Genomic DNA, 53738 nt, shown 5'->3' on the forward strand with positions numbered 1-53738 from the left:
TCAGTAGTGTCGATGTCATGCCGGGAGGCCAGCGCCGTGCACCTCGCCCCCACCGAAGGTCAGTTGCGGCTGCGCGCCGAACTGCGGGAATACTTCCGGAGCCTGCTGCCGGACGGCCCGCCCGAGGAGCAGCCGTCCACCCAGCGCGCCCTGCTACGCCGCATCGGCGCCGACGGGCTGCTCGGCCTCGGCTGGCCCGTCGAGTACGGCGGTCAAGGCCGTGGCGCCGACGAGCAGTTCGTGTTCTTCGACGAGGCCCACCGGGCCGGCGCACCCGTCTCCATGGTCACCCTGAACACCGTCGGCCCCACCCTCATGAAGTACGGGACCCCGGAGCAGAAGGACTACTTCCTGCCCCGGATCCTCCAGGGCGACCTCGTCTTCGCCATCGGCTACTCCGAGCCCGAGGCCGGAACCGACCTCGCCTCCCTGCGCACCCGGGCCGTGCGCGAAGGCGACGCGTGGGTGATCGACGGGCAGAAGATCTTCACCTCCAACGCCCAGAACGCGGACTGGATCTGGCTCGCCTGCCGCACCGACCCCGAAGCCCCCAAGCACAAGGGCATCTCGATCATCCTGGTGCCCACCGACACCCCCGGTTTCGCCTGGACCCCGATCGACACGGTCGGCGGCCTCACCACCACGGCGACGTACTACGACTCCGTCCGGGTGCCCGCCGGCAACCTCGTCGGCCCCGAGCACGGCGGCTGGGGCCTGATCACCAACCAGCTGAACCACGAGCGGGTCGCCCTCGCCGCGATCGGCATGCAGGCCGAGGACTTCTACGCGCACGCGCTGCGCCACGCCCGCACCCCCGACCCGGTCACCGGCGAGCGCCCGGCCGACCAGCCCTGGGTGCGGTCCCGGCTCGCCGAGGCGCACGCCCGGCTGGCCGCCGTACGCCTGCTCAACTGGCGCCTCGTCCAGGACGTCGGCGCGGGGACCCTCGCCCCCGGCGACGCCAGCGGCGTGAAGTTCCTCGGCACCGAGTCCACCGTCGAGGTCTACCGGATGTGCCAGGAGGCGGTGGGCGAGGAGGGCCTGGTCCGGGGGCCGGGGCCCGACGCCTTCGCCGGAGGGGAGCTGGAGCGGATGAACCGGGCCGCCCAGATCAACACCTTCGGCGGCGGGGTCAGCGAGGTCCAGCGGGAGATCGTCGCCATGATGCGGCTCGGCATGAAGGGGAGGAAGCGATGACCACGCCGGACGGGGCCGGGGAAGGGGGTGACCGGTTCCACGCGCTGCTCAAGGCCTTCGAGGGCCGGCCGGCCGCCACCGAGGGACGGGGCAAGGACCCGGTCAACGAGCCGATGATCCGCCACTGGTGCGAGGCGATGGGCGACGCGAACCCCGCCTACACCGGACCGGGGGCCATCGCCCCGCCCACCATGCTCCAGGCCTGGACGATGGGCGGCCTCTCCGGCCACACCGACCGGTCCCCCGCCTACGAGGAGCTGTTCGGTCTCCTCGACGGCGCGGGCTGCACCGCCGTGGTCGCGACCGACTGCGAGCAGGAGTACCTGCGCCCGTTGCGCCCCGGGGACACGGTGACCTTCGACGCGGTGATCGAGTCGGTCTCGCCGCGCAAGACGACCAGGCTCGGCGCCGGGCACTTCGTGACGACCCGGATGGACGTCCGGGCGAACGGCGAGCCCGCCGGGACGCACCGCTTCCGCATCCTCAAGTACGCCCCGGCGGCGCGGCCCCCCGCGCAGCACGTAGCACGGCCCCCCGCGCAGCACGCCGCACAGCCCCCCGCGCAGCACCCCGCGCGGAAACCCCCTCAGTCCCCGGCCGGGAAGGCCCAGCGCCCCCGGCCCGTCGTCAACCGTGACAACCACGGCTTCTGGGACGGGGTCCGGGACCACCGACTGCTGATCCAGCGCTGCACCGCCTGCACCACTCTGCGGTTCCCCTGGCTGCCCGGCTGCAACGCCTGCGCCTCGCCCGACTGGGACACCGTCGAGGCGAGCGGCGCCGGCGCCGTCTTCAGCTACGTCGTCATGCACCACCCCTCCTTCCCGGCCTTCACGGCGCATGACCAGGCCGCGGACGCGGCCGCGGACGCGGACGCGGGCGGCGGCGGCCCCTACGCGGTCGCGCTCGTCGAGCTCGCCGAAGGCGTGCGCATGGTCAGCAACATCACCGGTGTCCCGTACGACAAGGTCCGCATCGGCCTGCCCGTCCGGCTGGAGTTCCTGCGCGTCGACGACACGCTCGAACTCCCCGTCTTCCGCGCAGAGGCGGGCTGACATGGACTTCCATCCCACCGAGGAACAGGCCGCGGCGGCCGGCCTCGCCGCCCGGATCTTCCGCGACCTCGCCACCCACGAACGCCTCGCCTCCGCGGGCACCGGCAGCGACGCCGAGCTGTGGAAGGCCCTCACCACCGCCGGGCTCGTCGCCGCCGTCGAGGACGTCGGCCTCCTCGGCCTGGTCCTGCTGCTGGAGGAACAGGGCCGCACCACCGCGCAGGTCCCGTACGCCGCCACGTGCGCGTACGGGATCCTGCCCGTGGCCGCGCACGGCAGCCCCGGGCAGCGGGCCCGGCTGCTGCCCGCCCTCGGCTCCGGCGAGGCCGTGGCCACCGGGGCCTTCCCGGCCCGCGGTCGGATCGCCGCCACGCCGGACGGCCGGCTCACCGGCAGCGCGCCGGCCGTGCCCTGGCTGCGCGACGCCACGCACGTGCTGGTGCCGGACACGAAGTCGGCGCTGTGGCTCGTACGGACGGACGCGCCCGGTGTGGCGACGCGGCCGGTGGAGACCACCGCGCCCTGGTCGGCGGGCCGGCTGACGCTGGCGGACGCGCAGGCGGAGCGGCTCGGCGGCGAGAACGCCTACGAACAGGTGCTGGCCGCCGCCCGCACCGCCTTCGCCGGACTCCAGGCCGGGGTCTGCGCCGGGTCGCTGGCCCGCGCCGTGGAACACACCTCCACCCGCGAACAGTTCGGCCGGCCGCTCTCCACCAACCAGGCGGTCATGCTGCGCGCGGCCGACGCGTACATGGACACCGAGGCGATCCGGGTCACCGCGTACGAGGCGGCCTGGCGGATCGACGAGGGCTTGTCGGCGCGCGAACACGCCCTCACGGCGGGCTGGTGGGCCTCGGAGGCGGGCAAGCGGGTCGTGCACGCGGGTCAGCACCTGCACGGCGGCACGGGCGCCGACCTGGATCACCCGGTCCACCGGCATTTCCTGTGGGGCCGCCAACTGGACGCCTACCTGGGCTGTGGCAGCGAGCTGCTGGCCGAGCTGGGCGCGCTCCTGTCCGACGACGCCGTGGCACCCGCCGAGGCGGCACTGACCGCTGTGGCACCCACTGACGTGGCACCCGCTGCCGCCCGGCCCGAGGGGGACGAGAGATGAACGTCGGCGACGCGCTGCCGCCACTGGAGATCCCGGTCACCCGCACCTTGATCGTCGCGGGCGCGATCGCCTCCCGCGACTACCAGGACGTGCACCACGACGCCGCTCTGGCCCGCGAGAAGGGCTCCCCGGACATCTTCATGAACATCCTGACCACCAACGGCCTGGTCGGCCGGTACGTCACCGACCACCTCGGACCGCACGCCGTCCTGCGCAGGGTGGCCATCCGCCTCGGCGCCCCCAACCACCCCGGCGACACCATGACCCTCACCGGAACCGTCACCGCCCTCGACGGGGACACCGCCGAGATCCGGGTCGTCGGCGCCAACGGCCTCGGCCACCACGTCACGGGCACCGTGACCGTCACGCTGGAGGCCGGGGCATGAGCGTGCGCCTGCGGGACGATCTCGGTGGCCGCGCCGCCATCGCCGGCATCGGCGCGACCGAGTTCTCCAAGGACTCCGGCCGCAGCGAGCTCAAACTCGCCGTCGAGGCGGTGCACGCCGCCCTCGACGACGCCGGGCTCACTCCGGCCGACGTCGACGGCATGGTCACCTTCACGATGGACACCAGCCCCGAGATCACCGTCGCCCAGGCGGCCGGCATCGGGGACCTCTCCTTCTTCTCCCGCATCCACTACGGAGGCGGCGCGGCCTGTGCCACCGTCCAGCAGGCCGCCCTCGCCGTCGCCACCGGGGTGGCCGAGGTCGTGGTCTGCTACCGCGCCTTCAACGAGCGCTCCGGCCGCCGCTTCGGCTCCGGCGTCCAGCAGCGCGAGCCCTCGGCGGAGGGCGCGGCCCTCGGCTGGTCGTTGCCCTGGGGCCTGCTCACCCCGGCCTCGTGGGTGGCCATGGCGGCCCAGCGTTACCTGCACACCTACCAGCTGACCCCAGAGGCCTTCGGCCACGTTGCCGTCACCGACCGCCGCCACGCCGCGAACAACCCGGCCGCGTACTTCCACGGCAGGCCCATCACCCTCGCCGACCATGCCGCGTCGCGCTGGATCGTGGAACCGCTGCGGCTGCTGGACTGCTGCCAGGAGACCGACGGGGGCCAGGCGCTCGTCGTCACCACCACCGAACGGGCCCGGGACCTGCGGCAGGCGCCCGCCGTCATCACGGCGGCCGCGCAGGGCGCCGGCCGCCGCCAGGAGGCGATGACCTCCTTCTACCGGGACGACCTCACGGGACTCCCGGAGATGGACGTGGTCGCGCGGCAGCTGTGGCGGACCAGCGGGCTGCGGCCGTCCGACATCGACGTCGGCATCCTCTACGACCACTTCACCCCCTTCGTCCTCATGCAGCTGGAGGAGTTCGGCTTCTGCGGGCCCGGCGAGGCCGCCGACTTCGTGGCCGCCGACGCGCTGGCGATCAACACTCATGGCGGCCAGCTCGGCGAGGCCTACCTGCACGGCATGAACGGCATCGCCGAAGCCGTCCGCCAACTGCGCGGCACCTCCGTCAACCAGGTCGCGGGGGCGGAACACGCACTGGTCACGGCCGGTACGGGGGTGCCGACCTCCGGGCTGATCCTGGGCGCCGACGGCTGATCTCCGGCGCGCCGGCGACCGCGGTGGGGCTCCCACGGGCGCCCCACCCCCTCCACCTACAGGAGGTCGGGCCCGCCCCCGCCCTACAACCTGAGACGGACCCGCCTTCGGCACCTGCGGCCGATCCCACGAGCGTGCTCCGCTTCTAGCGTGGAGCCATGACCACGCCTGTGTGCACGCTCGCCTCGAACCCGACGCCGTACCCGTCGTTCTCGGCGTACGTCCGGACCCGCGGCACGGTCCTGATGCGCACCGCGCGCTCGCTCACCGCCAACCCGTGTGACGCCGAGGACCTGCTCCAGACGGCGCTCGCCAAGACGTACGTCGCCTGGGACCGCATCGAGGACCACCGGGCCCTGGACGGCTACGTCCGCAGGGCGCTGGTCAACACCCGGACGTCCCAGTGGCGCAAGCGCAAGGTGGACGAGTTCGTCTGCGACGAGCTCCCGGAGAGCGAGGAGCCGCCGGCCGCCGACCCCGCGGAGGCGCAGGCGCTGCGCGACGCGATGTGGCGTGCGGTGACCCGGTTGCCCGACCGGCAGCGCGCCATGGTCGTCCTGCGGTACTACGAGGACCTGAGCGAGGTGCAGACAGCCGAGTTGCTCGGGGTTTCGGTCGGCACGGTCAAGAGCGCTGTCTCGCGTGCGCTGGTCAAGCTGCGCCAGGATCCGGAACTCACTCCGGTCCGCTGAACGGCCGCGCGGCGCGGTGATCCTCTGCGGTGCTATAGCGTGCTCGCGTCAAAAGGACGCACACACGCTCATCGGGGGACTCCCATATGACCTATCCGCCGCAGCAGGGCAACCCCTACGGCCAGCAGCAGCCTCCGCAGGGCCAGCCGCCCCAGCCGGGCTACGGTTACCCGCAGCAGCAGGCTCAGCAGCCGCCGTACGGTGGCGGGCCGCAGCAGGGCAACCCGTACGGCCAGCAGCAGCCTCCGCAGGGCCAGCCCCAGCAGCAGTGGTCCGCTCAGCCGCCGGCGCCGCCGGCCCGACGCCGTATGGGCGTCATGACGATCCTGAAGATCATCGCCGGTGTGATCGTCGCCATCATGTGCGTGGTGGGCTACTTCGCGAGCAAGGACGATGCCGACAAGGCGAAGGTCGGCGACTGCCTCAAGAACAACGGGACCACGATCTCTCCCGATCTCCAGGTCGTGAAGTGTGGTGGCGCCGACGCCACATACAAGGTTGTCGAGGTGATCCCCGACACAATCGACAGCGCCAAGTGCGAAGGCAAGTCGGACATCGGCTACCACGAGCAGACCAGCGGCCGACGTAGCTCCGGCAAGCAGTTCGTGCTCTGCATCAACGAGATCAAGTAGGGCTGAAGGCGCACGGGGCGATGTTTCACGTGAAACATCGCCCCTTCGCTTGCCCGTCACGCCACAAGTTGTGCGCCGAAGGTAGTGACATACCGCGTGGTACGCCTCCAGAATCGCCCTGAGTAGCTACCGCCGCGTAACTCAATGGGGAGGCCCCCGGTGTACAGCACCATGCAGGACGTGCCGCTTCTTGTCTCTCGGATCCTGGCCCACGGGTCGACGATCCACGGCAAGTCGCAGGTGACCACCTGGACCGGTGGGGCAGAACCGCACCGGCGCAGCTTCGCCGACATCGGCAAGCGCGCCGCGCAGCTCGCTCACGCGCTCCGCGACGAATGCGGAGTACAGGAGGGCGATGTCGTCGGAACCCTCATGTGGAACAACTCCGAGCACGTCGAGGCGTACTTCGCGATCCCGTCCATGGGCGCGGTCCTGCACACCCTCAACCTGCGGCTCCCCCCCGAGCAGCTGGTCTTCATCGTCAACCACGCGGCGGACCGGGTCGTGCTGGTCAACGGCACCCTGCTGCCGCTCCTCGCGCCGCTGCTGCCGCACCTGCCCACCGTCGAACACGTCGTGGTCGCCGGGATCGGCGACCGCTCCGTCCTCGACGGCCTCGACGTGCGGGTGCACGAGTACGAGGAACTCCTCGCGGGCCGCTCCGATCGCTACGACTGGCCCGAGTTGGACGAGCGCCAGGCCGCGGCCATGTGCTACACCTCCGGCACCACCGGGGACCCCAAGGGCGTCGTCTACTCCCACCGGTCGGTCTATCTGCACGCCATGCAGGTCAACATGGCCGAGTCGATGGGACTGACCGACCGGGACACCACGCTCGTGGTCGTCCCGCAGTTCCACGTGAACGCCTGGGGCCTGCCGCACGCCACCTTCATGACCGGCATCAACATGCTGATGCCGGACCGGTTCCTGCAGCCCGCCCCGCTCGCCGAGATGATCGAGCGGGAGAAGCCGACGCACGCCGCGGCCGTCCCCACCATCTGGCAGGGGCTGCTCGCCGAGGTCACCGCCAACCCGCGCGACCTGACGTCGATGAAGCAGGTCACCATCGGCGGCGCGGCCTGTCCGCCCTCCCTGATGGAGGCCTACGACAAGCTCGGCGTCCGCCTCTGCCACGCCTGGGGCATGACCGAGACCTCCCCGCTGGGCACGATGGCGCACCCGCCGGCCGGCCTCAGCGCGGAGGAGGAGTGGCCGTACCGGGTCACCCAGGGCCGCTTCCCGGCCGGTGTCCAGGGCCGCCTCGTCGGCCCCGGCGGCGACCACCTGCCCTGGGACGGCGAATCCGCGGGCGAGCTGGAGGTGCGCGGAGCCTGGATCGCGGGGGCCTACTACGGCGGCGCGGACGGCGAACCCATCCGCCCCGAGGACAAGTTCAGTGCGGACGGCTGGCTCAAGACCGGCGACGTCGGCGTGATCAGCCCCGACGGCTACCTCACCCTGACCGACCGGGCCAAGGACGTCATCAAGTCCGGCGGCGAGTGGATCTCCAGCGTCGAGCTGGAGAACGCGCTGATGGCCCACCCCGAGGTCGCCGAAGCGGCGGTCGTCGCCGTCCCGGACGACAAGTGGGGCGAGCGCCCCCTGGCCGCCGTGGTCCTCAAGGAGGGCGCCACGGTGGACTACGCGGGACTGCGCGAGTTCCTCGGCCGGTCGGTCGCCAAGTGGCAGCTGCCGGAGCGCTGGACGTTCATCGAGGCGGTACCGAAGACGAGCGTCGGCAAGTTCGACAAGAAGGTGATCCGCAAGCAGTACGCGGAGAACGCCCTGGACGTCACCACCCTCGCGTAGCGCTCAGCCGCGCGTGAGCCAGGGTCGCAGCAGCTTGCTGACCGCGGGCATGGCCACGTACGTCATCAGCGTGCTGAAGACGACCGCGAAGGCGGCCGTGCGCAGGACGAAGTGCAGATCCACCAGGTACGGCCCGAGTACCGCGTTGCCGATCAGCGAGATCGGGAAGATGGCCAGCCCCGAGCTGATCGCCATCTTCCACCGCGGCGGCGCGGGCCGGGTCGTACCGGGCTTGGCGAACCAGGTCTCCATGCCGTGCAGTTCACGCCGGGCCACCTCCGTGTGGTGGTGGCCCTCGCAATTGGCGAACCAGCGGGCCCGCTCCGCGGAGTCCTGCCACCGCTGGAACGCCGCCTGGTCGCGGAAGCGGTGTACGAGGAACCACGGCGCGCCCTCGGCCGCCGGACGGAACAGCCCGTATCCCAGGTGGTCCGGGAAGCCCGCCGCGGTCTCCAGGATCCCGCGCGCCCACGTCTCGAAGGCGGCCTCGTAGCCCGGCTCCACCTGCCGCGCGATCAGCAGGCTCACCTCCCCGTTGTCGGCGGGGACGCTCTGCTCTGTCGTGTCGGTGATGGCCATCGGCCCAGGATGACTAGTTGGTGCCGATCTTGGCCAGCAGGTCCACGATGCGGCCTTGGACATCGGCCGTCGTGGCCCGCTCGGCGAGGAACAGCACGCTCTCGCCCGAGGCCAGCCCCGGCAGGTCGGCCTCCTCGATCCCTGCGGTCGTGTAGACGACCAAGGGCGTGCGGTTCAGCTGCCCGTTGGCGCGCAGCCAGTCCACGATCCCGGCCCGCCTGCGCCGGACCTGCATGAGGTCCATGACCACGAGGTTCGGCCGCATCCGGGTCGCCAGCTCGACGGCGTCCGTGTCGGCGCCCGCCCGGGCCACCTGCAACCCGCGCCGTTCGAGAGCGGCGGTCAGCGCGGCGGCGATCGCGTCCTGCTCCTCGATCAGCAGCACCCGCGCGGGGTGCTGCTCACTGTCGCGCGCCGCGAGGGCCTTGAGGAGGACGGCCGGATCGGCGCCGTACGCGGCCTCGCGCGTGGCGTGCCCCAGTCCGGCCGTGACCAGTACGGGAACCTCGGCGGCCACGGCGGCCTGGCGCAGGGACTGCAGGGCGGTCCTGGTGATCGGCCCGGTCAGCGGGTCGACGAACAGCGCGGCGGGGAAGGCCGCGATCTGCGCGTCGACCTCCTCACGGGAGTGCACGATCACGGGGCGGTACCCGCGGTCACTGAGGGCCTGCTGCGTCTGCGCGTCGGGAGCGGGCCACACCAGCAGTCGGCGCGGGTTGTCCAGCGGCTCGGGCGGCAGCTCGTCGTCCACGGGGCGCGGTACGGGCCGGTTGACCACCTCGACGGCGCCACCGGGGCCGTCGAGCGGCTCGGGGCCCTCGGCGGAGCCCGCCTCGGGGGCTCCTATGGCGAAGGCGCGGCCCTGGGGCGCCGGTTCGGAGAGCCGACGGCGCCGGCCGGAGCCCGAACCACCCGGTTCGGAACCGGTGGCGTCCACGGAGATGCCCTGGCCCAGGGTGCCGAGCGCGTGCACGCTGATCGGCCGGCCCGCGGTGGCCGGGCCGTCCACCGGCCGGCGGGCCGAGGGGACGGCGATCCCGCCCGAGGTCTCGTCGTCCTCGGTGGCGCCGCGCGCCGCCGGAACGGGCCAGGCCGGGGTGGCGGGCAGCGCACGCCGCCGCCCGGTCGGGTGTGCGGGGTCTTCCGCGCCCTCGACGGCCACGGGTTCCGGCTCGGCGGCAGCGGGCGCGCCGAGCACCCGGCGGCCACGACGCCCGCCCGCGGCGTCGGCCTCGGCATCGGCCTCGGCGGGCACGGAAGCGGGAGCGGGAGCGGGAGCCGCACCGGCCAGGTCGGGCGCCTGCGGGGCTGCGGCGGGAGTCGGCCCGGCGGGCATCGCGAAGCCGCCCTCGGGGGCGATGGGCCGGCGTGCGGCGGGGGCCGCGAGCCCTGCCGCCGGCACCGGACCACCGGGCTGCGCGGGCGGACCGGCCGGACCCAGCGCCCGGCGGCGCCCCGCCGGATGCTCGGTCACCGGAACGGACGGAACCACCGGTACGGGCGGGAGCGCCGGCATGCCGGTGCCCTGCGGGGGCACGGGCCGCCCGGATCCGTCCCGTACGGCGTCCTCGCTGCCGTCGCCGTCACGGCCACGGCGGCGTCCGGTACCGAGCCCAGCGGGGTTGACCGGGGACTGTGCGAGCTCCGGGCCGGAGTCGGCGATGCTGCCGTCCGCGCGGCGCCGCCCGGACGGCAGCGCCAGCGCGCTCCCGCCCGCGCGGGGCCCGGGGGCCTGCGCCTGGGCGGCCTGGCCGGTCTGGTCGTCCAGGAAGGCGTCCACCCCGCGCCGCGCCCGCCGCCCGCCGCCCGCCGGGGTGTCTTCGCCCGCGGGGGTGTTCCCGTCGGAGCCACCGGGCCCGGCCGGGACGGGCTCCGTCGGCTCCGGCAGGGTCACCGTCCCGGCTCCCGAGCCCAGCGGCAGCTCCAGCACGTACGCCCCGCCGGGCGCGCCGGGAACCTCCACCGTCTGCAGCACACCGCCGTGAGCGGCGACGATGCCCCGCACGATCGGCTCGTGGACCGGGCTGCCGCCCTCGTACGGGCCGCGCACCTCGATCCGTACGACATCACCGCGCTGCGCGGCGGCCACCACGACCGTGGAGTCGCCGTACCCGCTGCCCTGGGCGGTCTTGCCGGTGGCGTCCACCCCGGCGACGTTCGCGACGAGGTGCGCGAGGGCGGTCGCGATGCGCTCCGCGTCGATCTCGGCCTCGATGGTCGGGGCGTGGACGGCGAACTGCACCCGCCCGGGGCCGATCAGCTCGACCGCGCCGTCGATTCCGGCCCCGACGACCGTGTTGATCAGGACGTTCTTCTTCTTGAGCTTGTCCCGGCCCGCGTCCAGTCGCTGGAAGCCGAGCACGTTGTCCACCAGGGTGGTCATCCGCGAGTAGCCGGCGGCCAGATGGTGCAGCAGCTGGTTGGCCTCGGGCCACAGCTGCCCCGCGTCGTCGGCGGCCAGCGTGGCCAGCTCCCCGCGCAGCTCGTCCAGCGGTCCCCGCAGGGAGTCGCCGAGGACGGCCAGCAACTGGGCGTGGCGGGCGGCGAGGGCGTCGTACGGACGCCGGTCGGTGAAGGTCATCACGGCGCCGACGAGCAGCTCCCCGTCCCGTACGGGCGAGGTGGTCAGGTCGACGGCGACCGGCTGTCCGGCCTTGTTCCACAGCACCTGTCCGCGGACCCGGTGCTTGCGCCCGCTGCGCAGGGTGTCGGCGAGCGGGGACTCGTCGAACGGGAAGGGCGAACCGTCGGCGCGCGAGTGCTGGACCAGCCCGTGCAGCTCGCGGTTGCCGAGGTCGGTGGCGCGGTAACCGAGGATCTGCGCGGCGGCCGGATTGACCAGGACGACCCGGCCCTCGGTGTCCGTGCCCACGACGCCTTCGGCGGCGGCGCGCAGGATCATCTCGGTCTGCCGCTGCGAGCGGGCGAGCTCGGCCTCGGTGTCCATGGTCTCGGAGAGGTCCCGCACGACGAGCATCAGCAGCTCGTCGCCGGTGTAGGCGGGCTGGGGCTCGCGGTAGGCGTCGCGGCCGTCGAGGTGGGCGCTGGTGACCTCGACGGGGAACTCGGTGCCGTCGGTACGGCGCGCGATCATCCGCTTGGGCCGGGCGCGGCCGTCCTCGTCGTCACCGGGGCGGCGCATGGAACCGGGGATCAGCTTGGAGTCGAACTCCGGAAGCAGGTCCAGCAGACCGCGTCCGACGAGCCCGGTGCCGGGGCTCTCCATGACCTCGAGGGCGATCGAATTCGCGTTGACGACCGTGCCGTTGGCGTTGACCAGCAACAGCGCGTCCGGAAGAGCGTCGAGTATTGCTGCGAGGCGAGCAGCGCCTCGGGATGGCCTGCTGCTCACGACGAGCTTCCTCCCTGACCACGACTACCGGTAAGTCACGGGAGGAGTCTAAGGGCACCGCCCCGCGGCGAGGTGGCCGATGGACGGCGGAAACCGCGCATCCGCCGCATCCTCCCAGGTCAGGCACGCGCACTCGGAAGCACAGGTTCCAAGTCGTTCCACCTGGTGATGTCGCATCCGTTCTTGCGCCGGAAGGTGGTGTCCACCTTCTGGCCGCGCCAGGTTCCGGTGACGCGGGCGGTGGCCGGCCCGCCGTCCTGGAAGGTGCACATCTGCCGCTTCGCGTCGGGCGCGAAGGGATCGCGGCCCTCCTTGGCGAACTGGGCGAGCCGGGCGCAGGCCTTCTCGGCCTCGGGGTGGTTGCCGCCGACGGGGCCGCACTCCAGCCGGTACTCGCCGTCGACCCGGCGGTTGCCGGTGTCGGAGACGGTGATGGTGAGCCGGTCGGGCGCCGGCGCCAGCAGCCGGCCCAGGGGCAGCGGTGGCAGTGGTCCGGCCGCCGCGGCGGCCAGGGCGGAGGTTACGGCGAAAGCGGCGAGACGCAGCATGGGGCACTCCAGGTCGTCCGTACGTCGTACCCCTCATCAACGACGTGCCCGCTCGGACGTTGCGACCGCGCTTAAGCCTTTGCCCTGTGGGCCCGGCTCCTTGTACCGTGGGAGCGGATTGGTGACCGGCCCCGCGCCTGTGTCATCATCTGCACGCACCTTCGTACGCGAGGGTGTGCTGGAGGCGTCGCCTAGTCCGGTCTATGGCGCCGCACTGCTAATGCGGTTTGGGGCTTACACCCCATCGAGGGTTCAAATCCCTCCGCCTCCGCACCTCACCGAAGCCCCGGTCCGCATGGACCGGGGCTTCGGTGCGTTTCCGCTGTGTTCCGGGCGCTGACGCGGACATCCGGATGATCTTCTTCCGGGTCGTTTCCGCAGGCCAGCAGCGGTGGGACTAATGGATTTCGCGTCCCGCCGAGGTCCATGTATTGTTGTTCTCGCAAGGCCAACGGGGCGCAAAACCCCGAACAGCCCAAGCACTCGTAGCTTAACGGATAGAGCATCTGACTACGGATCAGAAGGTTGCAGGTTCGAATCCTGCCGAGTGCACAGCCCAAGAGGCCCCCCGGTTCGCCGGGGGGCCTCTTGCGTTGTCTTGACGTGGTCGCGGATAGCCTTCGGAGATCGGTTGATCTTCAACCTTCGAAGGGGGACTCCATGGGTCTGTTCGGAAACGCTCACACCGTCGATCCGGTATCGGCGCAGCGCGACTTCGCCCGGCTGCTGGGGAACGGGGAGCAGGTGCACGCCGCCTATCTGCTGATCCGGGACACCATCCTGTTCACCGACCGGCGCCTGGTGCTCGTCGACAAGCAGGGCCTCACCGGGAAGAAGGTGGAGTACCACTCCATCCCGTACCGGAGCATCACGCACTTCTCCGTGGAGACCGCCGGCCACTTCGATCTCGACGCCGAGCTCAAGATCTGGATATCGGGCAGCCCGGTGCCGGTCGAGAAGACCTTCACCAAGGGCGTCGACATCTACGAGGTGCAGGCCATCCTGACCCAGTTCGTCACCCGTTAGGGGACCGGGGAGGTGGGGCCGTCCGGGTGGTGGGCGGCCCCGCCCCGCCGGTCACGACATGACGACGCGGGGCAGGCCCGTCACCGACAGCACCAGCGAGTAGAGCGAAGTGGTGGCGGTGATGAAGAGGCGGTTGTTCCTGGGGCCGCCGAAGGCGATGTTCGATACGGGCTCCGGCACGCGCAGGCGGCCGATCAGGTCGCCGTCCGGGGCGTAGCAGTGCACGCCCGACTCCATCGCGGCCGCCCACAGGCGCCCGCCGTCGTCGAAGCGGATGTTGTCCACCGAGGGGCAGGCCGTGAAGACCCGGTCGCCGCTCAGGGTGCCGTCGTCGCCGACCTTGAAGGTCCGGATGTGGCCCGCGCGGGTGTCCGCCGCGTACAGCTCGCTCTCGTCGGGGGAGAAGACCAGGCCGTTCGGGCCGAGGAACCCGTCGGCGACGAGGCGGACCTCGCCGGTGGCCGGGTCGGCGCGGTAGAGGTTGCAGGCGCCGATCTCGCTGGGCGCGCGCCGCCCCTCGTAGTCGCTGGTGATGCCGAAGTCGGGGTCGGAGAACCAGATGGAGCCGTCCGAGCGCACGACCGCGTCGTTCGGGCTGTTGAGCCGCTTGCCGTCGTAGCGGTCGGCGATGACGGTGATCCGGCCGTCGGGCTCCGTGCGGGTGACGCGGCGGTTGCCCTGCTCACAGGTGATCAGGCGGCCCTCGCGGTCGAGGGTGTTGCCGTTGGAGTGGCCGGCCGCGGAGCGGAAGACGGAGACCGCGCCGGACGCCTCGTCCCACCGCAGCATCCGGTCGTTGGGGATGTCGCTCCACACCAGCTGGCGCCAGGCCGGCAAGTACAGCGGGCCTTCCGCCCAGCGGCAGTCGTCGTAGAGCCGCTCCAGCCGCGCGTCGCCGTTGGCGCAGCGGCCGGTGCGGAACCGGTCGTCCAGGATCTCGTACAAGGTGAGGTCCGCGATGGCTGACATTTCTCCCCCTCATGCTCGGCAAGCCGAATTGTGTTCGGTCCAATGGTGAGATTGCAGGATCAGGTACCGTCTTCGCAAGAGCCGACGGGCTCAAGGAGAGGAAGATCCGTGGATGACATCGACCGGGCGCTCGTCCTGCGCCTGCAGCAGGACGCGGGGCAGTCGTACGCGGCTCTCGGCGCGGCCGTCGGACTCTCCGCCGGGGCCACCCACGAGCGGGTCCGCAAACTGCGCGAGCGCGGGGTCATCCGGCGCACGACGGTGGAGGTGGATCCTGCCGCCGTCGGGAGCGGTGTCCTGGCGTACGTGATGGTCGACTCCAACGCCTGGATGGGGGATGCCGCCGCCGACTTCGCCGCGATCCCGGAGATCCAGGAGGCGCACATCATCGCGGGCAGCGCCTCCGTGCTGGTCAAGGTGCGTACGGCCTCCACCGAGCGGCTCCAGGACGTCCTGCGCCGCCTCTACGCCATCGACGGCGTCAGCGGCACGCACGCCACCGTGGTCCTGGAGACCTTCTTCGAGCGGCCGCTCCCTCTGTGACCTGGCAGTGCACCGGGATCCGGTGGAGCCAGGGACATCCCGCCATCGGCTGGTACGGGCGCGGGGAGCGCAGCAGCGCGCTCGTGTACGGACAGCGGCTGGCCTTCGTCGCCCTGGGCGAGCGGCACTGCACGGGAGTGCGGCGGGCCGGGAAGCGGACGCCCTGTCCGACGGCCGCGACAGTGCCGGGCCGCGCCGGGAACGCCCAGTGCCCCGAGTGCGCCCGGCTGGACCGGTCCTTCTCGGTGGCCGCCGACACGAACGCCGCCGACCCGCGCACCTACCGGGTGTACCTGGCGTGGTTCGGGCCCGGCATGGTCAAGGTCGGCATCACCGCCGAGGAACGCGGTCTGGCCCGGCTCCTGGAGCAGGGGGCGGTGACCTGGACCTGGCTGGGGCGCGGCCCGCTGATGGCGACGCGCCGCACGGAGGAACTGCTGCGGGCCGCGCTCGCCGTGCCCGACCGGATCGCCTACGCCCGCAAACGCGCCGTACGGGCCCACCTGCCGCCGGGGCCCGAGCGGGCCCGGGAGGTCGCCGAGCTGCACGCCCGGGCCGCCGCGCTGCCGGGGTGGCCGGAGTCGCTGGAGCGGATGGACTGCGAAATCACCGACCACGCCGAGCCGTTCGGACTGGCCGGGCTGCCCGCCCCGGCCCGGGTGGTCAGGGAGATGGTGCCGGGTGGCTCGGTGGTGGGCCGGCTGGCGGGCGCGGCCGGGCCGGACCTGCACTTCGCCGACGGGCTGGTGGTCGACACCCGGCTGCTGGTCGGCTGGGCGCTGGCCGCGGCCCCCGCGGAGGCGGTCACCGATGTCCCGCTCGCGGAGATCGCCCCGGTCGCCCCAGCCGTCGGGCAGGACGGGCTGTTCTGACGGGCTGTTCTGACCGGGCTGTCATGACCTGGCTGTTTTGGCGGGCTGCTCTCAAGGCAGGTCAAGACTTGGATCCCTTTCGCCGGCCGGGGCCCTTTCCGCTGGACATGCCAGGGCCCGGCAGCCGAGGGTGGAGGGCATGAGCATCCAGCCGGTTCCGGCCTTCGAACCGCCGTACGTGATAGCCGTGTTCGCCAATGTGCGCACCCCTGACGAGAGCGGATATCCCGAGGTCAACGCCCGAATGAACGAGATCGTCAGCGACAATCCCGGCTTCCTCGGCTACGAGTCCGCGCGCACCCCCGGCGGCCTCGGCATCACCGTCGCCTACTTCCGCGACCACGAAAGCCTCGCCGCCTGGCGGGAGGACCTGGAGCACCAGGCGGCCATGAAACAGGGCCGCGCCCACTGGTACGAGAGCTACACCCTGCACGTCGCCACCGTCGAGCGGAGTCACGGCTTTGCCCGCAACAGCTGAGGCGGTCCGCGCCTTCCGTGAGCGGCTCGGGCTGCCCGGACTGGTCGACGTCCACACGCACTTCATGCCCGAGCGGGTCCTGGACAAGGTGTGGGACTACTTCGACGCGGTCGGCCCGCTGACCGGCGTCGACTGGCCCATCACCTACCGGCACGAGGAGGAACAGCGGGTCGCGCTGCTGCGGGAGTTCGGAGTCCGGGCCTTCACGTCCATGCTCTACCCGCACAAGCCGGCGATGGCCGCCTGGCTCAACTCCTGGGCCGCCGACTTCGCCACCCGCACCCCCGACTGCCTGCACACCGCGACCTTCTTCCCGGAGGAGGGCGTGGCCGCGTACGCCCGGCAGGCCGTGGAGTCGGGCGCCCGCGTCTTCAAGGCGCACCTCCAGGTCGGCGGGTACGACCCGAACGACGACCGGCTCGAACCGGTGTGGGGGCTGCTGGCCGAGGCCGGGATCCCCGTCGTCGTCCACTGCGGGTCGGGACCCGTGCCCGGCAAGCACACGGGACCCGAGCCGATCGCCCGGCTGCTGGCCCGCCACCCCCGGCTGCCGCTGATCGTCGCCCACATGGGGATGCCGGAGTACGCCGACTTCCTCGACCTGGCCGACCGGTACGCCGAGGTCCGCCTCGACACGACCATGGCCTTCACCGATTTCTCCGAGCAGTTCGGCGGCTTCCCGCCCGGGGACCTCGGACGGCTCGCGGACCTCGGGGACCGGATCCTGCTGGGCACCGACTTCCCGAACATCCCCTATCCCTACGAGCACCAGCTCCAGGCGCTGGAACGGCTCGGGCTCGGTGACGACTGGCTGCGCGCGGTCTGCCACGACAACGGCGCCCGGCTCCTGCGCCTCGACGGCTGAGGCTCCGTAGCCTGCGGCGATTCTCAGGAGATTCACAGGTAGGCGCAAGAACGCTCTCAGAGGCGGCGGCCAGCGTGAAGCCATGACTGCGACGACCACCTCCCACGCGTCCACGTCCACGGGCAACCTCACGGCCCTCGTGCGCCCCGACGGCGGACCCTGCAGGGTCCTCGTCGTGGACGACGAGGCCTCGCTCTCCGAGCTGCTGTCCATGGCCCTGCGCTACGAGGGCTGCGAGGTCCGCAGCGCCGGCGACGGCGCGGGCGCCGTGCGGGCGGCGCGGGAATTCCGGCCGGACGTCGTGGTCCTCGACATCATGCTCCCGGACATGGACGGGCTGGTCGTACTCGGCCGGCTGCGGCGGGAGCTCCCGCACGTTCCGGTGCTCTTCCTGACGGCCAGGGATTCGGTCGAGGACCGGATCGCGGGCCTGACGGCGGGCGGCGACGACTACGTCACCAAGCCCTTCAGCCTGGAGGAGGTCGTGGCCCGGCTGCGCGGGCTGGTCCGCCGCTCGGGCGCCGCGCAGGCCGCACGCGGTGGTTCGGTGCTGGCCGTCGGCGACCTGCGGCTCGACGAGGACAGCCACGAAGTGGTCCGGGGCGGTCAGGAGGTCCACCTGACCGCCACCGAGTACGAGCTGCTGCGCTACTTGATGCGCAACCCGCGCCGGGTGCTGAGCAAGGCGCAGATCCTGGACCGGGTGTGGTCCTACGACTTCGGCGGCCAGGCCAACGTCGTCGAGCTGTACATCTCCTACCTGCGCCGCAAGCTGGAGGGCGGCACCGGACTGCCGCCGATGATCCACACCCGGCGCGGCGCCGGTTACCTGATCAAGCCGGCCGAGTAGGGCCCGTAGTGCCCGTAACGCCCGTACGACTCGCCTCGCCCACCCGCAGACCCTCGCCCACCCGCAGACCCTCGCCCACCCGCAGACCCTCCCCCACCCGCAGCCCCTGGTCCCTGCGGACCCGGCTGGTGGTCTCGGCGGTCGCGCTGATCGCCGTCGTCGGCGCGGCCATCGGCACCGTCACCACGCTCGCCCTGCGCTCGTACCTGGTCGACCAGCTCGACGAGCAGCTGCGCACCTCCGTCGAGATGGCCGTACGGGGGCCCGGCGCCCAGAAGGCCTCCCGCGAGAAGAGCCTCGGCTTCGTCCTGGCCCCCGGCAACCCGCGGGACACCGCCGGGATCCGCCTCGACTCCACGGGCAAAGTCCTCGGCACCGCCCGCAGCTCCCCCGCCGAAGGACCCTCGCTCGATCCCGTCCGCCCCCTCACCGAGGCGCAGGCGGCGGCCCTCGCCGAGGTCGCCCGCAGGGCCGGGCAGAAGGGTGGGACCGTGCCGGTGGAGAGCGACCTGCCGGGCCTGGGCGCCTACCGCGTGCTGACCGCCTCCGACGGGGCGCTGGCCCTCGGGATCCCGCTGCGCGAGGTCGACTCGACCGTGCGCACGCTGGTCGCGGTGGAGGTCTCGGTCACCCTGGCGGGGCTGATCGCCGCCTCCCTCGCCGGGCAGGCCCTGGTGGGGGTCGCCCTGCGGCCGCTGCGCCGGGTCGCCGCCACCGCCACCCGCGTCTCCGAACTGCCCCTGCACAGCGGCGAACCGGCACTCCACGAGCGCGTTCCCGACGCCGAGGCCGACCCCCGCACCGAGGTGGGCCAGGTCGGCGCGGCACTCAACCGGATGCTGGGCCACGTCTCCTCCGCCCTCATGGCCCGCCAGCAGAACGAGATGCGGGTCCGGCAGTTCGTCGCCGACGCCAGCCATGAGCTGCGTACGCCCCTGGCCTCGATCCGCGGCTATGCCGAACTCACCCGCCGGGGCCGGGAGGAGCCCGGACCCGACACCCGACACGCCCTGGGCCGGATCGAGTCCGAGGCCACCCGGATGACCGGCCTGGTCGAGGACCTGCTCCTGCTGGCCCGGCTCGACGCGGGCCGCCCGCTCTGTGCCGGCGACACCGACACCGACCTCGCCCCGCTCGTCGTCGACGCCGTCAGCGACGCCCGGGCCGCCGGGCCCGGACACCACTGGCGGCTGTGCCTTCCCGACGAGCCCGCGCCCGTCCGCGCCGACCCGGCGCGGATCCAGCAGGTCCTGGTGAACCTCCTCGCCAACGCCCGCACCCACACCCCACCCGGCACCACCGTCACTGTCGATGTTTCACGTGAAACATCCGCCGTCCGGCTGCGGATCGAGGACGACGGGCCGGGCATCCCGCCCGACCTGCTGCCCCATGTCTTCGAACGGTTCGCCCGCGGCGACGCCTCCCGGTCCCGGGCCGCGGGCTCCACCGGCCTCGGACTCGCCATCGTCCAGGCCGTGGTGTCGGCGCACGGCGGACAGGTCGCTGTGCGCAGCGAGCCGGGGCGGACCGCCTTCGAGGTCCTGCTCCCCTCCGGAGGCACAACCGAGGACTCGCCCCAGGACTCACAGACGGGTCACAGGCTCACCACACAGCGGTGACAGGCCGCCCCGCGAGGGTCGGTGCATGCCAACCGACACCTCTCCGGGAGCCCTTCCGGCACGGGCGCCTCTCGCGCCCCCGCCCGGTGTCCCCGTACTCGACGTGGTCATCCCGGTGTTCAACGAGGAGAAGGACCTCGGCCCCTGCGTGCGCCGACTGCACGCCCACCTCACACGCACCTTCCCGTACCCCTTCCGGATCACCATCGCGGACAACGCCAGCACCGACCGGACCCCCGAGATCGCGGCCGCCCTCGCCCTCGGCTTCGACGGCGTACGCAGCACGCGGCTGGAGGAAAAGGGCCGAGGCCGCGCTCTGCGCACCGTCTGGGCCCGTTCCGAGGCACCCGTCCTGGCGTACATGGACGTGGACCTCTCCACCGACCTGAACGCACTCCTGCCGCTCGTCGCCCCGCTGATCTCCGGCCATTCCGACCTCGCCATCGGCACCCGGCTGGCCCGCTCCTCGCGGGTGGTGCGCGGAGCGAAGCGGGAGTTCGTCTCCCGCGCCTACAACCTGCTGCTGCGCTCCTCCCTCGCCGCCCGCTTCAGCGACGCCCAGTGCGGGTTCAAGGCCATCCGGCGGGAGGTCGCCGAACGGCTGCTGCCGCTCGTGGAGGACGCCGGCTGGTTCTTCGACACCGAGCTGCTGGTGCTCGCCGAGCGGGCCGGGTTGCGGATCCACGAGGTGCCGGTGGACTGGATCGACGACCCCCACTCCACCGTCCACGTCGTCCGCACCGCCACCGAGGACCTCAAGGGGGTCTGGCGGGTGGGCCGGGCGCTGGCCGTCGGCGCGCTCCCGCTCGACCGCCTCGCCCGACCCTTCGGGGACGACCCCCGCGACCGGACCGCCCTGCCCGGGGTCCCGCGCGGACTGGCCCGGCAGTTGCTCGGGTTCTGCGCCGTCGGGGTCCTGAGCACCCTGCTCTACCTGCTGCTCTACTCCGCCCTGCGCGCGGTGGCCGGCCCGCAGGGCGCCAACGCGGTTGCCCTGCTGCTCTGCGCCGTCGCCAACACCGCCGCCAACCGTCGGTTCACCTTCGGGGTGCGCGGCCGGGCCCGGGCGGTGCGCCACCAGGCCCAAGGGCTGGTCGTCTTCGGCATCGGGCTGGCTCTGACCAGCGGTTCCCTCGCGGCGCTCGGAGCGGCCGGCGCCGAACCCGCCCACCGCACGGAACTGGCCGTGCTGATCACCGCCAACCTCGCCGCCACCGTGCTGCGTTTCCTGCTCCTGCGCGCCTGGGTCTTCCCCGAGCGGCACGGCACCGCGTTCGAAGCACCGACGGCCTCCACCACGGCGTCCCAGGAGGGCCCATGACCACGCCAGCACTGCCGCTCTTCCCACCCGCTCCACCCGCCTCACCCGTCGCCACCCGGGCGGTCACGACCCGGCCCCGCTGGGAACGGCCCGCCTACGCCGCCCTGCTGCTGTCCACGGCCGTCCTGCTGCTGTGGAACCTGGGCGCATCCGGCTACGCCAACTCCTTCTACTCCGCAGCCGTCCAGGCGGGTTCCGAGAGCTGGCAGGCCTTCTTCTTCGGCTCCTCCGACGCCGGGAACTCCATCACCGTGGACAAGCCCCCGGCCGCGCTGTGGCCGATGGCGCTCTCCGTACGGCTCTTCGGGCTCGGGTCCTGGCAGATCCTCGTCCCGCAGGCCCTGATGGGCGTAGCCACCACCGGTGTGCTGTATGCCGCCGTACGCCGCCAGTTCGGCCCGGGAGCGGCCCTGCTCAGCGGCAGCGTCTTCGCGCTCACGCCCGTCGCCGCGCTGATGTTCCGCTTCAACAACCCCGACGCGCTGCTCACCCTGCTGCTGACCGTCACCGTCCACTGCGTGCTGCGTGCCCTCGACGGCGCGCGCACCACATGGCTCGTCTGGGCCGGTGTCGCGGTCGGCCTCGCCTTCCTCACCAAGACCCTCCAGGCCTTCGTCATCCTGCCGCCGCTCGCCCTGCTCTACGCGGTCTGCGCTCCGACGCGGCTGCGCAGGCGCCTGGGCCAGCTGCTGCTGGCGGGGCTCGCGATGGTGGTGGCCGGGGGCTGGTGGGTGGCCGTCGTGGAACTGTGGCCCGCCGCGTCCCGCCCGTACATCGGCGGCTCGCAGAACAACTCCTTCCTGGAGCTGACCCTGGGCTACAACGGCCTCGGCCGGATCAACGGGAACGAGACCGGCAGCGTCGGCGGCGGGGATCGCCTCGGCGGAGGCGGCTGGGGGGAGACCGGCATCGACCGGTTGTTCTCGGGCAATACCGGCGGTCAGATCTCCTGGCTGCTGCCGGCCGCCCTGGTGTTCCTCGTGGCCGGACTGGTGATCACCTGGCGTGCCCGCCGGGCCACCGACTCGCTGGACGGCATGGCCCGCGCGGCCTTCCTGGCCTGGGGCGGCTCCCTGCTGATCACGGCCGTGGTCTTCAGCTACATGCAGGGCATCTTCCACGAGTACTACACCGTCGCGCTGGCGCCGTTCGTCGCCGCACTGGCCGGGATGGGCGTCGCCGTGCTGTGGGAGGAGCGCGGCAGCCTGCCCGCCGTGCTCACCCTCTCCGGGACGCTCGCGCTGACCGCGTACTGGGCCTTCGTCCTGCTCGGCCGGTCCACCGGGTACCTGCCGTGGCTGCGCTGGGCGGTCCTGGTCGGCGGGGTGCTCGCCGCGGTCGCGCTGCCGTTCGCCGTCCGGAGGGGCCGCCGGATCCTGCTGGCCACGGCGGCGCTGGGACTGGGTGCGGCGCTGGCCGGGCCGCTCGCGTACTGCCTGACCACCGTGAACAGCGGCCACACCGGTTCCATCGTGACCGCCGGACCAGCGGTGGCGGGCGGCCGGGGCGGTCCCGGGGGCGTGGCGGCGCCGTCCGGCCCCGGCGGCGGCGGGGAAGCACCGCCCCGGGGCGGTCCGGCGGGGGCGCCGCCAGGGGGAGGCGCCGGTCCGGGTGACGGCCGCGGCTTCGAGGGACCGGGCGGACTGCGCCTCCCCGGCGGGCTGCTCGGCGGCACGCGGGTCGGCGCCGAGGCCGAGGCGGCCCTGCGCCGTGACTCCGCGCGGTACACCTGGGCGGCGGCGGCGATCGGCTCGCAGAACGCCGCGAGTTACCAACTGGCATCCGGCGAGCCCGTGATGGCGATCGGCGGATTCAACGGCAGCGACCCCTCACCGACGCTGGAGCAGTTCCAGGCCTACGTGAAGGCGGAGAAGGTCCACTGGTTCATCGGCCGGAACGACGTCGCCCTGGAGACCGGCGAGGGCTCCACGATGCTCCAGGGCGGCCCCGGCGGCCCCGGCGGCGCCACTGGCAGCGCCATCGAGGCCTGGGTGAAGGTGACGTTCCCGGCTTCCACGGTCGGCGGCGCCACTTTCTACGATCTGACGGCTCCCTCGACCGGCACGTCCTGATCCCACCAACTGAACGGGGGGCACCCCCTAGCATCAAGAGGGCAGACCGGGCATTCCGGGCTGATCCCCCTGTGGTGAGGAGGGTGCCTCCATGGTGACCGAGGCCGATCCGGACGAGGCCAGGCCCAGTGTGTGGCTGACCGTCAGGCCCGCTGCTCCCGCCAGACGTCGCACGGAGGGGGCCTCCGGGCTGGACCGGGACCGGATCACCGCCGCCACCGTGCGGTTGCTCGACGCCGAGGGCCTGGACCGGTTCTCCATGCGGCGGCTGGCCGCCACGCTGGGGGTCACCGCGATGTCCCTGTACTGGTACGTCGACACCAGGCACGATCTGCTCGAACTCGCCCTGGACAGCGCCCTCGGAGAGCAGCACCTGCCGTTGGACCCGCTCCCGCGGGAGGCCTGGCCGGGCGGGCTGCGGGAGCTGGCCCGCGGCTATCGGCGGCTGCTGGCGGAGCACCCGTGGGTGGCTCCGCTGAGCGTGGCCTACCCGAACATCGGCCCGCACGCCCGGGCCTTCGACGCCGCTCTGCAACGGCTGCTGGCCGCGACCGGCCTGGCGTACGCCGGCCGGACCGGCGCCCACCTGGCCGTCTCCCAGTTCTTGAACGGGTGCGGCCTGAACGGCTGCGGGGGCACGGTCCGGCGGGCGCCCGAGGCGGACTTCGGCCTGGCGCTCGACGTCCTGATCGCGGGCATCGAGGCCGAGGCCGCCCGGCGGCGGGGCTAGGTCCTGTCCGGGGCTGCCTCGGTCGCCGGACTGTGCGCGGCCGGCTTCGACTGCAGCGCGACCTCCTTGATGAACAGCACCAGCACCACGGAGAGCAGCGCGAACGGGGCGGAGTAGAGGAAGACGTCACCGACGCCGTGTCCGTACGCGGATTCGACGACCTCGCGGAACGGCGCGGGCAGCTTGTCGAGGTCGGGGATCCCGCCCCCGGCGGTGCCCCCGTGGCCCATCGCGGCAGCCTTCGGGCCGAGCGCGGTCAGCCCGTCCTTGACGTACTGGGTGACCTGGTTGGCCATGACGGCGCCGAGCGCCGAGACGCCCATGGCGCCGCCGAGCGAGCGGAAGAAGGTGACGACGGAGCTGGCCGCGCCGAGGTCCTCGGGGGCCACCTGGTTCTGGGTGGCGAGGACCAGGTTCTGCATCATCATGCCGAGGCCGAGGCCGGTCAGCACCATGTAGACGGCGATGTGCCAGTACGGGGTGTCGTAGCGCAGGGTGCCCAGCAGGCCGAGGCCGGCGGTCAGCAGGATTCCGCCCGCGACCAGCCAGGCCTTCCACTTGCCGGTCTTGGTGATGACCTGGCCGGAGACCGTGGAGGAGACGAAGAGGCCGCCGATCATCGGGATGGTCAGGACGCCGGACATGGTCGGCGACTCGTTGCGGGCCAGCTGGAAGTACTGGCTGAAGAAGACCGTCCCGGCGAACATCGCGATGCCGACGAAGAGCGAGGCCGCCGAGGCCAGGGTGATGGTCTTGTTGCGGAACAGCCGCAGCGGAATGATCGGGTCGCTCGCGCGGGACTCGACGAGGACGAAGAGCAGGCCGAGCGCCACCGCGCCGCCGGTCATCGCCCAGGTCTGCCAGGAGATCCACTCGTAGGAGTCGCCGGCCTGGGTCACCCAGATCAGCAGCAGCGAGACCGCGCCGCTGATCAGGAAGGCGCCCAGCCAGTCGACCCTGACGTCCCGGCGGACGACCGGGAGCCGCAGCGTCTTCTGGAGCACGATCAGCGCGATGACCGCGAACGGCACGCCGACGTAGAAGCACCAGCGCCAGCCGAGCCACTCGGTGTCGGTGATGACGCCGCCGAGCAGCGGGCCGCCGACGGTGGCGACGGCGAAGACCGCGCCGAGGTAGCCGCTGTAGCGGCCGCGCTCGCGCGGGGAGATCATCGCGGCCATCACGATCTGGGCGAGGGCCGACAGGCCGCCCACGCCGATGCCCTGGACCACACGGCAGGCGATGAGCATGCCGGTGTTCTGGGACATGCCCGCGATCACCGACCCGAGGACGTAGATCACGAGGGATATCTGGACCAGCAGCTTCTTGCTGAAGAGGTCGGACAGCTTGCCCCACAGCGGGGTCGCGGCCGTCATCGACAGCAGGGCGGCGGTGACGACCCAGGTGTAGGAGGACTGGGTGCCGCCGAGGTCGCTGATGATCTGGGGCAGGGCGTTGGAGACGATCGTGGAGGACAGGATCGCCACGAACATGCCGAGCATCAGCCCGGACAGCGCCTTCATGATCTGCGGGTGGGTCATGGGAGCGGTGCCGTCGGACGTGGTCTCCGGCCGGCCGTCTCCCCGCACACCGGTGGGTGTGGTCGTCGCCATGTCTTTCCTTTGTCTAGAAGCTCGATCGGAGTCGTGCCAGCAGGGTGTTGAGTACGTCGATGTCCTCGGCCGACCAGTCGGCCAGTGCCTTCTCCAGCGCGTCGGTGTACCGGGCGCAGAGGTCGGTGAGCAGCGCGCGTCCCGCCGGGGTGAGGCGCAGGATCCGGCAGCGGCCGTCACCCGGGTCGGTCTCCCGTTCGATCCAGCCGCGCTGCGCCACGTGGGCCACGTGGCGGCTGGTCACCGAGATGTCGACGGCCATGTACGCGGCCAGTCGGCTGAGCCGCATCTCGCCGTGCCGGTCGAGCAGGGTGAGGACGGCGGCGGAGCCGGGCGGGCAGTCGGGGGGCAGGACCCGGGCCAGGTCACGTCTGACCGCGCCGATGCCGGTGAGTCGGCGGGCCAGTTCCTCGTACCGGGTGCTGCGGGCGTCCGTGCCGTGGCTGGTCCGCGTGGTCACCGCACTGTCCCCCATCTTGTTGCTTAGGGCAACCATAGAACTGATGGTTGCTACAGGCAAATGAATCTGGGGTGTGCGGCGGTAAAGGAATCGGAAAACCCGCTAGGGTCCTGAGGCATGGCTGCGAACCACAACTCACCCGGACCCGAGGGCGGCTACGACCCCGCGGGCAGTACGCAGATGTTCCGCGCCTTCGTGGAGGAGGCGGCCGAACCGGTCCGCGCCCCGTCCGTCCCGGGCGCCCGGCGGCGGCCGAAGGGATCCGGCTCGAAGACCGGACTCCGGCTGGGTCTGGGCCTCGGGCTGCTGATCTTGATCGGCGCGGCCCTCTGGCTGGTCGTCTAGACGGGTCCAGGCCGGGTCCGGGCCGCCGCCGTCAGTTCCAGGTGGCCGTGACCCTCCGCGTCTCCACCCGCATGCCCAGGGGGACCCGCCAGGCGTCCACGCACACCGTGTAGGTCTGGGTCTTCGACGTGCCGCCCGCGATGGGGGCGGGCAGGGCCTGGGTCGTGGTGATCGTGGCCCAGTCGATGCCGAGGGCGCCGATGATGTGCGTCGCGAAGCTGACCGTGCCGGAACGAGCCGCCGTACCACCGGTGTTGGCGAAGGTGACCGTGACGCGCTCGCACCAGCGGTCGGACGCCGCCGCGCGCGTCGGGGTGCTCAAGGACAGCTGCGCCGCCGTGGCGGGCGGGGCCGGCGTGGTCGGCGGTGGCGGGACCGGTGCGGTCGTGCCCGGCTTCGGGGCGGGAGCGCCAGGGGTGACGGGAGCGGCGGGGGTGCCCGGATCCGGCGTACCCGGCGTGCCGCCGGTCGGAGCAGGCAGCGCGGGGCCGGACGTGGAGCCGGACCCGGAGCCGGCTGAGGGCTGTGATCCCGTGCCGCCGGGCGGCGTGGAAGTCGATGCGGCACCCCCGGGAGGGGCGGCCGACGTGGCTGAGCCGGCCGGTGCCCCGGCGCCCGACGGTGGCGGGCCGAGTGGCGGGGCGAGTGGCTGGAACTCCACCCGGCCCTGCGGCGCCACGTTCTCCCCCGCGCCCCGTTCGGGCCCGGGGGCCGCCGCGCCCACGGCGACATAGCCGTCCCGGGCCGGGCCGCCGCAGCCGGTGAGGGCGGCGGCGGCCGTGCAGCACAGGGTGAGGGTGAGCGCCGCGCGCGTTCCCGTTCGCATCGCGCCAGTTTTCCTGACGCTACGTCAAATAGGAAGCCCGCGCGGGCCGGCCGACGCTCCGGTCACTCGCCGATCAGGCCGACCCGGAGCTGCGCGAGCGTCCGGGTGAGCAGCCGGGAGACGTGCATCTGGGAGATGCCGACCTCCTCGCCGATCTGCGACTGGGTCATGTTGGCGAAGAAGCGCAGCATGATGATCTGCCGTTCCCGGGGCGCGAGTTTGGCCAGAAGCGGCTTCAGTGACTCGCGGTACTCGACGCCCTCGAGCGCGGTGTCCTCGTACCCGAGCCGGTCCGCGAGGGAGCCCTCGCCGCCCTCGTCCTCCGGGGAGGGGGAGTCGAGCGAGGAGGCGGTGTAGGCGTTGCCGACGGCGAGCCCGTCGACGACGTCCTCCTCGGAGACCCCGAGCACCGCCGCGAGCTCGGGCACGGTCGGCGACCGGTCGAGCTTCTGGGCCAGCTCGTCGCTGGCCTTGGTCAGCGCGAGGCGCAGTTCCTGGAGCCGGCGCGGGACGCGGACGGACCAGGAGGTGTCCCTAAAGAATCGTTTGATCTCGCCCACGACGGTCGGCATCGCGAACGTCGGGAACTCCACGCCGCGTTCACAGTCGAAGCGGTCGATCGCCTTGATCAGGCCGATGGTGCCGACCTGGACGATGTCCTCCATCGGCTCGTTGCGGCTGCGGAAGCGGGCCGCGGCGTAGCGCACCAGCGGCAGGTTCAGCTCGATCAGGGTGTCACGTACGTACGCCCGGTCGGGGCTGTCCGCGTCCAGGGCGGCAAGTCGCTGGAAGAGGGAGCGGGAGAGGGTGCGGGTGTCGATGGCTTCCGAGCGGTCGGACACTGCCGGCAGCTCGCGCTTGACAAGCGTGAGCACCTTGGAGCTGCCCTGGTCTACGGACATGCCACCCCCTTGAGGTCGCGGACGGGTCGCGTCTCTGCGCGCCCGTCGGAGGAACGCAGCCTCCACCTGAATACCGGAGGCGGGGCTGCGGCAAACGCGGTTCCAGCAGAATGTCACATGTCGGCAACACGCTGTAGCGTCATGTCGACAAGTATCTCCAGCGACAGAACGGCGACCGAGCGGAATCAGCCGGTTCTGTAGGGAAACGCTGGAACGCCTCCACTCGAACCGGTTAAGCCTCGATCCTGTTTGCGGATCTCAGTCGGGCGAAGCTCCGGGCGAGCAGCCGGGACACGTGCATCTGCGAGACGCCCAGCTCCGCGCTGATCTGGGACTGCGTCAGGTTGTTGTAGTACCGCAGGAGGAGGATCCGCTGCTCGCGCTCGGGCAGCTGGACCAGGAGGTGGCGTACGAGGTCACGATGCTCGACCCCGGCCAGCTCCGGATCCTCGTAGCCGAGCCGGTCCAGCAGGCCGGGCATGCCGTCGCCCTCCTGGGCGGCCTCCAGCGAGGTGGCGTGGTAGCTGCGGCCGGCCTCGATGCAGGAGAGCACCTCGTCCTCGGAGATGCGCAGCCGCTCGGCGATCTCGGACGTGGTCGGGGTGCGCCCGTGGAGGGTCGTGAGGTCCTCGGTGGCGGCGTTGACCTGCACCCACAGCTCGTGGAGGCGGCGCGGGACGTGGACGGTGCGGACGTTGTCGCGAAAGTACCGCTTGATCTCGCCCACGACGGTCGGCATCGCGAAGGTCGGGAACTGCACCCCGCGTTCCGGGTCGAAGCGGTCGATCGCGTTGATGAGCCCGATGGTGCCGACCTGGACCACGTCCTCCATCGGCTCGTTGCGGCTGCGGAAGCGGGCGGCCGCGTACCGGACCAGAGGGAGGTTGGCCTCGATGAGGGCCCCGCGCACCCGGGTGTGCTCGCTGGTGCCCGGCTGGAGGCCCTTCAGCTGCCCGAAGAGGATCTGGGTGAGGGCCCGGGTGTCGGCGCCCCGAGTGCTCAGCGTCCTCGACGGGAACGGGGCTGCCAGCGGGGCCGGGGCGGTCGGGGAGACCGGGGCGGCCGGAGGGGCCGGAGGGGCCGGAGGGGCCGGGGCGGCCGAGGCCGCCGGAGGAACCGAGGCGGCCGGAGGGACCGGGGCGGCGTCTTCCTGGGGGTCCTGCTGGGGTGGCACCTGAGGCGCAGTACTGGCCGGCACGGTCACGCCACCCCTTCAGTCAACTCATCCGTCAAAAGCGGTCATAGCATCACAAGACATGTGCGCTGTGTGCAAGCACCGTATATCTCCGTGTTGAGGGCAAGTTGGGCATAACAGGGCATTCTGCCCACACGAGGAGAACGCAAAAGACCCCCCACCCGTCGGAGTGGGGGGCCGGGGGGTCCGGAAACCGCTTCAGCGTACGGGTTCAGGTCACCAGTTCGGTCATGAACTCGCCGATCCCGGAGGCGGCATCCGAGATTCCCTGGAAGCCTATTTCGACGAAATCGGCGGCTTTGACCGGTTGGGTGATGATCACGAAGAGTACGAAGACGACGAGCGCGCCCATGACGAGCTTCTTGGTGTCCATGAGCGGTACGGCCTCCCCAACCGGTCCTGCCAAGTCGGTGGAGTCTAACCGGTCAAGTTTGGGCATTCACCTGTCCTTTAAGGACCCCGTCGCTCACGAAGAAGGCCCCGACTCCGGTCGGGGCCTTCTTCGCTTCGCTATTCGATGCCGCCCGCCAGGTCCACGAGCGGCTGGACGGGCGCGATCACGGGGGCGAGCTGGTTCGGCAGTTCCATCAGCTGGTTGAGCTGGTTGGCGCCTTCGCCGAGCTTCCCGCCGATCTCCTGGACGGAACGGGGCTGGGTACCCTCCGGCATGCCCGGGGCTGCCGTGGGCAGGTCCGGGAGGGTGAGCGGGGCGATGGGCGAGGCGGACGCGGCCGGTGCGGCGAGGCCCGCGGCGGCCCCCGCGAGGGCGAAGGCGGCGAGCATGCGCTGGGTCTTGGTCATGCCGTGACAACGGCCGAACGGGCGGCCGGTCACGCGGGTGTCCCCCCGGAGGGGCGCCGACGCGGGCGAGTGGACGCGACGCGACGGGCGACGTGACGGGCGCCAAGACGCGACGGGCGCCAAGACACGACACGAGGCGACGCAACGGACGGACCGACGGCGCCGGGGAAAAGCCGAGAGCCCCGACCCTTGCGGGGCGGGGCTCTCGATCAGAGCGGTAGCGGTGGGATTTGAACCCACGGATAGCTTGCACCATCACACGCTTTCGAGGCGTGCTCCTTCGGCCGCTCGGACACGCTACCGAGAGAGAGCTTAGCCCAAAGAGCACGCCGGGCTGAAATCCGTATCCGGTGCCGCGCCTCACAGTTTCCGGAAGAAGTCCGTCAGCTGCCGGGCGCACTCCTCCTCCCGCACCCCGCGGATCACCTCCGGCCGGTGGTTGAGCCTGCGGTCCCGTACGAGGTCCCAGAGCGACCCCGCCGCGCCCGCCTTCTCGTCCCCGGCGCCGTAGACGAGGCGGGCCACCCGGGACTGGACGAGCGCGCCCGCGCACATCACGCACGGCTCCAGGGTGACCACCAGGGTGCACCCCGAGAGCCGCCACTCCCCGAGCCGGGCGGCCGCCCGGCGCAGCGCCAGTACCTCGGCGTGCGCCGTGGGGTCGCCGGTGGCCTCGCGCTCGTTGTGCCCGGTGGCGAGGAGTTCCCCGGCCGGGCCGAGCACGACGGCACCGACCGGCACGTCGCCGGCCGCTGCCGCCCGGTCGGCCTCCTGGAGCGCCAGGCGCATGGAGTCCCGCCACGGATCCCGTACGGGGTCGGGACCGTGGTCGTACGTGATGTCGTGCGCGGCGATCACTAGCGGACGGCCTCCAGTACCTCGGTCGCGCCGAGCGAGTCGGCGATCTCCGAGAGGGCGTCTCCGTCGAGGGTCATCAGTTGCTTGTTGCTGACTCCGAGATCGTCCAGCAGCCGGGGGTCGCCGAGCGGACCGGTCGGCAGCGGCTCGGAGCCGGCTCCCACCGTGTCGTCCGCGTCGTCGTCCTCGTCCGTGAACGCGCTGATCGGTTCCTCCTCGCCGTCCTCGGTGCCGTCCAGGTCCAGTTCGTCGAGTTCGTCGTCCTCCTCGTCGCTGCCCAGCAGCTCTTTGGTCAGCATCGAGCCGTAGGAGCTGCGGTCGGCGGCGGAGGCGTTCGATACGAAGTACCGAGGGTCCTCCTCGCCGTCCACGCGGATGACGCCGAACCAGGCGTCCTCCTGCTCGATGAGGGCGACCACCGTGTCGTCGTCGACAGCGGCGGAACGGGCGAGATCGATCAGATCACTGAGGGACTCGACGTCGTCGAGTTCCAGGTCGCTCGCTTCCCACCCGTCTTCGGTGCGCGCGAGCAGTGCGGCGAAATACACCGTGACTCTCCCACTGGTCATAGGCGTGCCGGTTGGAGGTCCCCCCGGCCGGAGGATGGGGTGGGAACGGCCGTGACGCTCGCCGGTCCTTACCCCGCCCAATCGGCATCGTGGCAGAAACAGCGGCTTTGCGAGAGGTCTTCCGCACGGTGGCCGTGTCGCGGCGCCGGTCACCGGGCGCCGGTCACCAGCGGAACGTACGCATGCGCATCTGCTGGCGCATCCGGGCCGCGCGGGCGCGGCGGGGCTGGACGCGGTCGCGCAGTTCCCGGGCCTCGTTCAGATCGCGCAGGAACTGGGCACGTCGCGCCCTTCGCTGCGCCGTCGTCTCCGGCGCGTCGTACGGATCGCTCCCATCGCTTCCCTCGCTCGCCTCGCTCCCGTCCCTGTCGTCACTCGCTCGGCTCGACTGCGTCTCGGGCATCGGCCACCACCCAGGCTGGTCCGGTCGTCCTCCTCCGCCGACGCGAAGCAGACCCCCCGCGTCCACCTTCCCCCGGACGGCCCGATTGATGCCACTCACGCACAGATCGGTGCAGGTCAGGGTCAGGCATCGGCCGTGAGCGTCGGTACGACCGCCACCGGGCCGTGCGCGTGCTGGAGCAGGGCGTGAGCCACCGAGCCCATCGGCAGGGCCCGCAGGCGCGGGTGGTGGCGGCCCACCACGATCAGCGCCGCCGACCGGGACGCGGTCACCAGCCGCCCCGCCGCGTCGCCGGGTACGGCGGCCTGCTCGACCGGCACGTCCGGGTAGCGGGCCCGCACCGGGGCCAGCCGCTCCGCCTGGGCGCGCAGCATCTCCCGTTCGGCGGGCATCGTGTCCCCGCCGTCGGCGAGCCCCTCGGGCGGGATCACCGCGAAGGGGGCGTCGATCAGCGGGGTCGGCGAGGGCGGAATGGCGTACGCCGAGAGCACCTGGACGGTGGTCCCCCGTGCGGCCGCTTCCATGAACGCGAAGGACAGCACGTCGTCGGGGGTCTCCGCCGTGTGCAGCCCGAGGACCACCCGCCCGGCCGAAGCTCCGGCGGGGGCGTCCTTGGCGGCCGGGTGCGGCGCGCGGTCCGGGTGCGGGACCACGACGACCGGGCAGGGCGCGGTGGTGGCCACGGCCCGGCTGTTCGATCCGAGCAGCAGCGTGGCGAACCCGCCGCGCCCCCGGGAGCCCATCACCAGCATCAGCGGCGCGCTCTCGCCGCCGACCACCCGCAGGGCCTCCGGGACGGACCCTTCCAGGGCCTCGTACCGCACCTCGCGGGGCAGCTCGGGCGCGGCCTCCAGGACGGTGCGCACGTGGTCGCCCACCGGGTCGGAGTACTCGTCCGGCTCGTTCGCGTCGTGCAGGGCGGAGCGCCGGCCGGCGTACAACTGGGAGACGTCGGGCAGTACATGGGCGACCATCAGCGCGGCGTCGTGGCGCAGTGCCGCCATCCGGGCCCACTCCAGGGCCCGCAGGCTGTGGTCGGATCCGTCGACGGCCGCGATCACCAGTGGGCCGCCCAGTCCGTTGTTCCGTCCGTTGCTCACCAGTCCAGCGTGCTGGCCGTCCGGGCGGGCCGCATCTTCGCCGTGGACACGGAGCGGTCCTGCCAGCGCGTAGCCTTTTGGGTGCAGGTCGCGTACAGCGGCCGTTTTCGCAGGTAGCAGGGTCGCAGGTCACAGGTCGAAACCCGGCTGAGTCTTGGAGGATGTTGTGCGTTTGCAGGTAGTCGATCACCCCTTGGTGGCGCACAAACTCACCACGCTGCGCGACAAGCGCACCGACTCCGCCACCTTCCGGCGGCTCGCCGACGAGCTGGTGACCCTCCTGGCGTACGAGGCCACCCGCGACGTACGCACCGAGCAGGCCGACATCGAGACCCCGGTCGGCCCGACCACCGGGGTGAAGCTGTCCCACCCGCGCCCGCTGGTCGTACCGATCCTGCGGGCCGGTCTCGGCATGCTGGACGGCATGGTGCGGCTGCTGCCGACCGCCGAGGTGGGCTTCCTGGGCATGGTCCGCAACGAGGAGACCCTGGAGGCCTCCACGTACGCGACGCGCATGCCCGAGGACCTCTCCGGGCGTCAGGTCTACGTCGTGGACCCCATGCTCGCCACCGGCGGCACGCTGGTCGCGGCGATCCAGGAGCTCATCAAGCGCGGCGCGGACGACGTGACCGCCGTGGTGCTGCTGGCCGCGCCCGAGGGCGTCGAGATCATGGAGCGCGAGCTGGCGGGCACGCCGGTGACGGTGGTGACGGCCGCCGTGGACGAGCGGCTCAACGAGCACGGCTACATCGTGCCGGGCCTGGGTGACGCGGGCGACCGCATGTACGGCTCGGCCGAATAGCCGTACCGCGCGGTCGGCGCTCGCAGCGCGTTCCGCAGGCTCGGCGCTTTCAGCAGGTCTTGGCGGGCGCGGGCACGGGGTTGGCCAGGAGGGCCAGCGCCTTGTCCGCGTCCTCCTTCGTGTTCAGCTCCTTGAAGGCGTCGCCGAGGATCAGGTCGATGTCCGCGCCCTCGCGGGTGTCGTGCTGCTGGGTCACTCCGGCGAGCTGGGTGCCGAGCACGGAGTAGGCGGCCTTGTCGGTCGCGGGGGAGCCGACCAGTATCCCGGGACCGGGGACCTTCTTGTCGAACTGGGGAGGGGCGTTGCCGACCTGGCCCACGACGAAGCCGCGTTTGGCGAGCTCGTCGCCGACGGCCTTGGCGAGGCCCGCGCGCGGGGTCGCGTTGTAGACGTTGACCGTGATCTGACCGGCCTCGGGGAGTACGACCGCCGGTGAGGCGGATGTGGAGGCGGTCGGGCCTCCGTTGGGTTCGGCGACGGCCTTGGCGGGCTCGGCGGGCTTGGCGGGCGCGGTCGGACAGTCCTTGCCGGCCGCCGCCGCATTCCGCTTACCGCCGTCGTCGCCTCGGAACACGTCGATGAGCTGCAGCGCCCCGTAGCCGAGGAGGGCCAGCGCGAGGACCGATCCGAGCACGGCGAACACGATCCGGCGGCGGCGCCGGGGACGGCTCATGCGGGGGTAGGCAGCTCCCGTGACGCGGTATTTTCCGCCCATGCCGGGGGGTGTGAGCATGCTCATGGGCGCAGCGTAGTGCCGCGCCCGGACGATGCCTACTAAATGATCTATTGATCGGGCAAGGCTGACCCGAAAGGCGCAATCAGTCCATTTCCAGGACGCGTGCGTGCAGCACCTGGCGCTGCTGGAGGGCCGCGCGCACCGCGCGGTGCAGCCCGTCCTCCAGATAGAGGTCGCCCTGCCACTTCACGACGTGCGCGAAGAGGTCGCCGTAGAAGGTGGAGTCCTCGGCGAGCAGCGTTTCGAGGTCCAGCTGTCCCTTGGTGGTCACCAGTTGGTCGAGCCGGACCGGGCGCGGGGCGACATCCGCCCACTGCCGGGTGGTTTCCCTGCCGTGGTCGGGGTACGGCCGCCCGCTTCCGATGCGCTTGAAGATCACACCGAAAGCCTACCGGGCCGGTGCCTCCGGGCGCAGCCTGACGGCATGGGTGCAAAAGTGGCAGGCAGCGCTAATTCGGGAGTGATGCATGAGTCAGAGCACGGACCCTGACGTTCCGGCGGATGCGGCCGACGCCCCAGCCGACGCAGCCGAAGTAGCCGACGCAGCCGACCCGGCTGCCACGATCGCCGCCGGGTACGCCTTCACCGGACCCGCGCTCGATCTCGGGGCACTGCTGTGGGACGGCGCCTGCCTGCCGGACCGCCAGATCCGTATCCCGCTGTCCATGCTCAACCGGCACGGGCTGGTCGCGGGCGCCACCGGCACCGGCAAGACCAAGACGCTCCAGCTCATCGCCGAGCAGCTGTCGGCGAACGGCGTGCCCGTCTTCCTCGCCGACATCAAGGGCGACGTCTCCGGCATCTCGGCGCCCGGCACCGCCAACGAGAAGGTCGAGGCGCGGGCCAGGGACGTCGCCCAGCAGTGGGAGGCCAGGGGCTGCCCGAGCGAGTTCTACTCGCTGGGCGGGACCGGCGCCGGGATTCCGGTTCGGGCGACGGTGACGGCCTTCGGGCCGGTGCTGATGTCCAAGGTGCTCCAGCTGAACCGGACGCAGGAGCAGTCCCTCGGCCTGATCTTCCACTACGCGGACTCCAAGGGCCTGGAGCTGATCGACCTCAAGGACCTGCGGGCGGTGGTCGCCTTCCTCGTCTCCGACCAGGGGAAGCCGGAGCTCAAGGGCATCGGCGGGCTCTCCACGGTCACGGCGGGGGTGATCCTGCGGGCGCTGACCGCCTTCGAACAGCAGGGCGCCGCCGAGTTCTTCGGCGAGCCCGAGTTCGACACCGGCGAATTCCTCCGTACGGCCGCGGACGGGCGCGGAGTGGTCTCCGTACTGGAACTCCCCGCGGTGCAGGACAAGCCGCAGTTGTTCTCCACCTTCCTCATGTGGCTGCTCGCCGACCTCTACACCGACCTGCCGGAGGTCGGCGACCTGGAACAGCCGAAGCTGGTGTTCTTCTTCGACGAGGCGCACCTGCTGTTCAACGGTGCCTCGAAGGCCTTCCTGGAGTCGATCACCCGGACCGTGCGGCTGATCCGGTCGAAGGGCATCGGCGTGTTCCTCGTGACCCAGACGCCGAAGGACGTGCCGGCGGACGTGCTGGCCCAGCTCGGCAACCGGGTGCAGCACGCCCTGCGCGCCTTCACCCCGGACGACGCGAAGGCACTGAAGGCCACGGTGAAGACCTTCCCCCACTCGGCGTACGACCTGGAGGAGTTGCTCACCCGGCTCGGCACCGGCGAGGCCGTCGTCACCGTGCTCAGCGAGAACGGCGCGCCGACGCCCGTCGCGGCGACCCGGCTGCGCGCCCCGCAGTCGCTCATGGCGCCGATCGACGCGGCGGCCCTGGACCGGGCGGTGAAGTCGTCGCCGCTGTACCCGCGCTACGCGGAGCCGGTCGACCGCGAGTCGGCGTACGAGAAGATCAGCGCCGAGCAGGCGGCCGCCGAGGCGCAGGCGGAAGCGGCTGCCGCTGCCGCGGAGGCCGCGAAGCAGGCCAAAGACGCCCGGACGGTGCCCCGCGGCGCCCCCGAGGCGGACCGCTCGCTGGCCGAACAGGTGGTGGGCAGCGGGCTGTTCCGCTCGCTGGCCCGCTCGGTCGGCACCCAGCTGGGGCGGGAGATCTCCCGGTCCCTCTTCGGCACGGCGCGCCGCCGCCGGTAGTCCGCCCCCCGCCCGCTTCGAGGCGGAATCGAGCGAACCGGTTGTCACCGGTGCGGCAGGCGCTGACAGACTCGATGTATGCGGACCGAACTGACCGACACCACGTCCAGCAAGATCGACCGGGCCATGCTCGCAGCGCGGCGCGCCGTCGGCAGCCCCGCCATGGGGCTCGTGCTGACCCTCGTCGTGGTCACCGACGAGGAGAACGCCTACGACGCCGTACGCGCCGCCTCCGAGGCCTCCCGCGAGCACCCGTGCCGCATCATCGCGGTGATCAAGCGGACCGCGCGGGGCCCGCACCGGCTCCGCCCGACCCGCCTCGACGCCGAGCTGCGCGTCGGCTCGGACGCCGGATCCGGGGAGATCGTGGTGCTGCGCCTGCACGGCGAGCTCACCGCCCGGGCCGGCTCGGTGGTGCTGCCGCTGCTGGCGCCGGACGCGCCGGTGGTGGCGTGGTGGCCGGCCGACGCCCCCGCCGATCCGGCCCGCGACGAGCTGGGCGCACTGGCGCAGCGCCGGATCACCGACGCCCAGGCGGCCCCCCACCCGGTGGGTGTGCTGGCCCAGCGCGCGGCCTCGTACGCCCCCGGCGACACCGACCTGGCCTGGACCCGGCTGACGCCGTGGCGCTCGCTGCTGGCCGCCGCCCTCGACCAGAAGCCGCTGCCGGTGACGGGCGCGGCGGTGGAGAGCGAGGCCGGCAACGCGAGCGCCGAGCTGCTGGCCCGCTGGCTGGAGGACCGGCTGCGGGTGCCGGTGGAGCGGGTGGTCACGGACGGGCCGGTCATCACCCGGGTCCGGCTGGAGACGACCGGCGGGGAGATCCGGGTGGACCGGCCCGCGGGGGTCCTGGCCACGCTGGTCCTGCCGGGGCGGCCCGACCGCAAGGTGGCCCTCAAGATCCGCAGCGCCGCCGAGCTGATCGCGGAGGAACTGCGGCGGCTCGACGCCGACGAGGTCTACGCCTCGGCGCTGCGCGCCCGGCCGGCCCAGACCCCGCTCTCCGCGTAGTGGTTGTCGTAGACGGGTGAGCTGTCCTTGATGTCCTGGACGGTGGCCTCACCCGCGCGCACCCGGCCGAGCAGGCGGTAGTAGTCGAAGCGGCCCATGCCGGGAGTGAAGCCGACGAACACCTCGGCCGTCGAGCCGGCGGCGGGGGCGAAGGCGTGCTTCACGCCGGGCGGGACGCTGAGGAAGTCGCCCTTGGTGAGGGTGTGGATCTCGTCGCCCACCAGGACGTCCAGCCGGCCGTCGGTGACGTGGAAGAACTCGGTCGCCTTGGTGTGGAAGTGCACCGGGGCGCCGGCCGCGCCCACCTCGAAGCTCGCGGTGTTGCAGGTGAGCTCGTCGGTGTCGGTCAGCAGTGTGATCACGCTGCCAGGGCCGTCGGAGACGACTTCGGCGGTGGCCGCGCGGGTGAGGTTTTCGGTCATGCCGCCGACCCTACGGTCGCCCCCACCCTTGCCCTGGCCGGGCGGTGACGGGTCTGTCAACTCGTGGTGCGGCGTCCCTACGGCGACTGCTTCGCGGCTTTCGCGGCGGCCTTCCGCTCCTGCTTGTACTCGCGCACCTTGGCCAGCGACTCCGGGCCCGTGATGTCGGCCGCCGAGCGGTGGACGTTCGCCGGGCCGTAGTCGCCGGCCGCCTCCCGCCAGCCCTTCGGGCGTACGCCGAGCCGCTTGCCCAGCAGGGCCAGGAAGATCTGCGCCTTCTGCTCCCCGAAGCCCGGCAGCTCCTTGAGCCGCTTCAGCAGCTCCTCCCCCGTCGCGGCGTCGGCCCACACGGCCGCCGCGTCCCCGCCGTAGTGCTCCACGAGGTACGCGCACAGCTGCTGGATCCGCTGGGCCATCGACCCCGGGTAGCGGTGCACGGCGGGCTTCCGCGAGAGCAGCGCGGCGAAGGCCTCCGGGTCGTACGCGGCGATGGCGTGCGCGTCCAGGTCGTCGGCTCCGAGCCGCTGGGCGATCGTGTACGGCCCCGAGAAGGCCCACTCCATCGGCACCTGCTGGTCGAGCAGCATGCCGACGAGCGCGGCGAGCGGGCTGCGGGCGAGCAGGGCATCGGCCTCGGGGTGTTGGGCCAGCCGCATGGTGACGTCCATGCCTCCAGCGTCTCGCGGGGCGGTGCTCCGCGCGCGCGGTCGGCGCGCGGTCGGCGCGCGATTGTCAGAGCCCGCCTCTAGCGTGAAAGGACAGGAATGCATGCGTACTGGACGACGGACACAGGAGTCGATCGACCATGGGTGAGTTCCAGGAAGGCGCGCCGTGCTGGGCGGACGCGATGTTCGCCGATGTGGAGGCCGCCAAGACGTTCTACGGTGACGTCTTGGGCTGGACCTTCGGCGAGGCCAGCACCGAGTACGGCAACTACACGGAGGCGTACTCCGACGGGAAGGCCGTCGCGGCCGTCGTCCCGCCGATGCCGGGGGGCGAGGCGCCTTCGCAGTGGTGTCTGTACTTCGCCTCGCCGGACGCGGCCGCCACGGCCGAGAAGATCGAGGCGGCGGGCGGCGAACTGCTGATGGAGCCGATGCAGGTCGGCAACTTCGGCACGATGGCGATCGCGAAGGAGCCGAGCGGCGCGCTCTTCGGCGTCTGGCAGTCGGGCGAGCACAAGGGCTTCGACAAGATGGGCGAACCGGGTTCGTTCGCCTGGGCGGAGGTCTTCACCCGGGACGTGAAGAAGGCGGACGACTTCCTGCCGAAGGTCTTCCCGTACGGCGCGCAGCAGATGGACCCGGGTGACGACCCGGAGATGGCCGACCTGGACTTCAAGGTCTTCAGCCTGGGCGGCGGGGAGAACCCGGTGCTGGGCCGGATGAAGATGGACAAGGACTTCCCGCCCGACCTCCCGCCGTACATCCAGATCTACTTCGCGGTCCCCGACTGCGACGAGGCGGTCGCGAAGACGAAGAAGCACGGCGGCAAGCTGCAATTCGGGCCGATGGACAGCCCCTTCGGGCGGTTCGCGGCGGTGACCGACCCGCAGGGCGCGGCGTTCGCGGTGATCGACCTGTCGACGACGGTCGGCGAGATGCCGAAGTTCGGCTGAGCCGTACGAGGGACCCGCCCCCGCCGTGACCCGGCGGGGGCGATCAGCCGTCGTCGGCGGCGTCTGCGGCGTCGTCCGCGCAGTCCCCGCAGGTTCCGGGGTGTGGGCTCCTGAAGCCCCGGTCGCACGTCGGGCAGTTCTGCATCGGAACCAGCACCGCGTGCTCGGCTCTGCGGAACTCCGGCACCAGGAGCGGGGGCATCTGCTCCTTGAGGCGGTGCGCGATCAGTCCGGCCGGGTTGATGACGGGGTCGGGGACCCTGGCCGTCAGTACGGCGATGATCGAGTCCATGCTCCCGCCGCGCTCCAGCCAGATTTCGGCGGCCGGGGCGAGCCGCTCGATGTCCCGCCGGCCGAGGAGCAGGCGGTGGTCGGTCCGCCGCAGCCTCCCGAGCAGGGTGATCGCTGCCTGGCGGACGGGGGACGGCGGCTCCGCCGGTGCAGTGGGTCCGGGCTCCGGCTCCGGTTCGGGCTGCGGTGCGGGCTCCGGCTCCGGTTCGGGCTGCGGTGCGGGCTCCGGCTCCGGTTCGGGCTCCGGTTCGGGCTCCGGTGCGGGCTCCGGTGCGGGCTCAGGCTCCGGTTCGGCTTCGGATTCCTGCGGGGCCACCTGGGCCTGCGGCTCCGGGTCGGGCTCGGGCGGGGGCTCCGGGTCCGGCGTCGGATCCGGGGGCGGCGGGGTGGGGCGGGTCACGGCCTTGGGGTGGTTGTAGGACACCGTACGAGTGACGATCCGCCCGTCCGGGAGCTGCTCCCGGATCCGCCGCAGGTACCCGTGCGCCTCCAGCTCGCGCAGCGCGGCGGCGATCCGGATCTGTCCCTCGGGAACCCGCCTGGCCAGGTCCCTGATGCCGACCGGCGAGCCGGGGGGCAGCGACTGGATGTAGGCGCCGAGCCCCCGGGCGGTCAGGGAGATCTCGGTGTTCTGGATGAGGTGGTTCCCGATCACGGTGAACCGGGTCGTGTGCCGGACGTTCGAGTGATGAACGCCGTACACCGCGCGCGAGGGCGCGCTAGGGTGCTCGAAAGCCATGGGAAGTTGCGTCTTCCTCATTGGTCAGGCCCTCGTCCGGGATTGCAGTCCCGGCGGGGGCCGTCTCATGTCCGCTGATGTCGGGCTGAGCATATGACCCAAGACCAGTCCAAAGTCCAGCCAGTTGGGCCAATTCACCCGTGTGAGTGAGAGCGGCTGCCGGGGGAGGTTTGGTGGGGTTGGGCGAGGTTCTTTCTCTCAGTACTGCGAAGCAACAGAAACGTACTGGCCCCCCGGGTTTCGTTTCCCCGAGTCCCGGTCGCCACCGCCCCCCGGCCCGCGGCTCGCGGTCAGCGACACCGCGTGGGCGGGCTTCGTCACGTACGCCTCCGCGCCCTGACGGCGGCCGGTTCCTGACCGCTGCCGCCGCCGAGCCGGCCGCTTCTCGCGTGTTTCAGTGCGCGGCTGTGGTGACGAGCTCGCGGTTCTGGAAGGGGGCGAAGCCGCGGTTGGTCTTGCAGCCGAGGTTCTCGTACGTGTTGACCTTGGTCACGGGGTCGGTCTTGATCAGGTGGATCTTGCAGGCCTGCTTGATGAACCGGCCCTTGACCCCGCCCGGGAAATCGATCTCCTTGTTCCACAGGTACGGGGACTCGTAGCCGTTGGTGTGGGCGCTGGCGTTGACGTCGATGCCGCCGGGGGCGTCGATCTCGTAGACCCAGCCGGTCTTCGCGGCCCCGTACGTGGCGAACTTCTCGGCCACCCACTTCTCGCAACTCGTGCTCAGGTGGGCGGTGTTCTGGCCGCCGCCCTTGACGATGTACTCGGCGAGCGGGGTCAGCTCACTGCCCCGGGGGGTGAAGCCGGTCCGGAAGAGCTCCTCGACGGTCTCGCGGGTGTCGCCGCGCCACAGGGAGTTGTCGTCGATGCGCCACTGCCAGTTCTCGGCCCGCGCGGCGGCCTCGACGGCGTACGCGATGAACGGGTTGGTCGTGGTGCTCCACCAGTGCCACTCCTGGTGCTTGGAGACCGGGCCGCACGGCTCGGTACCGGGCGCGGGAGCAGGTGTCGGCGCCTGAGCGGGGGCGGCGACGGCCGGGGTGACGAGGGCGGCGGAGGCGAGCGAGGCAGCGGCGAGGAAGCGGAGAGCGGCCTTCAACATGGTGAGAACCCATCAGTTGATCAACATGACGGGCCCTTTATAGAGCTGTGCGGGGCGCGGACCGGGCAGAGTGCGACGGGTCCACCCGCACGGGCGGATCAGTCGTACTGGGGAAAGGTTTCAGCCGCGTACGAAGGCGAGATCGCCGACGGGACGGCCTCGGGCGGGGCCCGGCGGCGGCCAGGCGTCCGCGAAGCGCCGTACGGCCCGCCCCCCGGCCGGGCGGTGCACCGGCCGGGGGCGTGCACCTCCAGGCCGTGCCGGGCGGCGGCTCGCGCGAGGACCAGGAAGGCCCGTGAGGCTCAGCGGCCCCAGGACCAGGCCGAGGCGGCGGCTGCGGCGGCGGCAGCCGGGCCCGCCGGTGTCACGGGGGCGCCGACGGCGTCGGCGTCGCGTTCCACGCCGGTGACCTCGGGGTGTGCCCGTACCGCGGCCAGCTGCTCGCCGTCGAGGTCGGCGGCGAAACCGCGCACCGCGTGGCGGAAGACGAACCGGGCGCGCTCGACGCCGGTCTCGCGCATGACCCGGTGGGGATCGGCCTCCCGCGCGAGCGTGACGATGTACGTGCCCGCTTGGCCGTCGTCGTCGGCCCGGTACGCCGCGGACACCCCCTCGGGGCCGGCGGCGTAGGCGGCGGGCGCCGCGCACAGGGAAGCGGTGAGCAGGAGGGCGGTGGCCAGGACCGGGCGCAGGAACGGACGCATGCGGAACTCCGTTTCGAACGGGCGCGGGAAGGGCGCGGACAGCGCCCACCCGATCCTTCGGCCGCGCGGGCCCCCGCCTTGAGGGGCTTCCCCGGCGAACCGGCCACCCCAGCTACCCCTGTACCTCGCGTACCCACGCCGTCAGCCCCGCCACGAATCCCGCCCGCTCCTGCGGGGTCAGCCTCTCCAGGGCCCGCAGCAGCGGCTCGGTCCGCCGGACGATGAACGTTTCGAGCGGCGTGCGGTACTCCTCGGCCAGCGTCACCAGGATCCGGCGCCGGTTCGCCGGGTCCTCGGCGCGCTTCACGATGCCGGCCCGGCTCAGGCCGCCGACCAGCTCGCTGGCGGTGGGCAGCGAGACGTGGAGCCGCCGGGCGATCTCGCTGACGGCGAGCGGCTCTCCGGCCAGCAACTGCGGCAGGACGGCGCCGTGGCGCGGGGTGAGCCCCTGGGAGTCCATGGCCTCGCTGAGCGCCGCGGGCATGAGATCCCGTACGACGGAGGTGCGGTAGAAGGGCTCCAACAGCGGTACCAGGCCCGCGATTTCGACCTCGGCCGGGGTCGGTGTCCGGGGCGCCTTCCCGGCGTCGTGGGTGTGCGGCATACTGCGAGTGTAGATGGTTCGGATTTCCAAACTGTTTGGATACCGGAAGGATCTTCTCTTGTCGACGATCAGCTACGGCGACGCGCTCAACGACGCACTGGAACGGCTCGACGACCTCGGCTACGAGCGGGGCAAAGGGGTCGACCTCGCCAACCACGGCCCGATGGGCGCCGAGGCGCTCGCCCTGCTCGGCCAGGAGGACGAGGTCGCCCGGTGGGTCGGGCGCTACCGCGCGGCGATGGACCACCACGAGCCGCCCGCCGCCCGCTTCCCCCTCGACCCCACGGACGAGTCCTCCTGGCGCCCGGCCCTCGGGGCCTTCGGCCGGGCCGGGGACTGGGAGCGGCTCTTCGTCCGCGAACTCGCCGAAGCGCACTGGCGCGAGGTGCTCGTGCGCTGGTGGCCCCGCCTGCTGCCGGGCCTGATCGCCGGCCTGACCCACGGCCTGATCCGCACCGCCCACGCCGTACGCGGCCTCTACGCCGCGGCCGACAAGCCGACCCGGCTCCAGCTGACCGAACTGGCCCGCGGCCTCGCGTACTGGGCCGCCCGCTACACCGAGCTGCCCGGCAGCCCGCGCCTGCACGGCCCCCACGACCTGCCCGCCGCCGTCGCCGCGCTGCCCCGGCCCCCGCTCGACGGGCAGCGGCCGGGCCCCGGTGTCGCCCGCCACCGCCTGGACTCGCTCGCCGCGCTGCCCGGCTACACCGCCTCGCTCGACTGGCTCGCCCCGGAGCAGGCGCCCCGGCTGCTGAGCGAGATGACCGCCCAGTTCGCCGACGTCTACCTCGCCCACCCCGAGGTCTACCCGGTTCCGCTGATCCACGGCGTCACCGCACCCGCCGCCGTCCGCCTGGTCCTCCCGCACCTGCCGCACGCGCTCCACGAGCCGACGCTGGCCCGGCTCTGGCAGGTCCAGTCGGCGTTCCTGCTGGCCTTCACCGTCGACCGGCGCGGCGAGGGCACGGACGCCTGGCGTGCGGAGGTCCCGGAGGTGCCCCCGTCCGACGAGCTGGGCGCGCGGGCCGCCGCGCACGGCGACGAGCACGTCATCAAGTTCACCGAGGCCTGCCTGCGCGAGTACGCCCTGCGCCCCGACCCGCGCTACCCGGCGGCCGCCTTCGCCGCGCAGCTGCGCATCACGCCGCTGGACGGGGGCGGCGGCGCTGCGGGTGCCGCCTCATGAAGGGCTGCGGCCTACTTGCCGGTCTCCGGCCCGAACCACTGGAGGGCCTGGCCGGTGACAGCCGCGATGCACTCGAAGTCGTGATCCCGGTGCAGCAGGGTCAGCCCCTGGAGCTCCGCGGTGGCGGCAACGACGAGGTCCACCGCGCCGGCGCTGCGGTGCTGCCCCCGCTGGGTCAGCAGCTCCTGAACCTTCCAGGCCCGGTCGTACGCACGATCGTCGACGGGCACCCAGCCGAACACCGACCGCATGTCCTCGATGCCGCGCGACCGGTCCCGGGCGGACCGCGCGCTGTAGAAGAACTCCAACTCGGTGACGGGGCACGTCGCGATGAGCCCAGCGGCTGCCGCCTGGTCCCACCCGTACTGCTCCGCGTCGCCGCGCAGGAAACGTGCGAGTGCGCTGGTGTCGATCAGGAACTGTGCCGCGTTCACCGGCGGTAGTTCCTCTTGTCCTCGAACAGCTCCAGGTCGAAGGCGCCCTCGTCGGCCGCCGCGCGGAGCCTGGTGAGAGCCAAGGCGCGGCGCCGGTTCTCCAGCACTTCACGCAGGGCGGTGTTGACCGTCTCCTTCTTGGTGCTCGTCCCCAGGGCCTTCGCCACGTCGGCGAGGAGCTCGTCGTCGAGATCGATCACGGTGCGGCTCATGTGGACTCCTTGATATCAAGTATGGCGACAAGTATATCTCGCGTGCGACCTGCGGGACGGACTCCAACGGCGCCGAGCTTCAGGACGGAGCGGACCGGTCCGACGCGAGTCGGGCCGGGCGGGCCGGGCGGGCCGGGCGGTGAACGTGGCCGCATGCCCCGCGTGGCCCCACCGCGCAGGCCGGCTCCCTCGTACCGCCCGATGATGGGGGGATGGATGTCACCGAGGTACTCCTGCCCGGTGTGGGCCTGCGGTACGAGTTCACCAATCACCGGGGTGAGCGGGTCGGCGTGGTGGCCCGGCGCACCGGCGACTTCGAACTGGTCGTCTACGCAGAAGAGGATCCGGACGAAGGCCGGCCGGTGCTTCAGCTCAACGACGAGGAGGCCGACGCGGTCGCGGAGATCCTGGGGGCGCCCCGGATCGCGGAGCGGTTCGCCGACCTGACCAAGGAAGTGCCGGGGCTGATGTCGGGGCAGATCGAGGTGCGCGCGGGGGGCCCGTACGACGGCCGGCCGCTGGGAGACACGCGGGCCCGTACGCGGACCGGAGCGTCGATCGTCGCGATCGTGCGGGGCGAGGACGTGATCGCCTCCCCCACGCCACAGGAGCCCCTCTGCGGTGGGGACGTGCTGGTGGTGATCGGGACCCACGAGGGCATCGCGGGCGTGGAACAGATCATCCGGGGCTGAGCCCGGTGCGTACGCCGGTCGCGCTGCTGCTGGAGCTGGGGGTGATCCTCGCCGTTCTGAGCGTGCTCGGGACTCTGGCGCGGCGCTTCACCCTCTCGCCGATTCCGCTCTACCTGCTGGCCGGCCTGGCGATCGGTGAGGGCGGCATCGCGCCGGTGCCCGCTGCCGGTGAGTTCGTCGAGACCGGTGCCGCCATCGGTGTGGTCCTCCTCCTGATGGCCCTGGGCCTGGAGTTCTCGCTGCCCGAGTTCGCGGTCAGCGTGCGGCGGCACGTGCCGTCGGCCCTGATGGACCTCGGGCTGAACGCCACACCCGGGGCGGTCGCCGGGTGGCTGCTGGGCATGGACGGCCTGGGGATCTTCGCCCTGGCCGGGGCCACGTACATCTCCTCCTCCGGCATCGTCGCCCGGCTGCTGGAGGACCTGCGGCGGCTGGGCAACCGGGAGACACCGGCGGTGCTGTCGATGCTGGTCATGGAGGACTGCGCCATGGCCCTGTACCTGCCGGTGCTCGCCGTGCTGGCGTCGGGCGGCCAGTGGTGGCAGGCGGTTCTGGGCGTACTCGCCGCCCTGGGCGCCGTCGTCGTCGCCTTCACCGTCTCCTACCGGTGGGGCCACCACGTCGGCCGGCTCGTCTCCCACCCGGACGCCGAACAACTGCTGCTGCGGGTGCTGGGACTGACCCTGATCGTCGCGGCCCTGGCCGAGGCCGTCCACGCCTCGGCCGCGGTGGGTGCCTTCCTCGTCGGCCTCACCCTCACCGGGGAGACCGCCGCCCGTACCCGTGCCGTACTCAGCCCGCTGCGGGACCTGTTCGCCGCCGTGTTCTTCCTGTCCATCGGGCTGTCCGTGGACCCCGGCGACCTCCTGCCCGTCCTGCCGGCCGCACTCGCGCTCGCCGCCGTCACCGCCGTCACGAAGGTGCTCGCGGGCCGGTTCGCCGCCGCCCGCGACCACGTGGGCCGACTGGGCCGGCTGCGCGCCGGGACGGTCCTGATCGCCAGGGGTGAGTTCTCGTTGGTGATCGTCGGGCTCGTCGGGACGACGCACGGCTCACTCGGCCCGCTGGTGACCGCGTACGTCTTCGTCCTGGCCCTGGCGGGCCCGGTCCTGACCCGCCTCGCCGGTACCGCTCCCGGCACCGCCCCCCTGGGGAAGGCCTAGCGGCACGGCGAACACCTGCTCACTCACGTCCGGCACGCCCGATACATCCGCCATGTCTGCCATGTCTGCCATGTCCGGCATCTCCGGCCGACGGGGCCGGAGCCGTCCGGTGAGGTAGGTGGCGACGGGTTCGGTGTAGCGGGCGGTGAGCGGGCCGAGGACGACCAGCACCAGGACGTAGGCGGTGGCGAGGGGACCGAGGGAGGGTTCGATGCCCGCGGTGACGGCGAGGCCGGCGATGACGATGGAGAACTCGCCGCGCGCCACCAGGGTGCCACCGGCGCGCCACCGCCCCTTGACGGAGATCCCGGCCCTGCGCGCGGCCCAGTAGCCGGTGGCGATCTTCGTGCCCGCAGTGACCACGGCCAGGGCGAGCGCGGGCAGGATGACCGGGGGGATGCTGGCGGGGTCGGTGTGCAGGCCGAAGAAGACGAAGAACACCGCGGCGAACAGGTCCCGCAGCGGGCTCAGCAGGCTGTGGGCGCCCTCCGCGACCTCCCCGGAGAGGGCGATGCCGACGAGGAACGCGCCGACGGCGGCGGAGACCTGGAGCTGCTGGGCGATACCGGCGACCAGGAGGGTCAGGCCGAGGACGACCAGCAGCAGCTTCTCGGGGTCGTCGCTGGAGACGAAGCGCGAGATGACGCGGCCGTAGCGGACGGCGAGGAAGAGGACGAGTCCGGCCACGCCGAGGGCGATGGCGAGGGTGAGGCTGCCCGCGGCCAGACTCACCCCGGCGAGCAGGGCGGTGACGATCGGCAGGTAGACGGCCATCGCGAGGTCCTCGAGGACCAGGATGCTCAGGACGACCGGGGTCTCGCGGTTGCCGAGTCGTCCGAGGTCGCCCATCACCTTGGCGATGACGCCGGACGAGGAGATCCACGTGACACCGGCCAGGACGACGGCGGCGACCGGCCCCCACCCCAGCAGCAGGGCCATGGCCGCGCCGGGAAGGGCGTTGAGAGCGGCGTCGACCAGGCCCGCCGCGTACTGGGTCTTGAGGTTGGAGACCAGGTCGCTCGCCGTGTACTCCAGGCCGAGCATGAGCAGGAGCAGGATGACGCCGATCTCGGCGCCGATCGCGACGAACTCCTCGCTCGTGCCCAGCGGCAGCAGACCGCCCTTGCCGAAGGCGAGGCCGGCCAGGAGGTAGAGGGGTATCGGGGAGAACTGGAAGCGTCCGGCGAACCGGCCCAGCAAGCCCAGGGCGAGGATGATCGCGCCGAACTCGATCAGGAAGACAGCGGAGGAGTGCATGCGCTCACTCCCGGCCGAGTATCGCGGCGGCGGCCTCGACACCCTCGCGGGTGCCGATCACGATCAATGTGTCCCCGCCGGCCAGCCGGAAGTCGGGCCCGGGAGACGGAATCGCCTCGGCCCGGCGCAGCACCGCCACGATCGACACGCCGGTCCGCGTCCGCATCCGGGTGTCGCCCAGGACCCGCCCGTTCCAGTGCGAGACGGAGGACAGCTCGATCCGCTCCGCCACCAACCCCAGGTCGGTCGTGGAGAGCAGGTTCGGGCTGTGGTGCGAGGGCATCAACGCGTCGATCAGCGCCTCCGTCTCACGACCGGTCAGCTTCACCGACAGCGCGCACTCGTCCGGATCGTCCCGCCGGTAGGCGTTCAGCGTCCGGGCACCGTCGCGATGGGCGATCACCGACAGACGGCGGTGCTCGCGGGTCGTGAGGTCGTACCGGACCCCTATGCCCGGTAGCGGCGTACGGCTCACGCGAGGAACAGGCACGGCAGACCTCCAGGTCCATGCGGTTCGGGCGGAAGGAGTGTTCGGGTGAGGGAAGGCCCTGGAATCCGCCTTTGCCAGAGCCCTCCTTCACCCTATCGGCGTACGAATCACCCGAGTTGGTAGGGAAAGGGACCCTCGGGTCCTATGCGGGCATCACGCCGTGGATCCGGGAGAGGGTGAAGACGCGTTCGGCGTCCCGCAGGTGGCACCAGGCTTCGAGATAGGGCGGGTCGAGGGTGAGGCGGCCGAGGGTGCGTACGGTGCGGCTTCCCGAGGTGGCGACGTAATCGACCGTGACGGCCGTACCGGTGTCGATGGCATGGGCCAACTGGCGGACATCGCTGTACGACAGCCGCTTCGCGTACCCGGCGACGATCTCCTCGGTATCCGTGCCGAAGGGGACTCCGCCGGGCCCGAACGGGTCGGGTTCCGGTGTGGTCGGCGGCGCGGCGAGGAGTCGGGCGGCCAGGGCGTTCAGGTCGGCCGCGGCGAGGGCCTTCGCCGCGTGGCGAGCCGTCGTGCTTCGCGGGCCGGCCTGGGTACGGGCCTTCCGTGGGGCCGGTACGGGTGCGGCGGCCCGCTGGGGCCGGGTCCTCTCGACGCGTACGGTTCCGTCGGCCGTCTCGGCCACGGGAGCGTAGCCCTCGGCCCGAAGCGCGGCGAGGGTCTGGTCGAGTGGGCCGCGGCCGACCAGGACCGTCGGGGCGAGCCGTCGCAGGCCGAGCTTGGCGAGCTTGCTGTGGACGGCGATTTCGGCCAGGAGCGCGGGCTCCTCGCCGTGGATGACGCAGGCGGCGGGGGCGACGCGTACGCGGCCGTGGCCGCGCGCGGTGTCGGCGATCAGATACGCCAGGGGCTGGGGCAGGGGCCCTGCGGCGATGGCGGACAGATCGGCTGCGATTTCGTCCGAGGTGCGTCCGGAGTCCAGGGCGCGGCGGACACTGCCGGCGCTGAACCGCCATACCGAGGCCGTGCCGCGGGTTTCCCGGTCCGCGGCGGAATCGAGGAGCGCGTCCACTCGCGCGGTCGGTGTTCCGGCGACGACGGCGGTGAGATCGACGCCGAACCGGGCCGTGCCGGTGGCCGCGGGCAGCAGGCGCCGGCACACGGCGGCCAGTTCGTCCGTGTCATCGGCTCGCAGGGCGGTGCCGAGGGGCGACAGCGCGCCGCGGGCGAGTACGCCGAGCAGTTCGGCCTCACGGATCACGGTGGCGAACGGTGTTTCGCCCTGGGGCGTCGGGTCGGCGAGTGGGCGGTGCCATGCCACGAGCATCCCCAGGTCCGAGGTGGCTCGCGCCCCCCGCCCTGCCGGGAGGCTCGCCGCGGCGGCGAGCAACCCGTGCCGGGTCTGCGAGCAGCCGCCGCAGGGTGGCGCCCCGGAGACCGCGGGGAGTGCCTTGTCGTTCTCGTCGCGCGCCCGGGAGGGGGTGAGGGGCAGGTTCCGCCATGCCTGGAGCAGCGCGGCGAACTGCTCCGAGGGTTCCCGCGCCGCCCAGGCGTCGTACGCCTCGGTGGGGGCGACGCGGTCGCCGTCCCGGGCCAGCAGCCCTGCCGCGTGGGCGGCCTCCAGCGTGATGCGTACCACGGGGTCATCGGCCCCGGCGGCCTTGCCGATGCGGGCCAGTTCACGTGCGCCGACACCGCCGGACTTCAGCGTGGCCGGCGGCGCTGTCGAGCATGCCGACATGACCGAGGCCGCATGCGCCGCGAACGCCGTGGCCGCGGCTGCCGTCTCCCGGTCCACTTCCGCCGTGGTGACGGACACCAACCGCACGGCGGGCGGTTCGGGTTCGAACGGCGCGTGCCAGGCGGGCCCGCGCAGCGCGACTGCCACCTCGACGGGCATCCGGGCGGGGCCGTACCAGCGGTGGTCCCGGATCAGGAGCCCTCGGTCCAGCGCCCAGCGCTCGCCCGGTTCGGAGCCGGCGCCGGGAGCCCCGAACGCTCGGCGCTCCAGCAGCTCGCGGGCTGCCGCAGGAGCCTTCGCGACCACCGAGGCAATCCCTTCCGGATCGCTGTGGTGTGCGAGCAGCGCTGCCATGCGCTGCTGCTTGGTGCCGGGCGGCTTGACGCCCAGCGCCGCCAACATGCCGCGCAGCTCGTCGGAGGTCATGTCCGCCAGGAGCTCCGCCAGTGGTGCGTCCAGCCCGAGCGGCGCCTCCCACGCCTGTCGCAACGGTGCGGCCATGTGGAGCCTTCCGCTGCGGTCCGGCCAGACCAGCGCGTGTCCGGCCAGTGCCTCCAGGACCGCCTCCAAGGCGCGGCCCGCCTCGCCGGCCGTCGCTCCCAGCAGCTTCGCCAGGGCATCGCGCGACGCGGGCGTCCCCAACGCCGCAACGGCCTCGGCCACCTGCAGGTCGGGCAAGGTGAGCAGGGGCAGCGCGAGTGCTACCGACCCCGGCCGCTGAAGACGGTCCGCCAGTTCCCCCACCGAGCGCGGCTCCGGAGGGGACGCGGCGTCCTTCCGTGTCGCGAGCACCCGCGCCAGGCGCGGGCCGTCGAGACCGCGCAGCCAGGCTGCCAGAGTTGATCCGGACGCCATGGAGAACCTTTCCTCAGGCCAAGGAACACGCCGCGTCGGACCTCGGCCAGTCCGGCGCCGGGCTCAAGGATGGCCCATCCGGTGGGCCTGGACGTCTCGGACTGCGGAAGGTTCCCGCCCACGGGTGTCATCGCGGGGTGTCGTCGCCCTGGGACACGCCCTGCCCGACCGCCGAAAGGGAACGCAGAAGACCCCGGCCGGTTTCCCGGTCGGGGCCTTCAAGTGCCCGGTGAGGCACTGGCGGAGGATACGAGATTCGAACTCGTGAGGGGTTGCCCCCAACACGCTTTCCAAATCTCCTCAGCGCTGTCCGCTGAGGCCCGTACCCGTTCTGACCTGGTCCGAGACGAGTCGGCGGGTATCGGCTGGACCTGGGCGGACGGGGCTGAATGAGACCAGAACTGAGACCATTGCGGGCTTCGGGCTGCGTAGCGGGGCCCGCGAGCGGGGGACCGCGCTATCCGAGGGAGACCACCCGCGCAACGCGGCATCCCGGAGCCAGGTAGCGGACCGCTGCTGGAGCGCTAGCGGGTCTTGAGAGATCCTGCGAGTGCCTTGTTCTTCACGATCTTCTGCATTCCGGGTCTCTTCGCGACCCGCTGCATTCGTTCCCAGGCCCGGATGTCTTGGAAGTGGTTGGGCACTTCGACGCCCCGGCCGCGGGCGTACTCGATGAGGATGTTGACGATCGTCACCGTTCGGCCGCGCCCGGGGAGGGCACTCCCTGCCAGGTAGGCAGCGACCTTGTCCTCCTCGTACCCGGTTTTGGCAGAGATGAGTTCCACACTGGGTGAACCGGCAAGGCGCCGCAGCGAGCGGAGTCGGTTCGCGAGCGCCGTCCTGAAGTCGCGCGGACTCGCTCCGGCGAGGCCTTCGTCTGTGCTCCCCAAGAGCAGATCGATGGAGCCGGCCAGTTCGTAATCCGCGAGTCGGACGGATCTGTTCCTGACGTCCTCCGGCCGGTCCGGATACGTCGGGGAGTCGCTCGATTTGGTGCGGTGCCGTGCGGGTCTGCTGAGCGCCTCGGCGCAGGTCTCATCCAACTGCTGCGTCTCAGGGACGAAGATCTTGTAGTTCTGGCTGGTGAGCTTGAGCGTCTCGCCATCGACATGCTGCCAAAAAATCTGCTCAGTGGAGGGGTTGAACAGCATGATGACGACTGGAAGCGAGTGCTTGTGCCAGTACACGACGTGGCGCGTATCGCAGTAGTACCACCAGCCGCCCTCCCCCGGAGAAGCAAACTGACTGGCCCCTGACTTGAGCTGAACGGCAAGGAGTCGACCGGTCCCCAGGCCGACGCTGCCAGGAGTCAGGCCCGCGTTGTCCACCACCTCAAGGTGTGCATCGACCCCGATGTCGCTAGTTTCCTGTTCCCGGAAGAGCCAGCCCAGTCGCGTGGACACCAAGTAGGCGGCTCGGGACACACCAGCCCGGTCGACCAGGTGAGTGGAATGAACGTTAGGCACAGAGCATCCCCATCCGACGTGCTCCGGAGCGCAGCGAGCTACAAGGGCACCAAGCGTAGGTGGTCGGACCGACAGGCTGGGAAGCTCGCTCCCTCTGGGTTCAGCAGTGCCTCGTCTGACTGGGGCGCTGGCCGCTGACCGTAGTCGGCTGTTCAGCCTGAACCCTGGCGAGACTGCCGGAACCGGTCAGGTGAGTGAGGGTTCCCCGCACTGGGCCTTCTCGCCAGGGAAAGCAGGGTGGCGTCAGACTCCCGCCGCTCGAACAGTCATGAGGGCGCGACGACTGCTGCGGCGGCGGCGCTGACCGCAGTGACGTGCAGCCACTCTCGGTGTGCCGTGGGTGTCGCTGCCGCAAGCCAGCGATGGCGACTCGGCGGACGGGTCCCGTCAAAGCCCGGATTCCGGTCGTTTTCGGGCCTTTCCAGGGCCACCCGGCCTAGGGTGGTCTTCAGGCATGGGCCCGTGGACCACAGCGTGGAGGAGCCGATCATGAGCACTGCCCCGAATCTGCCGCTCCCGCCGCGCAGACCTGAGGAGCCTCATCCGCTTCGGACGATCCGGGAGATCCGGGAGATCCGGGAGTCCCTGCCCGAGCGACAGCTCGGGCACTTCGATGCCGAGCTCGCCGACACCGACATCGATGCCTTGCCCGACATGCTTCACCGCTGGGCGACCCTGGGCAGCGACGGGTTCCTTGAGCGGCTTACGACGGCCCCGTTCGAGGGTCTGGAGTTCGGGCAGCGTTCCTACGACGACGCGGCGGACGGCGAGTGATCTATCTGCTCGACGCCAATGTGGTCGCGGAGATCACCACCCGGCCGCAGCCTGCCCCGGCCGTCGTCGCCTGGGCTCGGTCTGTTCCAGCTCCTGCCCTCTATCTGAGCGTCATCACGATCGCGGAGATCGAGGCGGGTATCCAGGGGACGTCGGATCTGGTGCGGCGTACCGGTTTCGAGCGGGCGCTCGCGAACACCGTGATCAGTACCGAGACCGGATCGCCACGGTCGGAGAGCGGGAGGCACTCGCCTACCTCGCTCTTCACCGGAGGCTCAAGAGTGCCGGGACCAGCATCGATCCCCCCGATGCGCTGATCGCCGCCACCGCGCTGGCGAACGACTGGACGCTGGTGAGCCGCAACATCAAGCATCTGGCGAGGTCAGGCGCACTCCTGCTGAATCCTTGGGAGTACGAGGGGTAGGCCATCGAGGCCGGAATGTG

General features: G+C 72.0%; 58 protein-coding genes and 3 tRNA genes. 31 read left to right on the top strand and 30 right to left on the bottom strand.

Annotated features, from left to right (window positions below; genetic code table 11):
* The first annotated feature begins 36 nt into the window (after nt 1-36).
* From ACWDYJ_RS00990 to ACWDYJ_RS01025, 8 genes are all read left to right on the top strand, one after another.
* Entirely contained in the window at nt 37-1197 is a 1161-nt protein-coding gene (locus ACWDYJ_RS00990) for an acyl-CoA dehydrogenase family protein (RefSeq protein ID WP_451563358.1), read from the top strand.
* Nucleotides 1194-2252, top strand: a complete 1059-nt coding sequence (locus tag ACWDYJ_RS00995; protein ID WP_451563298.1) for a bifunctional MaoC family dehydratase N-terminal/OB-fold nucleic acid binding domain-containing protein — start codon at nt 1194-1196, stop codon at nt 2250-2252. The genes ACWDYJ_RS00990 and ACWDYJ_RS00995 overlap by 4 nt, the downstream gene beginning before the upstream one ends.
* A gap of 1 nt (nt 2253) precedes the next feature.
* Nucleotides 2254-3366, top strand: coding sequence for an acyl-CoA dehydrogenase family protein (locus tag ACWDYJ_RS01000; RefSeq protein WP_451563299.1), 1113 nt, complete (start codon nt 2254-2256; stop codon nt 3364-3366).
* Complete coding sequence (locus ACWDYJ_RS01005; RefSeq protein ID WP_451563300.1) at nt 3363-3752, top strand: MaoC family dehydratase; 390 nt, start codon at nt 3363-3365, stop codon at nt 3750-3752. The genes ACWDYJ_RS01000 and ACWDYJ_RS01005 overlap by 4 nt, the downstream gene beginning before the upstream one ends.
* Nucleotides 3749-4915 (top strand): lipid-transfer protein, encoded by a 1167-nt coding sequence (locus tag ACWDYJ_RS01010; RefSeq protein WP_451563301.1) that lies wholly within the window; start codon nt 3749-3751, stop codon nt 4913-4915. Before ACWDYJ_RS01005 ends, ACWDYJ_RS01010 begins: the two co-directional genes overlap by 4 nt.
* A 158-nt stretch (nt 4916-5073) precedes the next feature.
* Nucleotides 5074-5607, top strand: a complete 534-nt coding sequence (locus ACWDYJ_RS01015) for a SigE family RNA polymerase sigma factor (protein ID WP_451563302.1) — start codon at nt 5074-5076, stop codon at nt 5605-5607.
* Between the two features lie 86 nt (nt 5608-5693).
* Entirely contained in the window at nt 5694-6239 is a 546-nt protein-coding gene (locus tag ACWDYJ_RS01020) for an LppU/SCO3897 family protein (protein ID WP_451563303.1), read from the top strand.
* Nucleotides 6240-6398: 159 nt separating this feature from the next.
* Complete coding sequence (locus ACWDYJ_RS01025) at nt 6399-8048, top strand: long-chain fatty acid--CoA ligase (RefSeq protein ID WP_451563304.1); 1650 nt, start codon at nt 6399-6401, stop codon at nt 8046-8048.
* Nucleotides 8049-8051: 3 nt separating this feature from the next.
* On the opposite strand, the gene ACWDYJ_RS01030 is transcribed toward ACWDYJ_RS01025, so the two are convergent.
* The 3 genes from ACWDYJ_RS01030 to ACWDYJ_RS01040 form a co-directional block, all read right to left on the bottom strand.
* Nucleotides 8052-8627 (bottom strand): antibiotic biosynthesis monooxygenase, encoded by a 576-nt coding sequence (locus ACWDYJ_RS01030; protein ID WP_451563305.1) that lies wholly within the window; start codon nt 8625-8627, stop codon nt 8052-8054.
* 13 nt (nt 8628-8640) lie between these two features.
* Nucleotides 8641-11979, bottom strand: coding sequence for a PAS domain-containing protein (locus ACWDYJ_RS01035; protein WP_451563306.1), 3339 nt, complete (start codon nt 11977-11979; stop codon nt 8641-8643).
* A gap of 119 nt (nt 11980-12098) precedes the next feature.
* Nucleotides 12099-12527, bottom strand: coding sequence for an SSI family serine proteinase inhibitor (locus ACWDYJ_RS01040; RefSeq protein WP_451563307.1), 429 nt, complete (start codon nt 12525-12527; stop codon nt 12099-12101).
* Nucleotides 12528-12707: 180 nt separating this feature from the next.
* On the opposite strand from ACWDYJ_RS01040, the gene ACWDYJ_RS01045 reads away from it, so the two are divergent.
* The 3 genes from ACWDYJ_RS01045 to ACWDYJ_RS01055 all read left to right on the top strand — a co-directional run bounded on the left by ACWDYJ_RS01045 (nt 12708) and on the right by ACWDYJ_RS01055 (nt 13553).
* A tRNA-Ser gene (locus ACWDYJ_RS01045) sits at nt 12708-12798 on the top strand.
* Nucleotides 12799-13006: 208 nt separating this feature from the next.
* Nucleotides 13007-13079, top strand: a tRNA-Arg gene (locus ACWDYJ_RS01050).
* Nucleotides 13080-13187: 108 nt separating this feature from the next.
* Nucleotides 13188-13553, top strand: coding sequence for a PH domain-containing protein (locus ACWDYJ_RS01055; protein ID WP_451563308.1), 366 nt, complete (start codon nt 13188-13190; stop codon nt 13551-13553).
* A 51-nt stretch (nt 13554-13604) separates the two neighbouring features.
* On the opposite strand, the gene ACWDYJ_RS01060 is transcribed toward ACWDYJ_RS01055, so the two are convergent.
* Nucleotides 13605-14522 (bottom strand): SMP-30/gluconolactonase/LRE family protein, encoded by a 918-nt coding sequence (locus tag ACWDYJ_RS01060; RefSeq protein ID WP_451563309.1) that lies wholly within the window; start codon nt 14520-14522, stop codon nt 13605-13607.
* Between the two features lie 108 nt (nt 14523-14630).
* Here ACWDYJ_RS01060 and ACWDYJ_RS01065 point away from each other — a divergent pair, with 108 nt between their 5' ends.
* The 9 genes from ACWDYJ_RS01065 to ACWDYJ_RS01105 all read left to right on the top strand — a co-directional run bounded on the left by ACWDYJ_RS01065 (nt 14631) and on the right by ACWDYJ_RS01105 (nt 23872).
* Nucleotides 14631-15065 (top strand): Lrp/AsnC family transcriptional regulator, encoded by a 435-nt coding sequence (locus ACWDYJ_RS01065; protein WP_451563310.1) that lies wholly within the window; start codon nt 14631-14633, stop codon nt 15063-15065.
* Complete coding sequence (locus ACWDYJ_RS01070; RefSeq protein WP_451563311.1) at nt 15062-15937, top strand: DUF2797 domain-containing protein; 876 nt, start codon at nt 15062-15064, stop codon at nt 15935-15937. The genes ACWDYJ_RS01065 and ACWDYJ_RS01070 overlap by 4 nt, the downstream gene beginning before the upstream one ends.
* Nucleotides 15938-16076: 139 nt before the next feature.
* Nucleotides 16077-16415: an antibiotic biosynthesis monooxygenase family protein gene (locus ACWDYJ_RS01075; RefSeq protein ID WP_451563312.1), complete on the top strand. Its 339-nt coding sequence runs from the start codon at nt 16077-16079 to the stop codon at nt 16413-16415.
* Entirely contained in the window at nt 16399-17280 is an 882-nt protein-coding gene (locus tag ACWDYJ_RS01080; protein ID WP_451563313.1) for an amidohydrolase family protein, read from the top strand. The genes ACWDYJ_RS01075 and ACWDYJ_RS01080 overlap by 17 nt, the downstream gene beginning before the upstream one ends.
* 82 nt (nt 17281-17362) lie before the next feature.
* Nucleotides 17363-18130, top strand: a complete 768-nt coding sequence (locus ACWDYJ_RS01085; protein ID WP_451563314.1) for a response regulator transcription factor — start codon at nt 17363-17365, stop codon at nt 18128-18130.
* A 113-nt stretch (nt 18131-18243) separates the two neighbouring features.
* Complete coding sequence (locus ACWDYJ_RS01090) at nt 18244-19749, top strand: sensor histidine kinase (protein ID WP_451563359.1); 1506 nt, start codon at nt 18244-18246, stop codon at nt 19747-19749.
* Between the two features lie 25 nt (nt 19750-19774).
* Nucleotides 19775-21070, top strand: coding sequence for a glycosyltransferase (locus ACWDYJ_RS01095; RefSeq protein ID WP_451563315.1), 1296 nt, complete (start codon nt 19775-19777; stop codon nt 21068-21070).
* Entirely contained in the window at nt 21067-23142 is a 2076-nt protein-coding gene (locus ACWDYJ_RS01100; RefSeq protein ID WP_451563316.1) for a glycosyltransferase family 39 protein, read from the top strand. Before ACWDYJ_RS01095 ends, ACWDYJ_RS01100 begins: the two co-directional genes overlap by 4 nt.
* 91 nt (nt 23143-23233) lie before the next feature.
* Nucleotides 23234-23872: a TetR family transcriptional regulator gene (locus ACWDYJ_RS01105; RefSeq protein ID WP_451563317.1), complete on the top strand. Its 639-nt coding sequence runs from the start codon at nt 23234-23236 to the stop codon at nt 23870-23872.
* Here the strand turns inward: ACWDYJ_RS01105 and ACWDYJ_RS01110 are convergent.
* Together ACWDYJ_RS01110 and ACWDYJ_RS01115 are read right to left on the bottom strand one after the other, a co-directional pair.
* Complete coding sequence (locus ACWDYJ_RS01110; protein ID WP_451563318.1) at nt 23869-25485, bottom strand: MDR family MFS transporter; 1617 nt, start codon at nt 25483-25485, stop codon at nt 23869-23871. The genes ACWDYJ_RS01105 and ACWDYJ_RS01110 overlap by 4 nt on opposite strands.
* Before the next feature lie 13 nt (nt 25486-25498).
* Nucleotides 25499-25960: a MarR family winged helix-turn-helix transcriptional regulator gene (locus tag ACWDYJ_RS01115; protein WP_451563360.1), complete on the bottom strand. Its 462-nt coding sequence runs from the start codon at nt 25958-25960 to the stop codon at nt 25499-25501.
* A 102-nt stretch (nt 25961-26062) separates the two neighbouring features.
* On the opposite strand from ACWDYJ_RS01115, the gene ACWDYJ_RS01120 reads away from it, so the two are divergent.
* On the top strand, nt 26063-26290 hold the full coding sequence (locus tag ACWDYJ_RS01120; RefSeq protein ID WP_451563319.1) for a hypothetical protein: 228 nt from the start codon (nt 26063-26065) through the stop codon (nt 26288-26290).
* A gap of 31 nt (nt 26291-26321) precedes the next feature.
* Here the strand turns inward: ACWDYJ_RS01120 and ACWDYJ_RS01125 are convergent, their stop codons facing one another.
* The 10 genes from ACWDYJ_RS01125 to ACWDYJ_RS01170 all read right to left on the bottom strand — a co-directional run bounded on the left by ACWDYJ_RS01125 (nt 26322) and on the right by ACWDYJ_RS01170 (nt 32944).
* Nucleotides 26322-27116 (bottom strand): hypothetical protein, encoded by a 795-nt coding sequence (locus ACWDYJ_RS01125; protein ID WP_451563320.1) that lies wholly within the window; start codon nt 27114-27116, stop codon nt 26322-26324.
* Nucleotides 27117-27178: 62 nt separating this feature from the next.
* Entirely contained in the window at nt 27179-28018 is an 840-nt protein-coding gene (locus tag ACWDYJ_RS01130) for an RNA polymerase sigma factor SigF (RefSeq protein WP_451563321.1), read from the bottom strand.
* 232 nt (nt 28019-28250) lie between these two features.
* Nucleotides 28251-29222 carry an RNA polymerase sigma factor SigF gene (locus ACWDYJ_RS01135; RefSeq protein WP_451563322.1) on the bottom strand — a complete coding sequence of 324 codons (972 nt, stop codon included), beginning with the start codon at nt 29220-29222 and terminating at the stop codon, nt 28251-28253.
* 202 nt (nt 29223-29424) lie between these two features.
* Entirely contained in the window at nt 29425-29619 is a 195-nt protein-coding gene (locus tag ACWDYJ_RS01140) for a hypothetical protein (RefSeq protein ID WP_451563323.1), read from the bottom strand.
* A gap of 104 nt (nt 29620-29723) precedes the next feature.
* Nucleotides 29724-30014 (bottom strand): hypothetical protein, encoded by a 291-nt coding sequence (locus ACWDYJ_RS01145; protein ID WP_451563324.1) that lies wholly within the window; start codon nt 30012-30014, stop codon nt 29724-29726.
* Nucleotides 30015-30229: 215 nt separating this feature from the next.
* Nucleotides 30230-30316 (bottom strand) — tRNA-Ser (locus ACWDYJ_RS01150).
* A gap of 58 nt (nt 30317-30374) precedes the next feature.
* Complete coding sequence (tadA, locus tag ACWDYJ_RS01155) at nt 30375-30803, bottom strand: tRNA adenosine(34) deaminase TadA (protein WP_451563361.1); 429 nt, start codon at nt 30801-30803, stop codon at nt 30375-30377.
* A gap of 68 nt (nt 30804-30871) precedes the next feature.
* Entirely contained in the window at nt 30872-31420 is a 549-nt protein-coding gene (locus ACWDYJ_RS01160) for a tRNA adenosine deaminase-associated protein (RefSeq protein WP_451563325.1), read from the bottom strand.
* Nucleotides 31421-31604: 184 nt separating this feature from the next.
* On the bottom strand, nt 31605-31844 hold the full coding sequence (locus ACWDYJ_RS01165) for a hypothetical protein (protein ID WP_451563326.1): 240 nt from the start codon (nt 31842-31844) through the stop codon (nt 31605-31607).
* A gap of 122 nt (nt 31845-31966) precedes the next feature.
* Complete coding sequence (locus tag ACWDYJ_RS01170) at nt 31967-32944, bottom strand: universal stress protein (RefSeq protein ID WP_451563327.1); 978 nt, start codon at nt 32942-32944, stop codon at nt 31967-31969.
* Between the two features lie 166 nt (nt 32945-33110).
* On the opposite strand from ACWDYJ_RS01170, the gene upp reads away from it, so the two are divergent.
* Entirely contained in the window at nt 33111-33746 is a 636-nt protein-coding gene (upp, locus tag ACWDYJ_RS01175; RefSeq protein WP_329381989.1) for a uracil phosphoribosyltransferase, read from the top strand.
* A gap of 49 nt (nt 33747-33795) precedes the next feature.
* Here the strand turns inward: upp and ACWDYJ_RS01180 are convergent, their stop codons facing one another.
* Together ACWDYJ_RS01180 and ACWDYJ_RS01185 are read right to left on the bottom strand one after the other, a co-directional pair.
* Nucleotides 33796-34461: a LytR C-terminal domain-containing protein gene (locus ACWDYJ_RS01180; protein ID WP_451563328.1), complete on the bottom strand. Its 666-nt coding sequence runs from the start codon at nt 34459-34461 to the stop codon at nt 33796-33798.
* A gap of 103 nt (nt 34462-34564) precedes the next feature.
* On the bottom strand, nt 34565-34861 hold the full coding sequence (locus tag ACWDYJ_RS01185; RefSeq protein WP_008740979.1) for a type II toxin-antitoxin system VapB family antitoxin: 297 nt from the start codon (nt 34859-34861) through the stop codon (nt 34565-34567).
* Nucleotides 34862-34949: 88 nt separating this feature from the next.
* On the opposite strand from ACWDYJ_RS01185, the gene ACWDYJ_RS01190 reads away from it, so the two are divergent.
* Nucleotides 34950-36587: a helicase HerA-like domain-containing protein gene (locus ACWDYJ_RS01190; RefSeq protein ID WP_451563329.1), complete on the top strand. Its 1638-nt coding sequence runs from the start codon at nt 34950-34952 to the stop codon at nt 36585-36587.
* Nucleotides 36588-36665: 78 nt separating this feature from the next.
* The gene (opcA, locus tag ACWDYJ_RS01195) at nt 36666-37598 is read left to right on the top strand and encodes a glucose-6-phosphate dehydrogenase assembly protein OpcA (RefSeq protein ID WP_451563330.1); all 933 of its coding nucleotides are present in this window, start codon (nt 36666-36668) and stop codon (nt 37596-37598) included.
* Here the strand turns inward: opcA and ACWDYJ_RS01200 are convergent.
* Nucleotides 37547-38020, bottom strand: coding sequence for a cupin domain-containing protein (locus ACWDYJ_RS01200; protein ID WP_451563331.1), 474 nt, complete (start codon nt 38018-38020; stop codon nt 37547-37549). The two genes, opcA and ACWDYJ_RS01200, sit on opposite strands and share 52 nt — an antisense overlap.
* A gap of 77 nt (nt 38021-38097) precedes the next feature.
* Nucleotides 38098-38688, bottom strand: coding sequence for an HhH-GPD-type base excision DNA repair protein (locus tag ACWDYJ_RS01205; RefSeq protein ID WP_451563332.1), 591 nt, complete (start codon nt 38686-38688; stop codon nt 38098-38100).
* Nucleotides 38689-38825: 137 nt separating this feature from the next.
* On the opposite strand from ACWDYJ_RS01205, the gene ACWDYJ_RS01210 reads away from it, so the two are divergent.
* Nucleotides 38826-39638, top strand: a complete 813-nt coding sequence (locus tag ACWDYJ_RS01210; RefSeq protein ID WP_451563333.1) for a VOC family protein — start codon at nt 38826-38828, stop codon at nt 39636-39638.
* Between the two features lie 43 nt (nt 39639-39681).
* Here ACWDYJ_RS01210 and ACWDYJ_RS01215 read toward each other — a convergent pair whose 3' ends face one another.
* The 4 genes from ACWDYJ_RS01215 to ACWDYJ_RS01230 all read right to left on the bottom strand — a co-directional run bounded on the left by ACWDYJ_RS01215 (nt 39682) and on the right by ACWDYJ_RS01230 (nt 43078).
* Entirely contained in the window at nt 39682-40668 is a 987-nt protein-coding gene (locus ACWDYJ_RS01215; RefSeq protein ID WP_451563334.1) for a helix-turn-helix domain-containing protein, read from the bottom strand.
* A gap of 394 nt (nt 40669-41062) precedes the next feature.
* Nucleotides 41063-41770 (bottom strand): scabin-related ADP-ribosyltransferase, encoded by a 708-nt coding sequence (locus ACWDYJ_RS01220; RefSeq protein ID WP_451563335.1) that lies wholly within the window; start codon nt 41768-41770, stop codon nt 41063-41065.
* A gap of 302 nt (nt 41771-42072) precedes the next feature.
* Nucleotides 42073-42474, bottom strand: coding sequence for a protease inhibitor I9 family protein (locus ACWDYJ_RS01225; protein WP_451563336.1), 402 nt, complete (start codon nt 42472-42474; stop codon nt 42073-42075).
* A gap of 112 nt (nt 42475-42586) precedes the next feature.
* Nucleotides 42587-43078 (bottom strand): MarR family winged helix-turn-helix transcriptional regulator, encoded by a 492-nt coding sequence (locus tag ACWDYJ_RS01230; RefSeq protein WP_451563337.1) that lies wholly within the window; start codon nt 43076-43078, stop codon nt 42587-42589.
* Nucleotides 43079-43136: 58 nt separating this feature from the next.
* Between ACWDYJ_RS01230 and ACWDYJ_RS01235 the strand changes: the two genes are divergently transcribed.
* Nucleotides 43137-44264 carry a questin oxidase family protein gene (locus tag ACWDYJ_RS01235; RefSeq protein WP_451563338.1) on the top strand — a complete coding sequence of 376 codons (1128 nt, stop codon included), beginning with the start codon at nt 43137-43139 and terminating at the stop codon, nt 44262-44264.
* An 11-nt stretch (nt 44265-44275) separates the two neighbouring features.
* On the opposite strand, the gene ACWDYJ_RS01240 is transcribed toward ACWDYJ_RS01235, so the two are convergent.
* Entirely contained in the window at nt 44276-44698 is a 423-nt protein-coding gene (locus ACWDYJ_RS01240) for a PIN domain-containing protein (RefSeq protein ID WP_451563339.1), read from the bottom strand.
* Nucleotides 44695-44910 carry a type II toxin-antitoxin system VapB family antitoxin gene (locus ACWDYJ_RS01245; protein ID WP_451563340.1) on the bottom strand — a complete coding sequence of 72 codons (216 nt, stop codon included), beginning with the start codon at nt 44908-44910 and terminating at the stop codon, nt 44695-44697. The genes ACWDYJ_RS01240 and ACWDYJ_RS01245 overlap by 4 nt, the downstream gene beginning before the upstream one ends.
* A gap of 212 nt (nt 44911-45122) precedes the next feature.
* Between ACWDYJ_RS01245 and ACWDYJ_RS01250 the strand changes: the two genes are divergently transcribed.
* Complete coding sequence (locus ACWDYJ_RS01250; RefSeq protein WP_451563341.1) at nt 45123-45602, top strand: cation:proton antiporter regulatory subunit; 480 nt, start codon at nt 45123-45125, stop codon at nt 45600-45602.
* Nucleotides 45603-45607: 5 nt separating this feature from the next.
* The gene (locus ACWDYJ_RS01255; protein ID WP_451563342.1) at nt 45608-46765 is read left to right on the top strand and encodes a cation:proton antiporter; all 1158 of its coding nucleotides are present in this window, start codon (nt 45608-45610) and stop codon (nt 46763-46765) included.
* On the opposite strand, the gene ACWDYJ_RS01260 is transcribed toward ACWDYJ_RS01255, so the two are convergent.
* From ACWDYJ_RS01260 to ACWDYJ_RS01275, 4 genes are all read right to left on the bottom strand, one after another.
* The gene (locus ACWDYJ_RS01260) at nt 46655-48022 is read right to left on the bottom strand and encodes a cation:proton antiporter (RefSeq protein ID WP_451563343.1); all 1368 of its coding nucleotides are present in this window, start codon (nt 48020-48022) and stop codon (nt 46655-46657) included. The genes ACWDYJ_RS01255 and ACWDYJ_RS01260 overlap by 111 nt on opposite strands.
* 4 nt (nt 48023-48026) lie before the next feature.
* Entirely contained in the window at nt 48027-48512 is a 486-nt protein-coding gene (locus ACWDYJ_RS01265; RefSeq protein ID WP_451563344.1) for a cation:proton antiporter regulatory subunit, read from the bottom strand.
* Between the two features lie 142 nt (nt 48513-48654).
* Nucleotides 48655-51054: a helicase-associated domain-containing protein gene (locus tag ACWDYJ_RS01270; protein ID WP_451563345.1), complete on the bottom strand. Its 2400-nt coding sequence runs from the start codon at nt 51052-51054 to the stop codon at nt 48655-48657.
* Nucleotides 51055-51578: 524 nt separating this feature from the next.
* Complete coding sequence (locus ACWDYJ_RS01275; RefSeq protein WP_451563346.1) at nt 51579-52520, bottom strand: DUF4365 domain-containing protein; 942 nt, start codon at nt 52518-52520, stop codon at nt 51579-51581.
* Between the two features lie 489 nt (nt 52521-53009).
* Between ACWDYJ_RS01275 and ACWDYJ_RS01280 the strand changes: the two genes are divergently transcribed.
* From ACWDYJ_RS01280 to ACWDYJ_RS01290, 3 genes are read left to right on the top strand one after another with little or no spacing between them, the layout of a single operon-like run.
* Nucleotides 53010-53294 carry a hypothetical protein gene (locus tag ACWDYJ_RS01280; RefSeq protein WP_451563347.1) on the top strand — a complete coding sequence of 95 codons (285 nt, stop codon included), beginning with the start codon at nt 53010-53012 and terminating at the stop codon, nt 53292-53294.
* Nucleotides 53291-53611: a hypothetical protein gene (locus tag ACWDYJ_RS01285; RefSeq protein ID WP_451563363.1), complete on the top strand. Its 321-nt coding sequence runs from the start codon at nt 53291-53293 to the stop codon at nt 53609-53611. Before ACWDYJ_RS01280 ends, ACWDYJ_RS01285 begins: the two co-directional genes overlap by 4 nt.
* On the top strand, nt 53515-53718 hold the full coding sequence (locus tag ACWDYJ_RS01290) for a type II toxin-antitoxin system VapC family toxin (RefSeq protein WP_451563362.1): 204 nt from the start codon (nt 53515-53517) through the stop codon (nt 53716-53718). Before ACWDYJ_RS01285 ends, ACWDYJ_RS01290 begins: the two co-directional genes overlap by 97 nt.
* Nucleotides 53719-53738: the final 20 nt, after the last annotated feature.

Source organism: Streptomyces sp. NPDC003042 (genome assembly GCF_053591315.1).

Excerpts from the sequence above, each read along its gene's own strand:
- ACWDYJ_RS00995 (WP_451563298.1), top strand. The coding sequence starts at position 1,194 with ATGACCACGCCGGACGGGGCCGGGGAAGGGGGTGACCGGTTCCACGCG.
- ACWDYJ_RS01000 (WP_451563299.1), top strand. The coding sequence starts at position 2,254 with ATGGACTTCCATCCCACCGAGGAACAGGCCGCGGCGGCCGGCCTCGCC.
- ACWDYJ_RS01005 (WP_451563300.1), top strand. The coding sequence starts at position 3,363 with ATGAACGTCGGCGACGCGCTGCCGCCACTGGAGATCCCGGTCACCCGC.
- ACWDYJ_RS01010 (WP_451563301.1), top strand. The coding sequence starts at position 3,749 with ATGAGCGTGCGCCTGCGGGACGATCTCGGTGGCCGCGCCGCCATCGCC.
- ACWDYJ_RS01015 (WP_451563302.1), top strand. The coding sequence starts at position 5,074 with ATGACCACGCCTGTGTGCACGCTCGCCTCGAACCCGACGCCGTACCCG.
- ACWDYJ_RS01020 (WP_451563303.1), top strand. The coding sequence starts at position 5,694 with ATGACCTATCCGCCGCAGCAGGGCAACCCCTACGGCCAGCAGCAGCCT.
- ACWDYJ_RS01030 (WP_451563305.1), bottom strand. The coding sequence starts at position 8,627 with ATGGCCATCACCGACACGACAGAGCAGAGCGTCCCCGCCGACAACGGG.
- ACWDYJ_RS01040 (WP_451563307.1), bottom strand. The coding sequence starts at position 12,527 with ATGCTGCGTCTCGCCGCTTTCGCCGTAACCTCCGCCCTGGCCGCCGCG.
- ACWDYJ_RS01055 (WP_451563308.1), top strand. The coding sequence starts at position 13,188 with ATGGGTCTGTTCGGAAACGCTCACACCGTCGATCCGGTATCGGCGCAG.
- ACWDYJ_RS01060 (WP_451563309.1), bottom strand. The coding sequence starts at position 14,522 with ATGTCAGCCATCGCGGACCTCACCTTGTACGAGATCCTGGACGACCGG.
- ACWDYJ_RS01075 (WP_451563312.1), top strand. The coding sequence starts at position 16,077 with ATGAGCATCCAGCCGGTTCCGGCCTTCGAACCGCCGTACGTGATAGCC.
- ACWDYJ_RS01085 (WP_451563314.1), top strand. The coding sequence starts at position 17,363 with ATGACTGCGACGACCACCTCCCACGCGTCCACGTCCACGGGCAACCTC.
- ACWDYJ_RS01095 (WP_451563315.1), top strand. The coding sequence starts at position 19,775 with ATGCCAACCGACACCTCTCCGGGAGCCCTTCCGGCACGGGCGCCTCTC.
- ACWDYJ_RS01100 (WP_451563316.1), top strand. The coding sequence starts at position 21,067 with ATGACCACGCCAGCACTGCCGCTCTTCCCACCCGCTCCACCCGCCTCA.
- ACWDYJ_RS01105 (WP_451563317.1), top strand. The coding sequence starts at position 23,234 with ATGGTGACCGAGGCCGATCCGGACGAGGCCAGGCCCAGTGTGTGGCTG.
- ACWDYJ_RS01110 (WP_451563318.1), bottom strand. The coding sequence starts at position 25,485 with ATGGCGACGACCACACCCACCGGTGTGCGGGGAGACGGCCGGCCGGAG.
- ACWDYJ_RS01115 (WP_451563360.1), bottom strand. The coding sequence starts at position 25,960 with ATGGGGGACAGTGCGGTGACCACGCGGACCAGCCACGGCACGGACGCC.
- ACWDYJ_RS01120 (WP_451563319.1), top strand. The coding sequence starts at position 26,063 with ATGGCTGCGAACCACAACTCACCCGGACCCGAGGGCGGCTACGACCCC.
- ACWDYJ_RS01125 (WP_451563320.1), bottom strand. The coding sequence starts at position 27,116 with ATGCGAACGGGAACGCGCGCGGCGCTCACCCTCACCCTGTGCTGCACG.
- ACWDYJ_RS01130 (WP_451563321.1), bottom strand. The coding sequence starts at position 28,018 with ATGTCCGTAGACCAGGGCAGCTCCAAGGTGCTCACGCTTGTCAAGCGC.
- ACWDYJ_RS01145 (WP_451563324.1), bottom strand. The coding sequence starts at position 30,014 with ATGACCAAGACCCAGCGCATGCTCGCCGCCTTCGCCCTCGCGGGGGCC.
- tadA (WP_451563361.1), bottom strand. The coding sequence starts at position 30,803 with ATGCGCCTGGCGCTCCAGGAGGCCGACCGGGCGGCAGCGGCCGGCGAC.
- ACWDYJ_RS01165 (WP_451563326.1), bottom strand. The coding sequence starts at position 31,844 with ATGCCCGAGACGCAGTCGAGCCGAGCGAGTGACGACAGGGACGGGAGC.
- ACWDYJ_RS01180 (WP_451563328.1), bottom strand. The coding sequence starts at position 34,461 with ATGGGCGGAAAATACCGCGTCACGGGAGCTGCCTACCCCCGCATGAGC.
- ACWDYJ_RS01190 (WP_451563329.1), top strand. The coding sequence starts at position 34,950 with ATGAGTCAGAGCACGGACCCTGACGTTCCGGCGGATGCGGCCGACGCC.
- opcA (WP_451563330.1), top strand. The coding sequence starts at position 36,666 with ATGCGGACCGAACTGACCGACACCACGTCCAGCAAGATCGACCGGGCC.
- ACWDYJ_RS01200 (WP_451563331.1), bottom strand. The coding sequence starts at position 38,020 with ATGACCGAAAACCTCACCCGCGCGGCCACCGCCGAAGTCGTCTCCGAC.
- ACWDYJ_RS01205 (WP_451563332.1), bottom strand. The coding sequence starts at position 38,688 with ATGGACGTCACCATGCGGCTGGCCCAACACCCCGAGGCCGATGCCCTG.
- ACWDYJ_RS01210 (WP_451563333.1), top strand. The coding sequence starts at position 38,826 with ATGGGTGAGTTCCAGGAAGGCGCGCCGTGCTGGGCGGACGCGATGTTC.
- ACWDYJ_RS01215 (WP_451563334.1), bottom strand. The coding sequence starts at position 40,668 with ATGGCTTTCGAGCACCCTAGCGCGCCCTCGCGCGCGGTGTACGGCGTT.
- ACWDYJ_RS01220 (WP_451563335.1), bottom strand. The coding sequence starts at position 41,770 with ATGTTGAAGGCCGCTCTCCGCTTCCTCGCCGCTGCCTCGCTCGCCTCC.
- ACWDYJ_RS01225 (WP_451563336.1), bottom strand. The coding sequence starts at position 42,474 with ATGCGTCCGTTCCTGCGCCCGGTCCTGGCCACCGCCCTCCTGCTCACC.
- ACWDYJ_RS01230 (WP_451563337.1), bottom strand. The coding sequence starts at position 43,078 with ATGCCGCACACCCACGACGCCGGGAAGGCGCCCCGGACACCGACCCCG.
- ACWDYJ_RS01245 (WP_451563340.1), bottom strand. The coding sequence starts at position 44,910 with ATGAGCCGCACCGTGATCGATCTCGACGACGAGCTCCTCGCCGACGTG.
- ACWDYJ_RS01250 (WP_451563341.1), top strand. The coding sequence starts at position 45,123 with ATGGATGTCACCGAGGTACTCCTGCCCGGTGTGGGCCTGCGGTACGAG.
- ACWDYJ_RS01260 (WP_451563343.1), bottom strand. The coding sequence starts at position 48,022 with ATGCACTCCTCCGCTGTCTTCCTGATCGAGTTCGGCGCGATCATCCTC.
- ACWDYJ_RS01270 (WP_451563345.1), bottom strand. The coding sequence starts at position 51,054 with ATGGCGTCCGGATCAACTCTGGCAGCCTGGCTGCGCGGTCTCGACGGC.
- ACWDYJ_RS01280 (WP_451563347.1), top strand. The coding sequence starts at position 53,010 with ATGAGCACTGCCCCGAATCTGCCGCTCCCGCCGCGCAGACCTGAGGAG.